General features: G+C 46.9%; 62 protein-coding genes and 4 tRNA genes (1 of these 66 running past the window's edge). 27 read left to right on the forward strand and 39 right to left on the reverse strand.

Annotated elements, in window-relative coordinates; translation table 11 throughout:
* Window positions 1-5: 5 nt before the first annotated feature.
* From HAL07_RS00800 to HAL07_RS00835, 7 genes are all read right to left on the reverse strand, one after another.
* Window positions 6-752 carry a restriction endonuclease subunit S gene (locus HAL07_RS00800; RefSeq protein ID WP_053944777.1) on the reverse strand — a complete coding sequence of 249 codons (747 nt, stop codon included), beginning with the start codon at window positions 750-752 and terminating at the stop codon, window positions 6-8.
* Window positions 753-786: 34 nt separating this feature from the next.
* A complete protein-coding gene (locus tag HAL07_RS00805; RefSeq protein ID WP_082355771.1) occupies window positions 787-2,214 on the reverse strand; it encodes a restriction endonuclease subunit S in 1,428 nt (475 codons plus the stop codon).
* A gap of 180 nt (window positions 2,215-2,394) precedes the next feature.
* Window positions 2,395-3,195 carry a hypothetical protein gene (locus HAL07_RS00810; protein WP_053944778.1) on the reverse strand — a complete coding sequence of 267 codons (801 nt, stop codon included), beginning with the start codon at window positions 3,193-3,195 and terminating at the stop codon, window positions 2,395-2,397.
* Window positions 3,192-3,704 (reverse strand): hypothetical protein, encoded by a 513-nt coding sequence (locus HAL07_RS00815; protein WP_053944779.1) that lies wholly within the window; start codon window positions 3,702-3,704, stop codon window positions 3,192-3,194. Before HAL07_RS00815 ends, HAL07_RS00810 begins: the two co-directional genes overlap by 4 nt.
* Before the next feature lie 5 nt (window positions 3,705-3,709).
* A complete protein-coding gene (locus HAL07_RS08115) occupies window positions 3,710-5,593 on the reverse strand; it encodes a type I restriction-modification system subunit M (RefSeq protein ID WP_053944780.1) in 1,884 nt (627 codons plus the stop codon).
* A 597-nt stretch (window positions 5,594-6,190) separates the two neighbouring features.
* Window positions 6,191-6,532, reverse strand: coding sequence for a hypothetical protein (locus HAL07_RS08055; RefSeq protein ID WP_053944782.1), 342 nt, complete (start codon window positions 6,530-6,532; stop codon window positions 6,191-6,193).
* A gap of 591 nt (window positions 6,533-7,123) precedes the next feature.
* On the reverse strand, window positions 7,124-7,426 hold the full coding sequence (locus tag HAL07_RS00835; RefSeq protein WP_202903458.1) for a hypothetical protein: 303 nt from the start codon (window positions 7,424-7,426) through the stop codon (window positions 7,124-7,126).
* A 161-nt stretch (window positions 7,427-7,587) separates the two neighbouring features.
* Between HAL07_RS00835 and HAL07_RS00840 the strand changes: the two genes are divergently transcribed.
* Window positions 7,588-8,211 carry a metallophosphoesterase gene (locus tag HAL07_RS00840; protein WP_053941522.1) on the forward strand — a complete coding sequence of 208 codons (624 nt, stop codon included), beginning with the start codon at window positions 7,588-7,590 and terminating at the stop codon, window positions 8,209-8,211.
* Here HAL07_RS00840 and HAL07_RS00845 read toward each other — a convergent pair.
* The 3 genes from HAL07_RS00845 to HAL07_RS00855 all read right to left on the reverse strand — a co-directional run bounded on the left by HAL07_RS00845 (window position 8,208) and on the right by HAL07_RS00855 (window position 9,437).
* Window positions 8,208-8,795: an NAD(P)H-dependent oxidoreductase gene (locus HAL07_RS00845; protein ID WP_053944783.1), complete on the reverse strand. Its 588-nt coding sequence runs from the start codon at window positions 8,793-8,795 to the stop codon at window positions 8,208-8,210. The two genes, HAL07_RS00840 and HAL07_RS00845, sit on opposite strands and share 4 nt — an antisense overlap.
* A 58-nt stretch (window positions 8,796-8,853) precedes the next feature.
* Window positions 8,854-8,930, reverse strand: a tRNA-Met gene (locus HAL07_RS00850).
* 42 nt (window positions 8,931-8,972) lie between these two features.
* Complete coding sequence (locus tag HAL07_RS00855; protein WP_053941520.1) at window positions 8,973-9,437, reverse strand: HP1233 family protein; 465 nt, start codon at window positions 9,435-9,437, stop codon at window positions 8,973-8,975.
* A 71-nt stretch (window positions 9,438-9,508) separates the two neighbouring features.
* On the opposite strand from HAL07_RS00855, the gene HAL07_RS00860 reads away from it, so the two are divergent.
* Together HAL07_RS00860 and folE are read left to right on the forward strand one after the other, a co-directional pair.
* Window positions 9,509-10,609 (forward strand): tRNA pseudouridine(13) synthase TruD, encoded by a 1,101-nt coding sequence (locus HAL07_RS00860; protein WP_238374454.1) that lies wholly within the window; start codon window positions 9,509-9,511, stop codon window positions 10,607-10,609.
* The gene (gene folE, locus HAL07_RS00865; RefSeq protein WP_053945024.1) at window positions 10,602-11,147 is read left to right on the forward strand and encodes a GTP cyclohydrolase I FolE; all 546 of its coding nucleotides are present in this window, start codon (window positions 10,602-10,604) and stop codon (window positions 11,145-11,147) included. Before HAL07_RS00860 ends, folE begins: the two co-directional genes overlap by 8 nt.
* On the opposite strand, the gene HAL07_RS00870 is transcribed toward folE, so the two are convergent.
* Window positions 11,131-12,288 (reverse strand): FtsW/RodA/SpoVE family cell cycle protein, encoded by a 1,158-nt coding sequence (locus HAL07_RS00870; RefSeq protein WP_053941518.1) that lies wholly within the window; start codon window positions 12,286-12,288, stop codon window positions 11,131-11,133. The two genes, folE and HAL07_RS00870, sit on opposite strands and share 17 nt — an antisense overlap.
* A 147-nt stretch (window positions 12,289-12,435) precedes the next feature.
* Between HAL07_RS00870 and flgB the strand changes: the two genes are divergently transcribed.
* The 12 genes from flgB (at window position 12,436) to HAL07_RS00930 (ending at window position 24,141) form a co-directional block, all read left to right on the forward strand.
* Window positions 12,436-12,858, forward strand: coding sequence for a flagellar basal body rod protein FlgB (gene flgB, locus HAL07_RS00875; protein ID WP_053941517.1), 423 nt, complete (start codon window positions 12,436-12,438; stop codon window positions 12,856-12,858).
* A 9-nt stretch (window positions 12,859-12,867) separates the two neighbouring features.
* Complete coding sequence (flgC, locus tag HAL07_RS00880; protein WP_053942095.1) at window positions 12,868-13,359, forward strand: flagellar basal body rod protein FlgC; 492 nt, start codon at window positions 12,868-12,870, stop codon at window positions 13,357-13,359.
* Window positions 13,360-13,450: 91 nt separating this feature from the next.
* Window positions 13,451-13,753, forward strand: coding sequence for a flagellar hook-basal body complex protein FliE (gene fliE, locus HAL07_RS00885; protein WP_082346373.1), 303 nt, complete (start codon window positions 13,451-13,453; stop codon window positions 13,751-13,753).
* 61 nt (window positions 13,754-13,814) lie between these two features.
* A complete protein-coding gene (locus HAL07_RS00890) occupies window positions 13,815-15,641 on the forward strand; it encodes a peptidoglycan D,D-transpeptidase FtsI family protein (RefSeq protein ID WP_053941069.1) in 1,827 nt (608 codons plus the stop codon).
* Between the two features lie 77 nt (window positions 15,642-15,718).
* Entirely contained in the window at window positions 15,719-16,810 is a 1,092-nt protein-coding gene (locus HAL07_RS00895; RefSeq protein ID WP_053944785.1) for an Mrp/NBP35 family ATP-binding protein, read from the forward strand.
* On the forward strand, window positions 16,811-18,775 hold the full coding sequence (locus tag HAL07_RS00900) for an FUSC family protein (RefSeq protein WP_053944786.1): 1,965 nt from the start codon (window positions 16,811-16,813) through the stop codon (window positions 18,773-18,775).
* 278 nt (window positions 18,776-19,053) lie between these two features.
* On the forward strand, window positions 19,054-20,223 hold the full coding sequence (locus HAL07_RS00905; RefSeq protein WP_053944787.1) for a restriction endonuclease: 1,170 nt from the start codon (window positions 19,054-19,056) through the stop codon (window positions 20,221-20,223).
* The gene (locus HAL07_RS00910; RefSeq protein WP_053944788.1) at window positions 20,213-20,842 is read left to right on the forward strand and encodes an SEL1-like repeat protein; all 630 of its coding nucleotides are present in this window, start codon (window positions 20,213-20,215) and stop codon (window positions 20,840-20,842) included. The genes HAL07_RS00905 and HAL07_RS00910 overlap by 11 nt, the downstream gene beginning before the upstream one ends.
* An 82-nt stretch (window positions 20,843-20,924) precedes the next feature.
* Window positions 20,925-21,731 carry a tetratricopeptide repeat protein gene (locus tag HAL07_RS00915; RefSeq protein ID WP_082355792.1) on the forward strand — a complete coding sequence of 269 codons (807 nt, stop codon included), beginning with the start codon at window positions 20,925-20,927 and terminating at the stop codon, window positions 21,729-21,731.
* Between the two features lie 82 nt (window positions 21,732-21,813).
* A complete protein-coding gene (locus HAL07_RS00920; RefSeq protein ID WP_053944790.1) occupies window positions 21,814-22,338 on the forward strand; it encodes a tetratricopeptide repeat protein in 525 nt (174 codons plus the stop codon).
* An 88-nt stretch (window positions 22,339-22,426) separates the two neighbouring features.
* Window positions 22,427-23,008 carry a hypothetical protein gene (locus tag HAL07_RS00925; RefSeq protein WP_053944791.1) on the forward strand — a complete coding sequence of 194 codons (582 nt, stop codon included), beginning with the start codon at window positions 22,427-22,429 and terminating at the stop codon, window positions 23,006-23,008.
* Between the two features lie 125 nt (window positions 23,009-23,133).
* Window positions 23,134-24,141: an SMP-30/gluconolactonase/LRE family protein gene (locus HAL07_RS00930; protein ID WP_053944792.1), complete on the forward strand. Its 1,008-nt coding sequence runs from the start codon at window positions 23,134-23,136 to the stop codon at window positions 24,139-24,141.
* Here the strand turns inward: HAL07_RS00930 and selB are convergent.
* Genes selB through rpmE form a run of 6 tightly spaced genes read right to left on the reverse strand, consistent with a single transcriptional unit; the run spans window position 24,119 to window position 29,561 of the window.
* The gene (gene selB / locus HAL07_RS00935) at window positions 24,119-25,957 is read right to left on the reverse strand and encodes a selenocysteine-specific translation elongation factor (protein ID WP_082346430.1); all 1,839 of its coding nucleotides are present in this window, start codon (window positions 25,955-25,957) and stop codon (window positions 24,119-24,121) included. The two genes, HAL07_RS00930 and selB, sit on opposite strands and share 23 nt — an antisense overlap.
* Window positions 25,954-26,775 carry a hypothetical protein gene (locus HAL07_RS00940; protein WP_053944793.1) on the reverse strand — a complete coding sequence of 274 codons (822 nt, stop codon included), beginning with the start codon at window positions 26,773-26,775 and terminating at the stop codon, window positions 25,954-25,956. Before HAL07_RS00940 ends, selB begins: the two co-directional genes overlap by 4 nt.
* Window positions 26,772-27,845: a hypothetical protein gene (locus HAL07_RS00945; protein ID WP_053941613.1), complete on the reverse strand. Its 1,074-nt coding sequence runs from the start codon at window positions 27,843-27,845 to the stop codon at window positions 26,772-26,774. The genes HAL07_RS00940 and HAL07_RS00945 overlap by 4 nt, the downstream gene beginning before the upstream one ends.
* Window positions 27,842-28,516, reverse strand: a complete 675-nt coding sequence (locus tag HAL07_RS00950; protein WP_053941614.1) for a TrmH family RNA methyltransferase — start codon at window positions 28,514-28,516, stop codon at window positions 27,842-27,844. The genes HAL07_RS00945 and HAL07_RS00950 overlap by 4 nt, the downstream gene beginning before the upstream one ends.
* Window positions 28,517-29,356: a 16S rRNA (cytidine(1402)-2'-O)-methyltransferase gene (rsmI, locus tag HAL07_RS00955; RefSeq protein WP_053944794.1), complete on the reverse strand. Its 840-nt coding sequence runs from the start codon at window positions 29,354-29,356 to the stop codon at window positions 28,517-28,519.
* Between the two features lies 1 nt (window position 29,357).
* The gene (rpmE, locus tag HAL07_RS00960) at window positions 29,358-29,561 is read right to left on the reverse strand and encodes a 50S ribosomal protein L31 (protein WP_006017939.1); all 204 of its coding nucleotides are present in this window, start codon (window positions 29,559-29,561) and stop codon (window positions 29,358-29,360) included.
* A gap of 98 nt (window positions 29,562-29,659) precedes the next feature.
* Here rpmE and HAL07_RS00965 point away from each other — a divergent pair, with 98 nt between their 5' ends.
* Entirely contained in the window at window positions 29,660-29,872 is a 213-nt protein-coding gene (locus tag HAL07_RS00965; RefSeq protein ID WP_053941616.1) for a tautomerase family protein, read from the forward strand.
* A 4-nt stretch (window positions 29,873-29,876) separates the two neighbouring features.
* Here the strand turns inward: HAL07_RS00965 and rimP are convergent, their stop codons facing one another.
* The 12 genes from rimP to HAL07_RS01025 form a co-directional block, all read right to left on the reverse strand.
* Window positions 29,877-30,347 carry a ribosome maturation factor RimP gene (gene rimP / locus HAL07_RS00970; RefSeq protein ID WP_053941617.1) on the reverse strand — a complete coding sequence of 157 codons (471 nt, stop codon included), beginning with the start codon at window positions 30,345-30,347 and terminating at the stop codon, window positions 29,877-29,879.
* Window positions 30,344-30,688 carry a 30S ribosome-binding factor RbfA gene (gene rbfA, locus HAL07_RS00975; protein WP_053944795.1) on the reverse strand — a complete coding sequence of 115 codons (345 nt, stop codon included), beginning with the start codon at window positions 30,686-30,688 and terminating at the stop codon, window positions 30,344-30,346. The genes rimP and rbfA overlap by 4 nt, the downstream gene beginning before the upstream one ends.
* Window positions 30,688-33,336, reverse strand: coding sequence for a translation initiation factor IF-2 (infB, locus tag HAL07_RS00980; RefSeq protein ID WP_053944796.1), 2,649 nt, complete (start codon window positions 33,334-33,336; stop codon window positions 30,688-30,690). The genes rbfA and infB overlap by 1 nt, the downstream gene beginning before the upstream one ends.
* Window positions 33,333-33,593 carry a DUF448 domain-containing protein gene (locus HAL07_RS00985; RefSeq protein WP_053944797.1) on the reverse strand — a complete coding sequence of 87 codons (261 nt, stop codon included), beginning with the start codon at window positions 33,591-33,593 and terminating at the stop codon, window positions 33,333-33,335. The genes infB and HAL07_RS00985 overlap by 4 nt, the downstream gene beginning before the upstream one ends.
* A complete protein-coding gene (gene thrB / locus HAL07_RS00990; protein WP_053944798.1) occupies window positions 33,583-34,473 on the reverse strand; it encodes a homoserine kinase in 891 nt (296 codons plus the stop codon). The genes HAL07_RS00985 and thrB overlap by 11 nt, the downstream gene beginning before the upstream one ends.
* A 49-nt stretch (window positions 34,474-34,522) precedes the next feature.
* The gene (locus HAL07_RS00995) at window positions 34,523-34,921 is read right to left on the reverse strand and encodes a hypothetical protein (protein ID WP_233702554.1); all 399 of its coding nucleotides are present in this window, start codon (window positions 34,919-34,921) and stop codon (window positions 34,523-34,525) included.
* Window positions 34,922-35,015: 94 nt separating this feature from the next.
* Entirely contained in the window at window positions 35,016-35,924 is a 909-nt protein-coding gene (gene lpxC / locus HAL07_RS01000; protein ID WP_053944800.1) for a UDP-3-O-acyl-N-acetylglucosamine deacetylase, read from the reverse strand.
* Window positions 35,921-36,517, reverse strand: coding sequence for a septum site-determining protein MinC (gene minC, locus HAL07_RS01005; protein ID WP_082346371.1), 597 nt, complete (start codon window positions 36,515-36,517; stop codon window positions 35,921-35,923). The genes lpxC and minC overlap by 4 nt, the downstream gene beginning before the upstream one ends.
* A 4-nt stretch (window positions 36,518-36,521) precedes the next feature.
* Window positions 36,522-37,850 carry a M23 family metallopeptidase gene (locus HAL07_RS01010; protein WP_197271573.1) on the reverse strand — a complete coding sequence of 443 codons (1,329 nt, stop codon included), beginning with the start codon at window positions 37,848-37,850 and terminating at the stop codon, window positions 36,522-36,524.
* Between the two features lie 9 nt (window positions 37,851-37,859).
* Window positions 37,860-39,113: an outer membrane beta-barrel protein gene (locus HAL07_RS01015; protein WP_053941054.1), complete on the reverse strand. Its 1,254-nt coding sequence runs from the start codon at window positions 39,111-39,113 to the stop codon at window positions 37,860-37,862.
* 8 nt (window positions 39,114-39,121) lie between these two features.
* Entirely contained in the window at window positions 39,122-39,802 is a 681-nt protein-coding gene (locus HAL07_RS01020) for an outer membrane beta-barrel protein (protein WP_233702550.1), read from the reverse strand.
* On the reverse strand, window positions 39,777-40,475 hold the full coding sequence (locus HAL07_RS01025) for a hypothetical protein (RefSeq protein ID WP_053944802.1): 699 nt from the start codon (window positions 40,473-40,475) through the stop codon (window positions 39,777-39,779). The genes HAL07_RS01020 and HAL07_RS01025 overlap by 26 nt, the downstream gene beginning before the upstream one ends.
* 98 nt (window positions 40,476-40,573) lie before the next feature.
* On the opposite strand from HAL07_RS01025, the gene panB reads away from it, so the two are divergent.
* Together panB and ruvB are read left to right on the forward strand one after the other, a co-directional pair.
* Window positions 40,574-41,380: a 3-methyl-2-oxobutanoate hydroxymethyltransferase gene (gene panB / locus HAL07_RS01030; protein WP_053944803.1), complete on the forward strand. Its 807-nt coding sequence runs from the start codon at window positions 40,574-40,576 to the stop codon at window positions 41,378-41,380.
* Window positions 41,377-42,387, forward strand: a complete 1,011-nt coding sequence (gene ruvB / locus HAL07_RS01035; RefSeq protein WP_202903459.1) for a Holliday junction branch migration DNA helicase RuvB — start codon at window positions 41,377-41,379, stop codon at window positions 42,385-42,387. The genes panB and ruvB overlap by 4 nt, the downstream gene beginning before the upstream one ends.
* Window positions 42,388-42,392: 5 nt before the next feature.
* Here ruvB and HAL07_RS01040 read toward each other — a convergent pair.
* Window positions 42,393-42,468 (reverse strand) — tRNA-Ala (locus HAL07_RS01040).
* A 16-nt stretch (window positions 42,469-42,484) separates the two neighbouring features.
* Window positions 42,485-42,561 (reverse strand) — tRNA-Ile (locus HAL07_RS01045).
* Between the two features lie 120 nt (window positions 42,562-42,681).
* Between HAL07_RS01045 and HAL07_RS01050 the strand changes: the two genes are divergently transcribed.
* Window positions 42,682-43,674, forward strand: a complete 993-nt coding sequence (locus tag HAL07_RS01050) for a HoxN/HupN/NixA family nickel/cobalt transporter (protein ID WP_053944805.1) — start codon at window positions 42,682-42,684, stop codon at window positions 43,672-43,674.
* Here HAL07_RS01050 and HAL07_RS01055 read toward each other — a convergent pair.
* From HAL07_RS01055 to recA, 5 genes are read right to left on the reverse strand one after another with little or no spacing between them, the layout of a single operon-like run.
* On the reverse strand, window positions 43,671-44,549 hold the full coding sequence (locus HAL07_RS01055; RefSeq protein ID WP_053944806.1) for a pseudouridine synthase family protein: 879 nt from the start codon (window positions 44,547-44,549) through the stop codon (window positions 43,671-43,673). The genes HAL07_RS01050 and HAL07_RS01055 overlap by 4 nt on opposite strands.
* Entirely contained in the window at window positions 44,549-46,183 is a 1,635-nt protein-coding gene (gene pyrG / locus HAL07_RS01060) for a CTP synthase (protein WP_053941047.1), read from the reverse strand. Before pyrG ends, HAL07_RS01055 begins: the two co-directional genes overlap by 1 nt.
* Window positions 46,184-46,210: 27 nt before the next feature.
* Window positions 46,211-46,795, reverse strand: a complete 585-nt coding sequence (locus HAL07_RS01065; RefSeq protein ID WP_053941046.1) for an AMIN domain-containing protein — start codon at window positions 46,793-46,795, stop codon at window positions 46,211-46,213.
* Window positions 46,795-47,046, reverse strand: a complete 252-nt coding sequence (locus tag HAL07_RS01070; protein WP_082346370.1) for a hypothetical protein — start codon at window positions 47,044-47,046, stop codon at window positions 46,795-46,797. Before HAL07_RS01070 ends, HAL07_RS01065 begins: the two co-directional genes overlap by 1 nt.
* An 8-nt stretch (window positions 47,047-47,054) precedes the next feature.
* On the reverse strand, window positions 47,055-48,101 hold the full coding sequence (recA, locus tag HAL07_RS01075) for a recombinase RecA (protein ID WP_053945025.1): 1,047 nt from the start codon (window positions 48,099-48,101) through the stop codon (window positions 47,055-47,057).
* Window positions 48,102-48,373: 272 nt separating this feature from the next.
* Between recA and thrS the strand changes: the two genes are divergently transcribed.
* From thrS to HAL07_RS01110, 8 genes are all read left to right on the forward strand, one after another.
* Window positions 48,374-50,179, forward strand: a complete 1,806-nt coding sequence (gene thrS / locus HAL07_RS01080) for a threonine--tRNA ligase (RefSeq protein WP_053944807.1) — start codon at window positions 48,374-48,376, stop codon at window positions 50,177-50,179.
* On the forward strand, window positions 50,176-50,688 hold the full coding sequence (gene infC / locus HAL07_RS01085; protein ID WP_053941044.1) for a translation initiation factor IF-3: 513 nt from the start codon (window positions 50,176-50,178) through the stop codon (window positions 50,686-50,688). Before thrS ends, infC begins: the two co-directional genes overlap by 4 nt.
* Before the next feature lie 19 nt (window positions 50,689-50,707).
* Entirely contained in the window at window positions 50,708-50,899 is a 192-nt protein-coding gene (gene rpmI / locus HAL07_RS01090; protein WP_053941043.1) for a 50S ribosomal protein L35, read from the forward strand.
* A gap of 82 nt (window positions 50,900-50,981) precedes the next feature.
* Window positions 50,982-51,332 (forward strand): 50S ribosomal protein L20, encoded by a 351-nt coding sequence (gene rplT / locus HAL07_RS01095; RefSeq protein WP_053941042.1) that lies wholly within the window; start codon window positions 50,982-50,984, stop codon window positions 51,330-51,332.
* A 262-nt stretch (window positions 51,333-51,594) separates the two neighbouring features.
* Complete coding sequence (locus tag HAL07_RS01100) at window positions 51,595-52,452, forward strand: outer membrane protein (protein WP_370695954.1); 858 nt, start codon at window positions 51,595-51,597, stop codon at window positions 52,450-52,452.
* Window positions 52,453-52,503: 51 nt separating this feature from the next.
* Window positions 52,504-52,600, forward strand: a tRNA-Sec gene (locus HAL07_RS07870).
* A 17-nt stretch (window positions 52,601-52,617) separates the two neighbouring features.
* On the forward strand, window positions 52,618-53,460 hold the full coding sequence (locus HAL07_RS01105; RefSeq protein WP_053944808.1) for a biotin synthase: 843 nt from the start codon (window positions 52,618-52,620) through the stop codon (window positions 53,458-53,460).
* Window positions 53,453-54,286: a YihY family inner membrane protein gene (locus HAL07_RS01110; protein WP_082355773.1), complete on the forward strand. Its 834-nt coding sequence runs from the start codon at window positions 53,453-53,455 to the stop codon at window positions 54,284-54,286. The genes HAL07_RS01105 and HAL07_RS01110 overlap by 8 nt, the downstream gene beginning before the upstream one ends.
* A 6-nt stretch (window positions 54,287-54,292) precedes the next feature.
* On the opposite strand, the gene nusB is transcribed toward HAL07_RS01110, so the two are convergent.
* The 3 genes in view from nusB to kdsA are tightly spaced (at most 9 nt apart) and all read right to left on the reverse strand, a layout consistent with a single transcriptional unit that may run on beyond the window.
* On the reverse strand, window positions 54,293-54,694 hold the full coding sequence (gene nusB, locus HAL07_RS01115) for a transcription antitermination factor NusB (protein ID WP_053944809.1): 402 nt from the start codon (window positions 54,692-54,694) through the stop codon (window positions 54,293-54,295).
* Window positions 54,694-55,161, reverse strand: a complete 468-nt coding sequence (ribH, locus tag HAL07_RS01120) for a 6,7-dimethyl-8-ribityllumazine synthase (protein ID WP_053941038.1) — start codon at window positions 55,159-55,161, stop codon at window positions 54,694-54,696. The genes nusB and ribH overlap by 1 nt, the downstream gene beginning before the upstream one ends.
* Window positions 55,162-55,170: 9 nt before the next feature.
* On the reverse strand, window positions 55,171-55,880 hold the 3' portion of the coding sequence (gene kdsA, locus HAL07_RS01125; RefSeq protein ID WP_053944810.1) for a 3-deoxy-8-phosphooctulonate synthase. 121 nt of this gene lie beyond the right edge of the window; 710 of the gene's 831 nt are visible here — the last part of the coding sequence; its start codon lies off the right edge, out of view; the stop codon is at window positions 55,171-55,173.

Consider the following 55,880-nt stretch of genomic DNA (forward strand, 5'->3'; position numbering starts at 1 on the left):
TGGGTTTAAACAAAGGTTTCCCCCCCCCCCCCCAGATTGAGGGCATGCTCAAGCTGCATTTTAGCCCGCTCTAGGGCTTCTTTGGCTTGGGCGCGCAAAGTGAAGCTATTTTGAAGGTGTTTAGCGATGTTCTCTTGAATGGGGGTGGGGATTTTGGGGATATAAAGTTTTCTAATGGTGGGTAAGTCTGTATTCTGGCGCACGCTGGCTTGGGCAATGTGGCGTTGCAAATACCAATTTTTGGCAATGTCTTGGATATAAAGGGCGATATAGAATGGGTTGAAATGGGGGTCTTTTAGGCGGACGCGAATCGTGAAAGAAGCAAAGATATAGCCCTCTTGTTCTTGAGAAACAACGCCCACATCGCCCACCGTGCCCATTTGGGAAATAATAATGTCGTTTTTCTGTGTGAAAAATTTAGAGGCGAGTTTTTGGGTGTCCTTAATGCAATCTAAACGCCCGCTAATGCTTAAGTTTTTGAGATTTAAGCCCTTAATGTAGGGAATGCCCTCATCGCGCCCACAATAGGGACTTGTGGGGACAGAGCCATAGTTAATGTGGCTACAAATATCCTCTAGGAGCACAAAGCCGTGTTTTTTGAGTTGCGCCTCTGCCCTCTCATACTTTTCTTGGTAAAACTCCGCGTCCAAACGCCCGCTACTGCCTAGACTTTGTTTTAAGGTCTTGATACTGTGGTTTCTTTGGTTTAAAAGCAAAGTTTCTAGCAAAAGCCACTGGGCTAAACGCGCCAAATGGCGGGCACGCTTTAGATGGGCTTTGATTTCTTTAAAGACCTCCCTTTGGAGTTGTTTGGAGGTTACCCCCCTCCCCCCCAGTTAGGGCGTGTTCAGCCCCAGCTTTGGCTTGGGTTAATAACACTTTTGCTTGCTCGCGGTGCTTAAGGCTCTCTTGCAAAAGCGCAGCGATTTGCTCTTGGATATTTAGGGGGATTTTGGGAACAAAAATATTTTGCATATCTGCATAGGATAAATTAGTTTGCACGCCTCCTGTACCTATGCGTTCAAATTGCAATCTCCCCATCACAGAATTGAGGTAAAGGGCTAAAACTTCAGGGATAAAATTTTTAACTCTAATTTTTAAAATCCTTTGGTTAAGCATGGCTTCGATTTCTGTATGCACCACACAAGCCAAGCCGATACTGCCTGACATCGATATGAGTAAGTCCCCTTTTCGTAATTTATCTTTTGGGCTTAATTCTTTAGCTTGAGCGGGTAAGTAAATCACATTTTGAGTATCTAGGGTATTTCTTTTGATATTGTTGATTCGAATCAGCATCAGGGCGTTGGGTTGCTGTTGTTCTAAGTAATCCACACTTTTAAAGGCAAAACCACTAGAATACTCATGCACTAAATCCTTAAGGGGGACAACACCATTTACATACTCTCTTAAGCAAGTTTCTAGGTGTTCATATTTGCTTTGGTAAAACTCGGCATCAAGCCTACCCGTGCTTAAAAAGCTTTCTTTCAAGCTCTTGATTTGGTGTTCTTTAAGAGGGGCTTTGGGGGGTGTGCCTAGCTCTTGCTCTAGCAAGCCTTGTGCCTCTTTATAAAGGGCTTTGCTCTGTTCTAAGCAGGCGTGGGCGTTTTTAACTAGCTGGGCGATGTGTTCTTGAAAGTCTAGGGGGAGAAGGGGGATTAGAAAGTTGTTAAAATTTCTTGGGTAAATTTCAATTTGCCCTGAAGTACCGCTGTAATAACGATTGATTTGAGCTTGCCCGAATTTTGTTTGCAGAAACACCATTAAAAAGCCCGGCAATAATTTTTTATAATCTTTGACAACTAAAATGTTGATATGGTTATCAACGCTAAAGTCAAAATCTAAGAGATTGATAAAAACCCTACCTAGAGTGCCTACGCCTGTTGAGTTTATGAGTATAGCCTCTCTTGGCACGACTGCACCATAACCTGTTCTTGCGTTTTCATGGTTGATATATTCGTTTCTAACATGCTGGCTATTGATAATTTTTAGCTGACTATTTTGGTCGTATGTGGGTTGTGAATAGCGGGCATTAAATGAAACAAGATTACGCAAGTATTCGTTTGGCACAGAAAGTAGCTTGTTCTTAATCCCTACCCACTCTCTTTTAAAATACTCCGCGTCCATGCGCTTGGTGGGGTTGTCGTGTAAAACTTCGCTTAATTTTAAAACGCTGATCTCTAAATGGGGGTAGTTTTGGGCTAGGGAGTTTGGCATTCAAGTGTCCTTAAGGTTTAACGGCATAAAAACTTGACATTTTAGCATAAAGATGTTAAAGTATGCGTCATTTATAGGCGGGCCTTTTCCGCCACTTTCTCAGTAATTTTTAGTATTTCTTTCTTTTTTGCGTTTGGACTTGGCATTTTAAAGATGTCTGTGCCAAAATTAAGTTCATTTCTAGGTGGATTCTTTTCCACCGCTTTCACCACCCGCATAATCCACGAGTTCAGGTGCAAAACTTCCCAGTAAGTCATCTAAAAATAACACGATCTTATCAGGGTGTAGGCCGACATACAGGTCTTGTGGCTCTGCTTGGGGTTTTTCTTGTTGTTCTTGGTTTTTGTGGTGGCTCTCATGTTTATTGTCTGCAATGTTGGCGTTGAGTCTAGGATAACCTTTAGGGTTGCATTTGTAAAGGTTTTCAAAATGAAAAGCCCGGTTTCTTAGCTTGCGTAAGAGTTGCAAAAGCAAGTCGGCTTTTTCATGGCGTTTGAGATGGGCATTTTTGCGGTGTGCCAAATGGGTTTTAGTGCCAAAGCGGTTTTTATTCTTAAGGTAATACTTTTTAAAGTCTAGGTTATCTAAAAAACTTGGATTAAAAATTTGGTCATAAATTCTAAAATACTCCACTACTTTAAGCCAAAAGCCCATGCTTTGTTTAGAAACAAGAGTTATTGGGGTTATATGGCTTATATCACCCGTTGTTTTAAGGATAATTTTAATGCTAGGATGAATCTCTAATTGTATAGAATTTGTCCGCTCACCACTAATTTTAATGCTTGGGGGCAGGTGTTGCCACCAATCCCCCACTTTCTCTAAGAGCACGGAGTCTATTTGGTTGCGAATCACCACTTCTAAAATGCCGATCTTGTGGCTTATGCACCCTATGAGCGCAAAATTAGCTTCATGCTCGGCTAGACTGGCATAGCCTCTTAAACGCGGGGTTGAAAAAAGCTTTTCTTGGGTGTCCTCCCTCATTGCCAAAAACTCAAACTCTCGCTCTTGGCAAACTCAATGAACGCCTCGGCGATGCCATCTTGGGTTAATCCCTCGTGGTTAAACAAGTCGTGCTTGACAATCAAATGCCCATGTTTGTCTAAAAGGGGGCGGGTTTGCTTTGTGGCGGTTTGGATTGTGGCTTGTTTTTGTTGTGTGGGGTTAAGTTTTTTATATTCTTGCGCGCTGATTTTGCGCCCTTCAAATTCTATAAAGTTAGCCGCCTCTAGGTTGGGGTAGGTGGTGTAAAAGTCCTCTAGGTTTAATTCTTCTATGCTGGGTTGCCCTGCTGTGGTGCGCTCTAATTTAACAATCTCTTGTTTGACATAGATTTTATCCCCGGAGTTGTCCTTGCTGGGCTCTTGCATGGTGGCAAAGAAGATATTGTAATCCTCTTGGTAGGGGCATAAGAGCTCATCCCATTTTTGCACGAATAACACGCTGGTTTTTGTGCCCGTGTGGGGCTTAAAGACATTAGGGTGCAAGCCCACTACGGCTAAATGCGCCCGTGGTGGGCGATGAATTCGCGGATATGCTGGTCGCTGGCGTTGTTGAAGCGCCCTTGAGGCAACACAATTGCCATGCGCCCTCCGGGTTTGAGCAAATTTAAATTGCGCTCAATGAAGAGGACATCGCGCGTTACTGTGGGCTGTTCTTTGATTCTAATTTTCTTGTAACCCTCTTTGGTGGGGACTAGATGTGTGGGGTTATCCAACATCTGCATATAATCCGCATTTTCTGGCAACACCCTAAGCCCCTCTGTGGGTTCTTTGGTTTTTTCTAAATGCACGCTTTGGCGCAAAGTGTAGTGTTTTAAAATCTCGTTTTCTTTGATATTGCCCGCAAAGGGCGGGTTAGCCATCACAATATCAAAGGCAAATTCTTTATAACTGCGCTTATGGTCGTCCTTCTTGCGTTCTTGTTGGGGTAACTTTTTTACAAGGTTGTCAAAATTCTTATTGAAGGTCTTGGTGGATGGATCGATCTCCTTTTGGGCATGCCACTTAGAAAAATCTAAAGAATTGAGTTTAAAGACATTGCTATGCCCATCCCCGGCAATGAGATTAAGCATTTTAGAAATTCTAGTGGTGCGGGGGTCAAAGTCAATTGCAAACACATGGTCCTTGACATAGTCAATCGCCTTAGCGTGTTTTTCTTCTGCGGTGAGCATTTCATTTTCAGGCAAGCCCTCCGCCTTGTAAATCTGCCGCCACACATAAAAGCAGGTGTGGATGGGAAAGCCACAGCTCCCACTAGCTGGATCGATCATGCTCTCATGGGGTTTAGGATTGAGCATTCTCACGCACATATCAATCACATAGCGGGGGGTGAAAAATTGCCCTTTTTCGCCCTTAGAGTCCTTGTTGGCAAGGTATTCAAAGGCATCGTCAATCACTTCTAAATTGGAGTTAAAAAACTTGCATTTTTGCAAACTCCCCACACAGATCGCCAAATGATCAGGAGTTAAAGCAATCCTGCTTTCTTCGGGGAAAATCCCCTGCCATTTTTCGTGGTCTTTAGCCTGTGTAAAAAGTTCTTGTAGCCGTTTGCTGAGACTCTCGTTGGTCTCATTTCTTAGGGCAAACTCTAAGGGACGCATGTTCTCATATAGCTTTAAAAGTTGCTCTTTACTTGCCCCCTGTGCCTCTAGTTCGTGGTATCTTTTGATCTTGTCCTTATCGTAGCGGTAGGCTTGCAATTCATCATAAAGCTTGGTAAAAATGAGCTTAAACACCTCTTCAAAGGCGTTTTCTCCGCTATTGGCTAAAACATCATCTTCAATCAAGAGAATTTTGTCTTTCAAGCTCACCCGATCGCTTTGTAAGATGTCTTGTTTTTGCAAGTCCATATAGGTAAAACTCTCGCTAGATACATCTTGGATGCTTTGATCGGCTCTTGGCAGATGCCACAATTCGGTAAAGGTGTTTGGGTCTTTGCGTTGCCAAACCATTAAATCGTTGCCATTGCACCATGCCAGCAAGGGTGCGCCTGTGGCGTGGGCATAGCTTTTAAGTTGGGCGATGCCCTCTTGAAATTGGGGGCTTTTGAGTTCGACCACAATATACACGCTCTGCATGGTTTCATCCAGCACCACCACATCGGCGCGGTTATTAGCCGATCGCCCAAAATTGACCGGGTATTCTACTCTGATGCGCTCTATTGAGTAGCCATATCCTTGCACCAACCAATTAATGAAAAGCTGGCGGATCGCCTCCTCTGGTTTGAGCGCGATCTCTTGCTGGCGGACTAGACAACGCACCTTGTGCGTGGGGTTGCCTTTTTTGTCCGTCTTAGAAATCATACGATCCTCTAGGGCTTTGATCTCTTGACTAGAAAAGCACTTCAAGTTAGAAGTGTTTAAGATTTGGTCTATGCGCATGGAGTGCCTATTTGTGGGGCATTAACTAAAGGAATGGGAATATGGTGCATTGGAAACTCCTCGGCTCTACAACACAGAGTAAATTGCCTTACTCTTGATTTTATGGCTTTTATAGAGGGCACATTTTAGCATGGTTTTGATCATTGCTTTACTAGCTTTTTTGGTATTTTGTAGCGAGTTTAGAAGGCGGCTTTTGCGACTCTCTTTAAACTTTTCGCATACCTTTTTACTTTATATGCTTGAGTGAATGTGGTGTAATAACTCTATAAGTAACTCTATTTGGAGCGTCCGCTAAATTTTTCACTAATGCTTTCAAACACTTTTTCACATAGGCTCAAAGCTTTGGTTTGGAGTGGTTTGCGTGCTATCTAGCGCCGACCCTTTAAAAGTGTGGGCATGTAAAGGGTTGATACCTAGATTGATCGGACAATTAATTATATAGTCTAAAGACTCACGAGTGCCTAAAGCAAAGTCGATGTTTGTCATTGGACAAATATTTGATTTAATCAAAATTAGCCCCTGCCATATTGTTAAAAAGGTCAAGGGTTACCTTATAAAGTCTTGCGTTATCCATGTGCGGATTGCCTGCTAAAGCCTTTAACTCTTGGGGGCAAAACGGATCACCGTGTCTTTTTTGTCTTTTAGGCGATTAAAAAGGCTAAAGAATAGATTGTTTTCCAATTCACCTAGCATGCCTAGATTAACTTTGTAGATGTTGTTATGCATCACAACTTGCTTAGGATTAGCTATTCTTGTATTTTTGGCTAAAACGGGGGTGTATTCTATGTCCTCCCCTGTTAGATTTTCTGTTTTGTTGGGTGCTTTTGGGGTTTTAGCCACTAAGCCTAGTTGTGGCTCTTGTTGTAAAGTTTCTTTGGCCACTTCTTGGGGAATGTGCGCTGGTAGTGAGGTTTGTGGGGCGTTTTTGGGGTTATCCACTTCAGTTGGGGCAATTTGGGCAACTTTTGTAGGCGGTGTGGGGGTTATTTGTATGGTTGAGGGGTTATAGAATAGTGCATTTTCTCTTTTTACACCCTCTGTTCATTTCTCTGTCCGTGTGGTTAGGACGATTTGTATGTTCTCAATGTAGTCTTAATACCTTTCTCCAAGCTCTCTCTTAAAGCGGGGCGGGTGGTGCTGTTTAGCTTATCTTCTGAGTAAGCAATAAGTCCTATGAAGTGTTTAGTCCGCTCGCGTTGTCGCTGTCCCACTCGCTAGACAAAACTATTTGGGCTATCTCTTTGAGGATTTTTACTCGCTCCGTATTAAAGGTTAGCACGCAGAGACGGATTGTCGTTTTGGAGCTCTAAAGCTATCGTAATGTCTAGACCACCCCTTAAAGCTTTCATCTGCTTATGCAGGAGGGCATCTTCATCCATTTTATATAATTTTTTCTTTTAAGCTTTTATGCTAAATTTGGAGGGATCTTAGCGTGTTTTTTGAAGAATAACGCTTAATCCCCAATTTATATCCCAAAAACCATTTTTGCTCCAGCCTAGTGGCATTCTGTCCTTAGGCTGTTGCTCAAACTCAGCAGTGGCGATCCAGCTCACCCAAAAAAGGCTGAAACCTTTTTTCTTCATCACCGCTTATGTAGGCTTTATAAATGCCATAGCCCACAGCAGCACCGATTGCAGGAGCAGCAGCCACAACGCCTAAACCAGCAGCCATACCACCGCCCACAACAGACCCCACCGCCGTTAAACTGCTGGTGATTCCCGTTGCGCCTAAACCAGTAACTCCGGCGGCATAAGCAGCCCCCACAACTCCAGCAGCTCCAGCGGACGCGCCCGTTAAGCTAGTAGCCGCACTGTCATTGTTTTTGTTAGCCATACTGACCTCCATTGAGATAGTTTTAAAGGCATCTAAATAATGCTTAAATAATAGCGTGAGGTTTTATTTTGTCTAAGGTTATTTTAATCAGTGCGCCTGCAAATGCCCTGTTTTTGCTTGACCTGTGCTAAACTTCTAGAAACTCTACAAAAGAGGCAAAAATGAAAAATTACGCCGTGTCAGATTTTCACTTTTTCCATAAAAATATCATCAAGTATTCCGCTTTGCCTTTTGAGTCGGTTGAAGAGCTAAACCAAACTTGGGTGGATATGCTTGGTTGTGTCACACAAGAGGACATGGTGTGGTTTTTAGGCGATCTTACCCTAGCGCGCAAGACTTCTAAAGAGCTAAACGCGATTCTTTCCAACCTAAAGGGACAAAAGATTTTAATTAGGGGCAATCATGACCTTTTGCCAAACAAGGCTTACACTAATTGCGGTTTTCAAGTGCTGGACGAACTCTTTTACATCTTAGACATCCATCAGGGTGGGCTTTACCGCTTCATTCTGTGCCACTACCCACCCGACTCTAAAGAATATAACCAGCTCGTGGCTGAGGGCATTTTAAAAGAGTGGGTGCAAAGGGAGGCAAAAGCCCCCGCCTTAAAAACCTTTTGGCTGCACGGCCACACGCACACTAGAACCCCGCAGCCCTCAAACCCAAGTGCCTTTAATGTCTGTATCGATTTTTGCTACAAAAACCAACAACCCATTTTTTGCATTGAGGATTTTTTAAGCAATGATCTAGCCATCATGGCTAGAGAAAGCGCAGGCGTTGAAGTTTAAACCCCTAGAAAAACCTTTTGTAAATGGGCGGTGTAATCCTGTAGATATTGGGAGATTCGAGGGTTTTTGATGACATCGTTGCAAATAAAAGTCGGCAGGGCTTGCATGCCTAAAAACTGGTTGGCCTTGTGTAGGTGCAAATACACGCCATCCACACCCACGCCTCCAAAAAATTCCTCTTTCTCAGTAAAAGCCTCGATGGGGGCGTTCCAAGTGAGTGAGAACATGTATTTTTTGCCATGCAATAGCCCACCCTTGCCGTAATTTTTGGTGGGGGCGGCGTGGCTGCGCCCATCGTTTTTGTACAGCTGTCCATGCCCTGTGGTGAAGACCTCATCCATGTATTTTTTCACAATCCAAGGCTCACCCATCCACCACCCGGGCATTTGCCAAATCAAGGCATCGGCTTTTAAAATTTTCTCAATTTCCTCTTCTATGTTGTAGCCTTGCTCGATTTGTGTTTCTGCTACGCTGTGGTTTAAAGCCTGCAAAGTTTGCGCGGCGTGGGCGTGTAAAGTGGTGTTTAAACGCCCTTTTGAATGCCCGAAGCTTTTTGCCCCATTGAGCAGTAAAATGTGTGCCATAGGAATCTCCAACATTTGGTGTTATGAGAAAGATGTGTACAAAAAGTCAAAGAAGAGATGGTGTCAAAGGGGGGACTTGAACCCCCGACCTCCGGCTTATGAGACCAGCGCTCTAACCGGCTGAGCTACCTTGACACGAAAAACGCCCATTCTAAAAAGCTTTTGCTTAAAACTTTCTTATAGGTGCAAGTCCATTGTTTGGTAAATTTGGTTGTAGGCGTTTTTGTAGCGTTGCACAAAGTCGTTGTTGATCCCAAAGGCTCTTTTGGCTTGCATCTCTTGTAAGGCCTTGAGGCCATCGATCTTTTCCTGCGCCTGTTTGTCCTCTTGGATTTGCCCGCCATAAAAGCTTGTGAGGCTATAAAGCGATTGCGCGGCGAGGCGTTTTTCATTTTCATTCATGCCCGCCGTGGCGCGCAAAAAGGCATCGTATTCGTTGTCGCTCATCAGCTCCAAGACCAAAAAGCCGTAAGTTTCCCTCTTAAGCCCGTTAGGCTCGGTTTGGCTCTTGGAAATTTCTACCACCGCTTCAGGTTTGCTTTGGGTGGGGGCGGGGGCTTGGGAGGCGTTAGCGTGTCCTAGAGTGGTGGAGTTTAGCAACGCGTATAAGGATGGATTGTTTTTGATGTCTTTAACTTCCATGACAAGACCCTTTCAATCAATTTCAACCCTACAAGCAAAAAATGCTCCAAATTATGGTGTATAATGCCCCTATGCAAAATGAAGACCTGCTCCCCCGTTTTTTCAGCGCAAGCCATGCGCCCATTGAGTTTTACTTTAAAAAGTGCTCCCGTGATTTTGTGGTACAAGAAGAACCGCTTTATGCCTTTAGCCAAAGCGGTGAGCATTTAATCGCCCATGTCCGCAAAAAAGACAAGACCACATGGGAGATGTTAAGCCTGCTCTCTCAGGTGCTGGGCTGTAAAATGTCTGCCTTTGGTTACGCGGGGCTTAAGGATAAAAACGCCCTCACCTTTCAATATATCTCCATGCCTAAAGCCCATGAGAAAGCCCTATCCCAGCACGCCCCAACCCTCTACGAGCAGGGCGTAAAAATCCTAGACACCACTGCCCACACGCATAAAATCCGCCTAGGGCATTTAAAGGGCAACCACTTTAATATGCGCCTAAAGAAACTCACTCCATTAAACGCCCAAAAAATCGCCGAGGTCTTGGAGATTTTGCAAGAAAAAGGGTTTTTGAATTATTTCGGGGCCCAGCGTTTTGGGCGTAAAGGGGATAATTTTAAACAAGCCCACACGGGCAAGAAAAAGTTAGACAAATTTTTACTTTCCAGCCAGCAAAGTTTTTGTTTCAATCAGTGGTTAAGTGGTAGGGCGCGTTTAAACGCCTTTGTCAACAACTTTAGCCCCCTTGAGATTGTGAGAGAATATCCTCAAATCAGCCTAGAGCAAGCCAAAGCCCTCAAAGCCCAGCCCCAAGATTTTAAACTCTTAGAAGGCGATGTGCTTTGCCATTACCCCTTTGGCAAGTATTTTTACCACACCGCCCAAGATTTAGACACCAATTTAGATAGGTTTAGGGTAAAAAGCCTTGTGCCTACGGGGTTATTGCCAGGCCTTAAAGTCCTAGAGGCCAAAGATTTGGCTAGGGAGTTTGAAGAGCCTTTTAAGCAAGAGATCGACTCTTATGGGGATCGGCGTTTTGCGCTGGTCTATCCTGGTGAAGTGGATTTTTTGTATTTGTCCCAAGAAGCACAGGGGCAACTCAAGTTTTTCCTACCCAAGGGGGCTTACGCCACGATCTTTTTAGAAGAGATTGCCCACCAAGAGTTGTTTAGCAAAGATGTTTAAAGATTGCCTAGAGGAGTTGTTTTTAAGCGTGGGCGAAGACCCCAAGCGCGAAGGGCTCATCAATACACCAAAGCGGGTTAAAGCCTTATGGGCGGATTTAATGGCCGGCTACAAGGACGACCCTAGAGAGATTTTAAACTCAACGGTGCTTGCGCCTACCAGAGGCCTTGTGGTGTTGCAAAATATCGAATTTTATAGTGTGTGTGAACACCATTTATTGCCCTTCTTTGGGCGCATCAGTGTGGGGTATTTGCCCGATTCTAAAATTGTGGGGCTGGGGGCGATTGTGCGTCTTGTGGAGTGTTTTTCTAGGCGGCTGCAAATCCAAGAGAGGTTGGGCGCACAAATTGCCAAGGGCTTGCAAGAGTGTTTGGAGCCTAAAGGCGTGGGGGTGCTTTGCGTGGCAAAGCATTTATGCATCGCCATGCAGGGCGTGCAAAAACAAGAGAGCGTGTTAAAAACCAGCTGTCGGCTAGGCGTGTTTGAAGAGCCCAGCGTCTATGCAGAGTTTTTGCAAAGCCTTAACGTGCCTGTTTAGATAGACTAAGAACCAAGCCTAAAGCCACCGAGTTAGCCAAAAGTGAGCTGCCCCCATAGCTTAAGAAGGGCACGGCGATGCCCTTAATGGGAATGATCCCGCTCACACCAAAGGCGTTGATGATGAAAGAAAAGGCGATGAGTAAGGCCACGCCTAAACAAAAGAGCATGTGCTTGGGGTTGTCTAAGCGGTTGGTGATTTTAAACAGGGCGTGCAAGATGATTAAGATGACCCCCACACACACCGCCACCGCCACAAAGCCCAATTCTTCAGCCAGCCCTGCCAAGACCATATCTGTATGCACTTCGCTTAAAAAGCCAAGCTTAACGAGGCCATCGCCCAAGCCTTGCCCGAATATCCCGCCGTGTTTAATGGCATTGCCAGCGTGGTAAATTTGGTAGGGCTCGGGCAAATGCTCGATTTTTAGACTACTGGCAAGTTTGGAGGGCAAAATGGAGAGAATCGAGCTTTGTAAATTCGCCCACCAAAGTTTCATGCGTAAAATGCGGTGGGCGCTGGTGCTGATCGCCACCACCCCGATTAAAATCGCGATTCCTAAGAAGATGCGAAAAAGTTTAAAGCTCCCGCCTGAAAAGATGAGTAAAAAGCTTAGAACAATCGCTAACAAAATCACCTGCCCTAAGTCGTTTTGCAAGACCCCGATTAAAAACGCCACCACTAAAAACACGACCAAGTAGGGGATAAGGATGCCCAGCTCTTCACGCACCCCCGATTTTTCTTTATCAAAAAAAGTCCTCGACAAGCTCCACGACAGAAAAAAGACAAAGCCGACTTTAAAAAACTCTGTGGGGGCTAAGGAGAAAAAAGGCAAGCGAATCCACCTTTTTGCTCCCCCCGCACTGCTAGACATGCTCTCGGGCAAGAAATTCATGATGATGATTAAAAAGGATGAGCCCAGCAGGAGCGCAAAGCCGATTTTGCTAAACCATTTGTCCGGGTCAAGCCACGACAGCCCCCACATCAGCAAAATCCCCACAATGACAGCCACCAATTGGCGGATAAAGAAATGAAATTCACTGTAATGGTAGATGAGGGTGGTGTAAGTGGAAAGGGAGTAGCTCAAGAGCACGCTAAAAATCATCAACAAACTCGCAAGGGTAAAGAGATAGCGATACGCCATAAAAACCGCCCAAAGTCATATAGAAATGTGCTATAATTATAGCGATATTTTGGGTGCCACACTTTTTATTTTGGCCTAGTTTTGGGATGTTTGGAATGTTCCTTGCTTAGGTCTGTATATCTCGTGTGGTGCAAAAAGGGGCAAAACATGGATTTGTCAAAGGCGTACCCGCTCGTGTATGAGGCGATGGATTACCGCTCGCTAAGGCAGGACTTGATCGCGAGCAATGTCGCGAATGTAGATACCCCCTTTTACCGCCCAAAGGATGTGGATTTTGAATCGGTGTTGGCCGAAAAGAAGGCTGAGGTTTTTGACCATAAACAAGACAAGGTTTTAGAGTTGGCGGTTACAGACGCTAGGCATTTAGAGCCCAATTTGGATGAGAGCAAGAAGGCCACTCTCTTTTTTAGAGATGGGCATTTGGCAAAGAACGATGGCAATAGTGTGGATTTAGACATTGAAACTTCCGAAATGGGAAAAAATTCCACCATGTATCTTGCCCTGACCACTGCGCTTAAAAAGCATAGGGGCATTGTCAATTACGCCATTGAAGCGGCGAAAAACATTTAAGGAGTGCGCATGTTTTTATCGAGTTTTGACATTAGCGGTTATGGATTGTCTGCCCAAAGAGTGCGCGCAAATCTCATTTCATCCAACATTGCCAACGCCAACACCACCCGCACCGATGAGGGCGGGCCCTACCGCCGCCAAGAGGCCGTGTTTAAGTCCTTCGACTTCAACAAGATTTTAAACGAAAAATTAGCCCAAGACAATAATTTAATGGACTACGAAGACCCCCTAGACGAGAGCGATGACATCGAAAAACCCAACCCTGCCATCATGGGTGTGTATGTGGATAAGATCGTTAGGGATGACAAAGCCCCCCTCTTAAAATACGACCCCACCCACCCCGATGCGGACGCAAATGGGTATGTGTCTTATCCTAATGTCAATCCCGTTGTAGAAATGGCAGACTTGATCGAGGCCACAAGGGCGTATCAGGCCAATGTTGCGGCTTTCCAAAGCACTAAAAACATGGCGGCAAACGCCATTAGCATGTTGCAAGCTTAAAGAAAAAGAATATAAAAGAAAGGATTGTTTCTTTAGACTAAAAGATTATCTAAAAGAGGCGATATAGGTGAATACGATGCAAGGAGTCAATATGAAGACTTTATACACTGATATAGGGTTAAATAAAACGAGCACTCCTTTAGATTCGAAATCGCATGAGAATCTAATGGAGAAGGGGGAGTTCTCTCAGATGCTCAAGCACTCTATCGATGAGCTCAACAACACGCAGATGGAGTCGGACAGAGCTCTAGCCGACATGGCAACGGGACAGGTGAAGGACTTGCACCAAGCCGCCATCGCTATTGGCAAGGCGGAGACGAGCATGAAGCTCATGCTAGAGGTGCGCAACAAGGCGATCAGCGCCTACAAGGAATTGTTAAGGACGCAAATTTAGGGGTTCTTAAACTTGTGTTCTGGTTCTGTCTTGATGTCTTTATAGCTCTTTAGAGAGGCGCGTGGATCACCCTTTAGCTAACCCCCTTAAAAACCCACAAAACCCCAGCAAGCCCGATGGCGACCCTAGGCGCACAGAGCGCCTGATGATGATTTTTATCGTTGTGGTGGGGTGTTTTGCGCTGTTTTTGGTAGTCATGTTTTTTAAAGCCTTGTTGCCCCGCAAAATGCCCGCCCTTGTGGTTACCAAGACCGACATCGCCACGAGAGGACAGATTTATAGCCAGGACGGCTTTAGCCTCGCCAACAGCCAAAAACTCTTTAAAGTGAGTTTCAACACCCTATCCATCGACCCCAACAAAAAAGAATTTTTCATTGACCTGCTTTCCATTTACACGAATATTCCCAAAAGTGTCATCGCCGAGAAGTTTAACCAAAGCGGGTTTGTTACACTCTCTTACAACATCAACGCCAACATCGCAGCGAGTTTAAGACAACTCAACGCCAAATTCTTGGCCTACAATGTCTTTAAAGAGTATGAAGATCAAAACAAAAAGGTTATGCCAAAAATCGGCCTCAGTATCGAAGTGAGCGGGATTGCCCGCAACTACATTTATAAAGACAATTTTGAGCCCCTTGTGGGCTATATCCAAAAAGTAGATTCGGGGAAAATCACTTCTGTGGATGGCATCAAGGGCATTGAAAAGTCCAAAAACGCCGTTTTGACCCCTAAAAACGATGGGGAGATGACGGGCAGACGGGATTTGGGCTTTAATCTCATTGAGGACAAGACTTTTAAAGACATCCCTAGAGTGGATGGCTCGGACATCGTGCTGAGTATCCCTTTAAAAATCCAAAGAGAGCTAGAACAAATCCTAGATGCCGCTAAAACCCGCTACAAAGCGCACCAAATCATTGCGGGTATTTATCTCCCTGAAAGCGGCGAAATTTTAAGCCTAGCCACGACCAACCGCTTTAACCCTAATAATATCCAAAAGAGCGACTACTCCGCCCTAAATGTCGATGCCATTGAGCTTTCCTTTGAGCCGGGGAGCACCATTAAACCCATTGTTTATAGTTTGCTTGTGAATAAAAAACGCATCGATCCTGGCCAACTCATTGACTTAGGGCATGGCACTTACAAACTTGGCAAATACACCGTTAGGGATGACTTCATCCCCTCCAAACACACCACCATTGAAGATGTGTTGATCCGCTCGAGCAATATTGGGATGATTAAACTCTCCAAACGCCTAAGCGGTCAAGAACTCTATACGGGACTTAAAGATTTTGGGTTTGCCCAAAAGTCGGGCATTGACCTGCCCTATGAAAAAACGGGTCTATTGCCTAGCGTGCGCCTCTTAAACACCGATGTCTATAAGGGCACGGCTTCTTATGGTTATGGGCTGCGCACCACTTTTTTGCAACTCTTAAGGGCCTATGGGGTGTTTGTCGATGGAGGGAGGCTTGCCACGCCCCACTTAGTCCAAAGGGTGATCAACTACCCCAATGGGGAAATGTATGCCACAAAATACCCTCCCAACAAGCAAGTGATCTCCCCAAAGAGCGCGCAAGAGATGCAAAATTTGCTCATTAAAGTTGTTACTAAGGGCACGGGCAAGGGCGCACAAGTGCCCGGGCTTGTCATTGGGGGCAAGACGGGCACAGCCCGCACCGCCAAAAAGGGCAAATACACTGAAATCTACACCAGCTCATTTTTTGGTTTTGCTAAAGATAGAGAAAACACCTACGTCATCGGGGTTGTGATCTTTGGGTCTTTAGGCAGCACCGAGTACTACGCTGCCCAAACCGCCGCCCCCATTTTTAAGCAAATCGTGCAAATGTTGGTGAAAAACCAATACCTCACCCCCACCTTTTCAAAGCACTAGCTAGGGGCTTTTATTGGGTCAAAATTAAGAAAAACTGAGTATAAAATGTTGAAACAAGCTTATTTTTAAGGAAAGAAATGGTTACACAGGATAAGGTGCTGGATGTCTTAAAAAAGGTGATTTATCCTAATTTTGAAAGAGACATTGTGAGTTTTGGTTTTGTGAAAAACATCACTTTGCACGAGAATAAACTCGCCCTTTTGCTAGACATCCCCTCAAGCTCCGAGCAGGTGGCACAGACTTTAAGGACAGAGATCACAACTAAAATGCAAGAGCTGGGGCTAACTTGCCACATCGACATCAAAACCCCCGCCAAGAGAGACAAAACCCTAGAGCAAGCCACAAAAAACCTCGCCCCCAACATTAAACATGTAGTGATGATTAGCTCAGGCAAGGGGGGCGTGGGTAAAAGCACCACGAGCGTGAATTTAGCCATATCCCTAGCCGGGCAGGGCCAAAAAGTCGGGCTTTTAGACGCCGATGTCTATGGCCCTAATGTGCCTCGAATGCTAGGGCTTATGCAAACCAACCCCACCACCGATCCTAGCGGTAAAAGACTCGTCCCCTTAGAAGCCTTTGGGGTGCGGGTGATGAGCATGGGGCTATTGTATGAAGAAGGCCAAAGCCTCATTTGGCGCGGGCCCATGCTCATGCGCGCCATCGAGCAGATGCTCACCGACATCATTTGGGGTGAGCTAGACATTTTGGTTGTGGATATGCCTCCGGGCACAGGCGATGCACAACTCACTTTAGCCCAAGCCGTGCCCATCAGTGCAGGGCTGACTGTAACCACGCCCCAGACCGTAAGCCTAGATGATGCCAGCCGTAGCTTAGACATGTTTATGCGCTTACAAATCCCCATTGCCGGGATTGTAGAAAACATGAGCGGATTTATTTGCCCCAACTGCGCGCACGAGAGCCACATTTTTGGCAAGGACACTTTAAACACGCTTGCCAAGCAGTATAAAACCCAAGTGCTGGCGCAAATCCCCCTAGAAGTGCAAGTAAGAGAGGGGGGCGATAGCGGCATGCCCATTAGTGTAGCAAACCCTAAATCTGTCATTAGCCAAGCCTACAACCAGGCCGCTAGCAAGCTCTTAGATTTTTTAAGCCAAGTTGCGGCGCAAAATCTAGCCGACAATAAAAACATCCAGCCCACCATCCGCTAAATGGCTCTCTTAGCCCAGCTCAAGCGCACGATCCACCTTTACGACCCGGGCTATTTTAGCCTCATCTTTGCCCTCAAAACCACCTTAACCACCTTTCTTTGTGCAGGGCTAGGGGCGTTTTTCTTTGGGTATGCGATTGTGATTTGGGCGGGCTTTCAAACCGTCTTTATCTACGCGTTAAGCCTTGTGATTAGCGACAAAGAACACGAAATCTACTATTTCGTGGTGTTCATTGCTATCAGCTGTATCAATGTGCTGTTATTCTACCCCATGGCGCATTTTGGGGTGTGGCTGTGTGTACCCATCTTTGTCATGACCTTTCTTGTTGGCATATCCACCGCTTATAGCCTAGACTTACACAAGGTTTGCAACGCCGCTTTGTCTAATGGGCTTGTAACTTGTTTGTATGTGGATGCACACGCCCCGCTAGATTTGAAACAAACCCTTTCAATGATTCTCATGCTCGGCACTTTGAGCATTTTGATCCAATCCTTTGTCATGGTGTCTAAATACAGCTACTTCATCAAAAAACGCTTTTCAACCCTACTCTCAAGTATGGATTTAATGCTGCAATACATCGACAGCCCCAGCGACTACACCCACATTAAAACCCAAGTCTTGGCCCAAATCCACAACACAAAAATCATTTTAACCTCTCGCTCGGGGCGCATTAAAGACCCGCTCGCTGTGCGCAACCTCCAAAGGGCCCTTTTTCAGTTACACGCCCTAGAGGAGATTTACCACTCCATCCACTCCATTTATGGGGAGTTAGGCCAGCTAGACTCCGTGCGCCAAGAAATCCGCACAAACTTACAAATCCTCTCCAACATTTTCACCAAACAAGACCTGCAAATCCAAAAGCAAGCCCTCAACGCCCTAAGCCCAGAGCTTGATAAAGTCTTGCAGCACTCCATTGCCATTATTTACAATAAAATGCAAATCTTCATCATGGGCGGGGAGAAGCAACCCAAGCAAACAGACCCTATACATAAGCCCTCTTTAGAGCACATCATTAAGGCCCTCAACACCAAGAATCCCATTTTTCAATACGCCTCTAAATACGCCCTAGCCATGGGAATCTCTGTCTTCATCGCCCGCTATTTTGGCTTTAACCATGGCATGTGGATTGCCATGGCAACCCTTTTGGTCTCGCGCTTTAGCTTAGGCAGCACCAAAGAAGTGCAAGTGGAGTTGGTGCTAGGCTCGGCGGTGGGGCTGGCTTTGGGATTGCTCGTGGTGTGGCTCTTTTCCAAAAGCGTGGTGTTTGATGGCTTTTTAGTGTTGGGCGTGTTTTTATTCATCTATCTTAGGGTGTATTCTTACGCGATATGGTCGGCTGCGCTCATGTTTGCCTTCGTGCTGTGCTTTTCTTTGCTTAGGCAGGACTTCGTGGATATGGTCGCCTTTAGGGTAGCGGATTTGGCCCTTGGCATTGGGATTGTCTATGTGGTGTTTTTATTTGTGTGGCCCAAGTACGACAAAGACGAATTTATCCAGCACATGCGCCACTTGGTCGCCACCTTGCGCTGTCTGCTAGAAGATGCCAGCCAGCACAAGACCCACGCCCTAAGCACCCAAAACACCTTTTTAAAACAGCTAGATGCCTTTAGGCTGTGCTTAAAGAGCGCAAGGGCGGAGACCTCGGACACCAACACCCTAGACGCTCTCTTAAGGGGGTTGCAATCCATAGACATGCTAGACACTTGCAGTTACCGCCTTTATGATTATTGCCTCAATGTGAGCCTCCCTGAAGAAAAACAACTTTTGTTAGACAACAACACCCAGCTGCTCTTAAACCGCTATACCCAAATGTCAAACTATCTCCACAATAAACCCCACTATTTCAAAGCTAAAGAGGGCGGGCGGCTCTTAAAAATTGACAGCGAGCTAGACAACTTATTAGAAACCATCTTTTTTGCCCAAAACAAGCTCTTTGAAGAGCTGGCGTATGTGTTTAAATACTAGGGGCTCGTCTTGAAGGATCGGTTAGGGGCTAGCTTGAAGCTGGGGTTTAAGGTCCTTTAGCAAGTGGCAGCCACTACAAAAAATATGCTATAATGCGCCTTTGTCTTTGACACAGCAAGCCATTAAAATTGACTTTGGGACTTTGTATGCACCTTAAAAACTTGCCTTTATTTTCACCCCCCCCCCCCCCCCCACAGCGCGCACAGCAAGCTAGACCCTTGCACTAAAACTTTTCGCCAATACCCCCCTATTTATTTTCCAGCCCTTAGGGTGTGCCTGTGATTTGGCTCATCCTTGCAGGAGGCGTTTTAGGCGTTTGTCTCATCTTTTTAAACAAATGGTCATCCGAAGATGTAGCCCCCACGCCTAGCCCTAAAAACCCCCAAGAAGCACACACAAACCATACCCCAAGCGATAGAGTTGAGCACAACAAGAACGCCTTTATAGAAACGACAAAGGAGAACAACCCCCCATGCACTGAAAACAACCCTCAAGACGCGCACGCAGAGCATGCGCTCAATGATTTGGCAAAGTTTAGTTGCGAAAAACCCCATGGGTATTTTGATGAAAGAGGCAATCAAGGAACTAAAAACATGCAAAAAGGCAGCACATACGAAGAGTTTATCGCTAAAGAATATGCCAAAAATGGCTATGACCCCATTTTTCACCGCGATTTAGGCAAGAGTGATCAAAAAATCGATCTCATTTTGACCAAGGGCGATGAGGTGCTTTTGATCCAGTGCAAAGACTGGAATTTAGAAACGGGTTATTGTGTTGGTTTGGACTATGTCAAATCGTTTTTGACAAGTTGCGATGCCCTAGAGAAAACCCAGTATCGAGGCAAAAATTGCCAAAGACTTTTGGTGCTCTCTAGCCCTGTGCTAGAAAAAGAGGCGTGGCAATTTATCAAGGATCACGCCCAAGATTTGCGGGTGGATTTTAAAATCACAGAACACAAGAAAGGCGTTGAAATAGACACAGATTACGCCACAAAATACAGAAATGCCGTCAAGGCACACTATGCAGGTAAGGGGTTTAGCGTCAAAGACTATAGCGCAAACAAGGCGCGCGAAGGCGAGATTTTAGCCTTCACGAGGATTCATTTGGTTTTGAGAAAAGACAAACAAATTGTCTTGGTGCAGTGCATCAACTGGAATCCAGAGGGCACACACAAAGTCGATCGCGAGCGTTTAGAAAAGTTTTTAGAGGATTGTCGCGGCTATAAAAACCATTTGTTGAGAGATGACTATGGGCAATACAAGCGATGTTTCTTTAAAAACATTGTCGTGCTCAATAGCTCTAAATTGCTCACCCAAGATGCCATTGATTTTATCAGGAGTCAAAAGGATCAAGAAGAGCATGAGCGGGTGTTTTATGAGGTGCTAGAACCCTCAGCCAACATGGACAAGGTGAGTAAGTGTGAGATCAGGAGGAAAAATGATTTTTAGATTGACTAGGGGTAACAAATTAATACGGATTGGTTTTATTGCGTTTGCAATGATGGGTTTTATGGCTACTAGCTTTTATGGTTGTAAAAATAGTAAATCTGAAAGTCTTGATGATGCATTGAAGTTGTGCGAAGGGTATGCAACTGGCAGTGGATCGCTCAAGCAATCCCCTGAAAAAGCCATCAACTATTGCCAAAAGGCTATCCGTATGGGGAACATACAGGGAGCTAGTGATGAGAGCAAAAAGGTATTGCATGCCGAAAAAATCCTCGTTACTCTGTATGAGTATGAAAAACGGTCTTTGGATCAAAAAATCTCTCAGATATCGCGCAGTGCTGTTTTAGATTTAAGCAAGCAAACAGGAGAAATTAACCTCGAAGCTATTATGCCAAAAGATTATCCCAGCCACGGATGGGTGCATGGTGCATTAGGCGATGCCCTATTACAACTAGGTTGTTTTTATGAAAGCTCATGGAGTTGTATGGTGGGTTCAAGAACAGAGTTAGATCCACAAAGGGCAAAGGCTTTTTTTAAAAAAGCCGCAGAATTGGGCAATAAAACAGCCCAAGAAAAGCTAAAAGAACTTGGGGTCTGGTTGCACCAAACCCCAAAAAACTAAATCTCAAATCTAAATCTTACAAGGAGCAAAAATGTTAGTTGTGTTGAAAAAGCGTGTGTGGCAAGTGGTCTTGCTGTTGGCAATGGTTTTAGGGGTTTGTTATGCCAATAGTCAGGCAGATGAGTATTACAAAATGGCAAAGTCTTACGATGAGAATAAAGACTACTCTAAAGCCCTGCAATACTTGCAAAAAGCTGCGGATATGGGGGATGCTAGGGCTTATTACACTTTGGGAGTGTTGTATACACAAGGCGAAAAGGTTGAGAAAGCCTACTTCAAAGCTGTGCAATACTTCCAAAAAGCCGCAGAGATGGGAGTTGTTGAGGCTTATACTAATTTAGGATTAATGTATAACGATGGCAAAGGTGTTGCCAAAGACTACTCTAAAGCCCTACAATACTACCAAAAAGCGGCAGAAATGGGGAGTGCTAATGCTTATACCGACTTGGGATTGATGTATGCAAAAGGTGAAGGGGTTGCAAAAGACTACTCTAAAGCCCTGCAATACTTCCAAAAAGCTGCAGAGATGGGGAATGCTGATGCTTATAACAAGTTGGGATTAATGTATGACATGGGCGAAGGGGTTGAGCAAGACTACTCTAAAGCTCTGCAATACTACCAAAAAGCTGCAGAGATGGGGAATGCTGATGCTTATAACAGTTTGGGGATAATGTATAACATTGGCAAAGGGGTTGAGCAAGACTACTCTAAAGCTCTGCAATACTACCAAAAAGCTGCAGAGATGGGGAATGCTTTCTCTTATTACAATTTGGGAGTGATGTATAAAAAAGGCTATGGTGTGGGTCAAGATAAAGAAATGGCAGACCAGTATTTTAAAAAGGCTTGTGATTTGGGAGACCAACAAGGTTGTAACAATTTAAAGCCCTAGCCCCTTAAAGAATGAAGCTTAAAACTTCATGATGCCAAGTTTCAAAAGTGGATTTCAAAATAAAACCTTACAAGGAGCAAAAATGTTAGTTGTGTTGAAAAAGCGTGTGTGGCAAGTGATCTTGTTGTTGGCAATGGCGTTAGGGGTTTGTTATGCCGGTCAAGCGGATAGAATCGTACAACAAGGATGGGATGCCTACAAAAACCAAGACTATGAGCAAGCCTTTGAAAACTTTCAAAAAGCAGCAGATATGGGGAGTGCTGTAGGATATTTAGGTTTGGGTGTGTTGTATGGTAGGGGAGAGGGTGTAGATAAAGATTACGACCAAGCCTTTGACTGTTTTGAAAAAGCCACACATACACGCAATGCTGAAGTGGCTGGAGTAGCTTATGAGGCACTTGGTGAGATGTATCTAGGTGGTCAAGGCACTGATGTCAATTGTTCAAAAGGTTTGGCATATCTTAGGAAAGCTGCGCGATTAGGAAACACTAGCGCAAGAGATGTGGTGAGAAGAATTGAAAGACACCAAAACTCCTACGAGACTCAGTGTGCAGCAGGGGCGTTCTTAAATCTATTTGGCATATCACCGGGTGATTTAGGCCAATAGAGCAAGACAGGTAAAAATGTTAAGTTGCTTAATGGTGGGGTGGAGTGGGCACGGTTGTAGGTAGCAGGAGGGACAATAAGCATGAATAATGGGAGTTGGCATGTTAAAAGAGAATGTTAAAAAATTTATGATGGAAGTCGTTCTTTGGATTGTGGGGGTAGTGGTGGCTTTAGGAGTCATTGTATGGATAATGGATAGCAGTGGTGTTTCTCTGCCATTAAAAATTGCTTTTGCTACCATGGAGCTCTTCATTGGCCTAGTTGCTGTGACCATTACAGATTTTTTCTTAAAAAATAAGAATGACATCCTTATAATTAAAAACTTGAAAACCACTATAGCATTGTCCTTAAGCATTATAATGGCTCTAATCTGCGACTCATTCCTCATCAAGCACATAGAACACTCTGGCATCACTGTGGAACACGGCGAGTCGTTGTACTATGGCATTAAACACCTTCTTAATCCCTCTAATCTTAGTGTTGATGCTCTTTTGTTCAAAGGCGCATTAGCTTTCGTCTTTGTTTTTTGGGTTATTGACTCTAGCGGCTACAACCTTTTTTCTGGCATCAATTACAGATTTTTTATTCGGTTGATTTGTCTCTTGATAGTGTGCCTCCTTTCTGTACTTAATGGTTTCATCCTCGGCTCTTTACTTTATTTGTTCCTTTAACCAAGCCATTGGGCTTTAAGGGGCTGACTTTAAGTTTGGGACACAAGCCCTTAAAAAGCGGGGGATATGTGTTTAAGGGCTAATCTGTGTTATCATAGGAGTTTTATCAATGATAAAGGACAGACATGGTCTTTGCGTTAAAAAAGTGGCGGTTTTTGGCTTTGGTGGGGTTGTTGTGTGGATTGTTGCAAGCACAAGAGGCGACTTATAAAGTTTACAACAAGGCCTTTAGCGGGCTTATCAACACCAAAGAGCAGCCCCAACTTCTCTACGATAAGGGCAGGTGGCTAGAGGGCCCGCAGGTCTTGGCAAATGGCGATGTGGCCATCAGCGATGTGCGTGCCAATGAAGCCTTACTGGTGCAAAGAGATGGCACGCATTTTCAAGTCCGCCCGTGGTTCACCCCCGCCGGGCCACAAAACGGACACGCCCTAGACTGGCAGGGGCGGCTGCTTGCCACAAATTACGGCAAAGGGGGGATTGAGCGCTTAGAAAAAGGGCACTGGAAAGTGCTTGTCGATCGCTACAATGGGCAGAAGTTCAACAGCCCCAACGATTTATGTGTCGATCGCAGGGGGCGTATTTACTTCACAGACCCCAAATTTTGGCACAACACACAAGAAAAGGAAGGCGAATATGTCTATCGCTACGACCCAGCCACGCATGAGATCAAACGCTTAAACACCCCGCTATTAAAAACTCCCAATGGAATCGCTTTAAGCCTAGACAACCAAACTTTGTATGTCGCCGACAGCGAGCTAGCCCACGACCCTAAAAATAAAGAGCTGAAGCACCAAGTCCTCGCCTACACCATCGATAACAATGGGGATTTGCAAAATCCCCGTGTCTTTGCCACAATCCAGCCGGGTTTTCCCGATGGGATTAAAGTCGATCCGCATGGGAACTTATGGGTGAGCAATGGGCATGGGATTTCTGTGTTTAACCCGAATGGCAAAATGCTGGGTGAAATCATTTTGCCCCAAGTGGTGAGCAATCTGGCCTTTAGCTTGAGTCCTAAGGCCTTGCAAATCTTGCAACAACACCAAGTTTTTGCAGCAGAAGATAGCCCCCCGCTTTTATTCGTAACCTCTGCTTCTAATCTGTATGTCTTTAAACTTGGGGCGGATTTTTGAGGGTGCGTCGCCCCTGCTGGTTGTGTGTGTAGCCTAGCTTGTCTAGGTGCTCTAAATAGGCGATGGCGTATTTGCGCGAAAGGCCTAATTTGTCTTTGATGAGCTGGACATCCAAATAGCCACTGACACGCAAAATCTCTAGCATGGCCTTTAGTGCTTTTGTGAGGGCTATTTGGGCAATAAAAACATTGTGGCAAAGCCTAATGACTTTTTTTTGCTGGCACAGGGCTTTTAAGGCGTTATCGCCCACTTGGCGTTCAATGTCTAGGTGGTCGTAAAGGTTGTAGGGGGCTTGTGGGGTGAGCTGCCCCTCTAAGAGCAGTTTATAAAGCCTCTCTTGCAGTTTATCTTGCAACTTGTCTAGCTCTAGCCCGGCTAAAAGCCACAGCCCCCGCTCTTGTTTTAACAACCCTTCTTTGGCTAAGATGTCAAAGGCCAAGTTGGCTAAGTGGGGGCTGATGTAGCTGTGTTTAGAATTGAGGCTTTTTGCGCTTAAAAGGGCTTGGGGGTTTTTAGCGTAAATGTTTTTGAGCGTATGGATCACATTTTTAAGGGTTTCTTGAGGGTAAAGGACAAAGTCCCTTGAATCGAGCAAGACACCTTTCAAATCTCTAGCGATTTCTAAGGCGTGCTGTTGCGTGCAACCAAAGCGTTGCATGGAAGAGAGCAGGCCAAAGCCCTTTTTATGCGCCCTCACAAGCAGACTAAAGGCTGTTTTTAAATCCCCCTGAGCTAGAGCTTTAAGCAGGGGTAGCTTTACAGGTTTTTTAAGCAAATCCACAATGGGGTTTAACACCTTCGCCGCCCCCCACACCCGCTGGTTAATGCTAATGATGGCTGTGTCTAAATAGCACGCAAAAACGGGCGCATCTAATACCAAAGTGGCGTAGGGGTATTCCAACACCAACACGCGCGCGTTTAGCTTGTGGGTGCCAATTTGCACGCCCACGCTTTGGTTGTGCTTGAGCGGGTCTTTATCATAGGTGCCAAGCAGGACATCTAGCCTGTCAAAGCCACGTAAATACCCCTTAGTGGTTAAAAGCATCCCCACCTTTAAATCTTGGGCTTTAACCCCTTGCAGTTGCAGGGCGACTCGCTCGTGTAAGCCGACTTTTTGCACCTCTTGGCCGTGCTGGTGCAAGGTTTTTACCCCCACCGCTTGGTTTAAAGGCGCGATTAAAAGCTTATCGCCCTTTTGCACGCACCCCCCCCACACGCTCCCGCTCACTGCCACCCCACGCCCGGGCAACACAAACACCCGATCGACATAGAGCCTAAAGAGTTGCTCTAAATCCAAGCCCGCTTGGCGTTTGCTAAAGGGGTAGGTGTTTAAAAAGTCTTTGAGGGTTTGGATACTTTCTAAATCATAGACACTACACGCCAACACCCCTAAAATGTTTAGGTGGTAGGGCTTTAGGGCATGGCAGATGGCTTCCTTTGTGGCCTCAATATTAAGGCATTTATCCGCCTTAGAGAGCACCAAGATGCAGGGGATTTTTAATAAAGAGAGTACCAAAGCGTGCTCAAGACTTTGCTCTTTTAAACCCTCGTTGGCATCGACAACAAACAGCCCCGCATCAAAACCAAAACTGCCCCCCACCATGGTGGAAACTAGGCTTTTGTGTCCGGGCACATCAATAAAGCCTAGAGTGCGCCCCGGCATTTTTAAACTGCTAAAGCTCAGATCAATGGTGATTCCCCTCTCTTTTTCGTGCGCACTGGTGTCGCCCTCAAAGCCCGTTAAAGCCTTGATGAGCGCGCTTTTGCCGTGATCGACATGCCCACAAGTGCCTAAAAGAAAATAAGGGGGGGTCAATGCCGTGTGGGCTGCAATAAAACTTTAATCCCCCCCTTTAGCACGAGGGGATTATTGACATCGCTCACCCGCACAAAGCGGACTTTATCACCAATGTGCAAGCTAATCTTTTCTGTGGGGTTTTCAGCGGCCATGTATTTGATGATGTGTAAAGACGCATCAAACAAGCTCACCTGCGGCTGCCAAAGAGAAGCATTGGCAAAGACCAATAAACGCCCGGGGCTGGTGATGTCTAGCCAATACTCCCCACTGATCTCTTTAAGCTCTAGGGCGTGTCCTGTGGGGATTAGGGGCGTGGCGTGGGCTAGATGGGGGGTTTGCACGCTAAAAGAGTAGGCCCAATCTTTTAGGCTCTTGCGTTCTAAATCCACAAGATTAAAGCCGTATTTGGCAAAGAGTTTAGCCGCGAGCGTGGGGTCTAGAGCGTATTCGGTGTTTAAGCTAAAAGTGGCGCTGCTGGTGTCCTCTTGGCGTTGCACTTGCAACACGCTGAAATAGGCATACCCCATAGAAGACAACACGCTTTGGATGGTTTTGAGCAAGAGTAGGGGGGAAGTCTTGGCAACAAAACGCACCTGCAACAAAGCGGGGCGGTCAAATTTTAAGGGCAAAAGCCCATTGTCTTTAAGAGCCACCAGCACTTTTCTAATCCGCAACGCCCCCTGATCATAAAAAGCGGCCCGATCCTCAAAAATCCTACGGATAAAATTTTGGTTGGTTTGGTAAAACGAGCGATCCATGAGGCTTTTGATTTTAACATCGAGCACATCGGCGCTTAAGAGGGCGCACAAAAGCACGCCAAATAAAAATCCCCTCACTGACTGCGTTCTTTGTAGTGGGCTAGGCTCAAGCGTCTAAAGCCCCTCTTGGGGGTGTATAAAAGCCGTACCGGTTGGGTGCGGTTAAAGTCTAAGTGTTTGTTCCCCGACTCAACGGACAAGTGCCCATGGCCAAAGGCTAAGAGCCAACTATGCCCCTGTGTGTCGAGGGTAAAAGGCTCTTTTAAGACCATTTGGTTTTTTTGTTTTGTTTTTAGATCAATGGTCTCTACCCACAAATCCCCCTTTGGAGTGATGAGGATTGTGGGGTATTCCGTTTCTTTGGCCTCACTTGGGGCGCTCTTTGCCGGCTCTGTGCTTGGGGTTGTTTGGGGAGTGTCTTCTTTAGGGGTGGTGGCTGGTTGCGCCGTGTCTTTTGGGGTTTCTTCGCCATTTGTTGTGCTGGGCGTGCTTGGTGCGGCTTTTTGCGCACTGGTTTCTGCACTTGGCTGGGGCGTTGTGGCAGCTTTGCTCTCAGACTCTAAATTGTTGCTAGGCGTGGGGGTTTGTGCTTTGCTTTCTGGGCTTGCGTTGGTTTGTGTTTGGAATCCATGTTGTCCAAAATAAAAGACCAAAGCCCCTATCACAAGCACAAGGGGTAAAATAAAATACAACTTAGAGGTTTTGGGCTGTGGGCTGTGGGCTATGGGTTCGCCCACTCTCTTGGTGTCTAAAAAGGGAGATGGGCTCTCTTGTGTGGGCTTGGGCTCTTGGCGTGGCTCTTGGCGTTTTTCTTGAGGTGTTGGCGCGCTCTCTAATTTTGCTTTGGCTGTGGGGGGTTCTTCTTTTTTGGGTTTCTCTGTGGTTTCTAGTGGCGCGGTGCTCTTGGATTTGTCAAAGGGGGCGTTTTTGTCGTACTCCACTAGCCATTGGCTTAAATCCACGCCGTACTCTTTTTCAAAAATCTGTAAAAAGCCCACAGCATGCACTCTCTGCACAGCGCCAAAGTCCTTTTCTAAAATGGCTCGAATCTTGGGGTTTGCAAGCTTGGTGTCTTGCGCAATCGTTTTAATGCCCTTTTGGGTCAAAAACGCCAAAGTTTCATTTAATTTGTTTTCTTGTTCGTTCATTTTCTTGCCCTATCCATAATAATAGCCCCTGCTACACTCACATTTAAGGAGTCTGTGGCCTGTTGCATACAAATGTGCAACAAACCATCCATTTTTTTAACGATCCTTGATGCCAAGCCCTCCCCCTCAGCCCCCAGAAACACCGCCAAACGGGGCGCGAAAGCAACCCGGCGCACATCTTCGCCCTTTAGGTGTGCCCCATAGCACACCACTCCCGCCCCCTTAAGCTCACAAATCGCATCCAAAAGATGAGGGCACACGCAAAAAGGCACGCCATAGAGCGCACCCAAACTCGCCCTAACCAAACCCTCATAGGGCAAAGGGCGATCGATCACCACGCCCTCAAAGCCTAGAGCCGCTACACTGCGAAACAACGCCCCCACATTGCCTACATCGCTAAGGCCACACAGCACTAACAAGCGGTCGTAAGTTTTGAGCGTGGCTAAATCGCTTAGGACGGGGGGGATCACTTTTGCCAAAAAGCCCTGATGGTTACCCCCCCTAGCCATCGCTTGGGCTTTTTTAAAGTCTAGGCGCACTATGGGAGATTTGATGGCCTTAAATAGGCTAAAGGTCTTGGGGTCGATGTCTTTGGCTAAATAGATTTCTTGGAGTGTATTAGGGTGGTTTTTAAGCATGTGTAGGACCACTTGTTTGCCAAAAACGACCATTTAACCCTCTAAAGTTTGGGCGTAAAGGGTTTTAGGGGCTGTGTGGGTGAGCTGGGCTAGTAACTTCGCCTTGATCTTAGGGGGCAAAGACATTTGCATGATTTGCGTGTAAGACAAACTGGGCTCGGCTTCTTCTTGGCAATTTAACACCAAAACCCACTCGCCAAGCAACGCTTTAGACCCGTGCAAGGCCTTGAGCTGGGCGGCGACTTGTGGTACAGAGCCTTTAAAACGCTGTTCGTGTAATTTACTCACTTCTTTTGTGGCAAATAAATAAGAGTGGCTAAAAAGCGCACTCAGGTCTGCGAGCGTGTCTAAAAGTCGCTGCGGGCTTTCGTAAAACACAAACACCCCCGTCTGCCCCTTTAATTTTGCCAAACAAGCGCAACGATCCTTAGCCTTTGGGGGCAAAAAGCCCACAAAGTTAAACCCCGCACTCTCAAATCCGCTTGCGCTGTACGCCCCCACGCACGCACTCGCCCCGGGCAACACTTCGTAATCGATGCTATGCTCTTGGGCAAAGGCGACCAATTTAGCCCCCGGATCGCTCACGCAGGGCATGCCCGCATCGCTGATAAACACAACCTCTTGCTCTGTAAAGAAACTTGGGGGAGTTTGGCGCAAAAAGGTCTCTTGGTTGTGGGAGTGGAAGGGCAAAAAACACTTGGGTTTGGCGTTTTTTAGGGGAGTCGCCCAAGCCTGCTCCTTGAGTAAAAACAAGAGCCGTTTGCCAACTCTTACATCCTCGCACAAGCACACACCACAGCCGGCTAGGGCCTCCAAAGCCCGCCAAGTGATGTCTTTTAGGTTGCCAATAGGGGTTGCGCTGAGAGTGAGCAATTTATTGCATTTTGTATTTTTGTTTAAAGCGTTCTACGCGCCCGGTGGTGTCGGCGATTTTGTCGCTACCAGTGTAGAAAGGGTGGCAAAAGCTAGAAATGTCGATTCTTAGCTCGCTTTTGGTGCTTAAAACTTCAATTTCTTTGCCGCTTGTTACGCAGGTAACCTTGCATGGTACATATTCAGGGTGGATGCCTTTTTTCAAACTAAATCTCCTCAAGGTTTTAGCCGATTATAGCTAATCTTTGCTTAGTTTTTATGGTTTTGCTAAAATGGAGTGCAATTTTAAAATAAAGGATGCCCATGCCCCTTGTGAATATCAAAATCACAGAGGAAAACACCCTGGTAACGCCCGAGCAAAAAAAGGCTCTCATTGAGGGGGCAACAGAGTTGTTGGCAAAGGTTTTAAACAAAAATAGAGCCACAACGGTTGTCATTATTGAAGAGTTGAGTCCTGATAATTGGGGCATAGGCGGGCAAAGCGTGCGTGAGATTCGCCAAAGCACCAAAAAGTAAAACCCTAGCCCCTGTTTTGGCGTTTAGCCTTTTCAAATTCGAAGATCGTCTTGGCCTTCTTGATTTTATCTAGGCTTAGGGGGGTTAAAACGCCCTCAATGTTTAACACGATCTCTTGGCCTTGTGCGCTCTCTAACACTCCTTTTAAGCGGGTGTTATCCACGAGCTTGCATTCAAGCAATGCGCCCAAAGACAAGGCGAAATGGCGGGGTTTGCTAAGGGTGCGCTCCAGCCCCATGGAGCTTACCTCTAAAGTGTAAGGGCCTAAGTTTGGGGCATGCACATCTAAGAGCGGAGAGAGAAGAAGGCTTGCCTCTTGGCACACATCTAGGCTTGTAGGGCCGTTTAACGCCTTAATGCTGATTCTTAAAATGTCGGTTTGGTTTTCTTTTAAAAACGCCACATCGTAAAGGGCGCAGTCGATGCCCTCTAGGGTCTTTTCTAAAATCTCCTCTAGTGCCAGTACATCCATCATTGAGCTCTTATGCGCGCAAAGAGTGCATCGAGTCTTTGCTGTTGCTCTAAGCTTTCATCGATCATAAAGACAAAATTTGGGCATTTAAACCACCCACTCACTTGCAAAACGTGCGCCTTAAGCAAGGAGGTCGCCTTCTTTAAGGCCTTGAGACTTTCAGCTCTCTCCTCTGCGTTTAAAAACACCCCATCAATGTAGGCTTGGGCGTGGTATTTGCCCTTCGAGCAATGCACCTTTGTTAAAGTCAGTCCGCTTAAGCGGGGGTCATCTAGTGCGCTCAAAGCCTCTTGTAAATACTCTAAAAGCCCCGCATCTAGGCGTTTGGCATGGATATTCTCCATTAAAGCACCCTTGTTTTATGAATTTCTTTAAAGCTCTCAAAGACATCGCCCACCCGCACATCGTTGTAGCGATCGAGCATGATCCCACACTCATAGCCCTTAGAAACCTCAGCCACATCGTCTTTAAAGCGTTTTAAGGACACGATTTTACCCACATGCACCACCACGCCCTCACGGATTAGGCGCACTTTGATGCCCTTGTTGATGACCCCATCGACCACCATACAGCCGGCGATCGTGCCGACTTTGGGGATCACAAAGGTCTCTCGCACCTCTGCTTGGCCTGTGTCCTCCTCCTCCACAACGGGGCTCATCAGTCCGCCCACAAGGGCTTTCATGTCATCGATGAGGGCGTAAATCACGCTGTAAGTCTTGATCTCCACGCGAAGCTCTTTGGCTTTAACACGGATATTGCCCGTGGGGCGGATGTTAAAGCCCAGCACCAAAGCGTGGGGGTTGTTCGCCACTAGGCTTAAATCATTCTCGCTGATCGAGCCCACCCCCGCGCTAATCACTTGCAAGCTCACTTCCTCATTGTTAAGGGCCAACAGGCTGTGTTTGATCGCCTCTAGGCTGCCTTGCGTGTCGGCTTTGAGCACAATGGGGATGTTTTGCAATTCTTTATTGGCGACCATAGAAGCCAGTTCATCTAAATGCACTTTTGTACTCTTGCTTAGGGCTTTTTGGCGCAAATAAGTTGCCTTTTTGTGCGCCAAACTCCTTGCGGTGTTTTCGCTATCCACCGCCACTAAGACAGAGCCTGCCATCGGCACTTCACTAAGCCCCGTGATCACCGCTACCTCTGAGGGGCCTAGGGCTTTAATGTTTTTGCCTTGATCGTCTGTCATGGTGCGCACCTTGCCAAAGGCGATGTCGGCGACCACGGGATCGCCCACTTTGAGCGTCCCATTTTGCACGATCACGGTCGCCACCGCCCCCCGCCCCTTCTCCACGCTGCCCTCTAAGACCACTGCCTTAGCCGTGGTGTTAGGCGATGCCTTAAGCTCCATGATCTCAGCTTGGATCAAGATCGTTTCTAAGAGATTGTCGATGCCCTCGCCTGTTTTAGCCGAAATGGGGATGAACTCAAACTCTCCGCCCCAATCTCTAGGGTTAAAGCCAAGCTCGGCACACTCTGCCTTGAGTTTATCCACATTGGCGTTTTCTTTATCGATCTTGTTCATCGCCACGATGATTTGCACGCCCGCTTCTTTGGCTTGTTTAAACGCCTCAATGGTTTGGGGCTTGACCCCATCATCGGCAGCGATCACAATGATCGCAATGTCAGTAACCTGTGCCCCCCTTTTGCGCATTTGGCTAAAGGCTTCGTGTCCGGGGGTGTCGATGAAAGCGATTTTTTTATCGCCCTTTTGTACCATGTAAGCCCCGATGTGCTGGGTGATCCCCCCCGCCTCACTGCCCGCCACTCTTTGGTTGCGGATTTTATCTAGCAAAGAAGTTTTGCCGTGATCGACATGCCCCATGATGGTGACGACAGGGGCGCGCTCGCTCAAATCCTGCTCGGTTTGCTCGGTTTGTGTGGCTTCCTCTACGAAAACCTGCGTGCTCTCCACCGCCACCTCTAAGCCAAACTCTGCGGCCAAAATCTCAATGGCATCTTTGTCTAAAAAGTCGTTTTTAGTCACCATCATGCCTAGATTAAACAGGGTTTTAATCACATCGGCAAGGTTGAGATTTGCGCTTTCGGCAAACTCATAGACCCGTACTTCCTCAGAAATGGTGATGCTTGCTTGCACGCTCTTTTGGGCGTTGTCAGGGCGATAAACCCGCTTCTTTTTGGTCGAACGGCGAATCCCCCCCTCGCTCATCCACGGGTTTTTACGCTGGATTTTAACCCGATCGGTCAGAGGTTTAGGGGCGGTTTCTTCGGGATTCTCTTCTTCAAGGTCCTTGACATGGAAGTCAAAGAGCATGACCTCATCTTGCTCATCCTCATAAAGATCGTTAAAACCCCTCTCTTGGGAGAAGTCTAGCTTGTGCGCGCGACTCTTTGCCCCCGGCTTGGCGGTGCTTTTGACGGGCTTTACGGATTTTTTAGGCTTTGGTTGCTCTTTGGGCTGGGTGTTTGAAACGCTCGCCCGAGCTGCTGCCCTAGCTAGAGCAGCTTCCTCTTGGTCAGTGCGCTTGACAATGCGAATCCCCCTCGTGCGCCTTAAAAGCGGCTCTGTGGTGGGTGGTGGAGGGGGGGGTGGGGGCGTGGGCGTGGCTTCTGCTTGTGGCTTGGGCTCTTGCGCCCTCACCTCTATTTTCTCCACTTTTTCTATTTTTTTCTGCACCTTTTTGGGGGTTGCTGGGGAATTTTTCTTGGGTTTTTCGCCTGTGCTGACAATCTCGATGCTGCGCTTCTTGGGGGCTGTTTGGGGCTGTTTGGTTTCCAATTTAGGCGCACTGGGGTTTTCTTGAATCTCTTGTGCTTTTGGGGCTGGCTCTTTTTTAGTGGGGGCTTTGGGCGTGGGGGGGGTGTTCTTGCTGGTGATGAGGTCGTAAAGCTTACTAGCGGTTTCCTCGTCTAGTTTAGAATTGGGCTTAAGGCTCAAGCCCAATAATTCCTTTGCCTCCTCAATCACCATTTTCACATCGGTGCGCCCAAGCTCTAACGCAAGATCTTTTAAAGGAATACCGCTCATTTTGTCCTGATCTCCTCTAACCAGCTTTGCAAATATTGTCTGTCTTTGGGGGTGTTTTTGGTTTTTAACACCTGTTTTAAAAGATTTTTGTCATCCAGGCACGCGCGGCACACATAAAAACTGCGCCCCACACCACTAAAGCGCACAATGTGTCCTTCTTGCACGCTAAAGCGTAAAAGGGTGGCCTGTGAAAAACACTTACGGCAACACACGCATGTACGCATGGCATTTTTAGAACAAAAGGCACTAGTCCTCAACCTGCACTCCTTCATTGTCAAAATCTAAAACCACAACTTTAAAATTATAATACTTTTTTTGTAACCTTGCTTGCAAATTGGGCGCGTCCTCGGTGTAACAAAGATTAAAAAAAGACGAGCCACTGCCTGAGAGCGTACTCATCAGTGCTCCATTTTCGAGGGCTAACTTTTGCACCCCATAGAGCACGGGATAAAGGCGCATGCGCCTATCTTGGTGCAAGCGGTCTTTAGAGACTAGGCGCAACAGCTCCCATTTTTCTTGCATGAAAACCATTGCCATGAGGCTAGAGCGGGAGAGGTTGTAAATCGCGTCGGTGCTGTTGTAGCGTTTAGGCAAGGCTTGGCGGGCAAACTTAGTTGAAATCGAGTGTGTAGGGATCACAACCACGGCTTTTAGATAATCTGGGATTTTTGTGCGCAGATGATAAGCCTTGAGCCGTCCGCCGACTTTTTCCACCATAGCCACATTAAACCCTCCAAAAACGGCAGGGGTTACATTGTCTGGGTGCGCCTCATAAACCAAACTCGCGTCTAAAATCTCTTCTTTGTTGAGGTGGTTATGCAAGTAATGATGGGCAGCACTCAAGGCCCCCACAATGATCGCCGAGCTGCTCCCAAGCCCCCTAGAAATGGGAATGGAGTTGTAAAAAGAAAACTCAAAATTTTCTTTAATCCCCTTTTGCGCCAAGGTTTCTTTAAAAATCTTAACAAAAATATTATCTACCAAGAATTTAGAAAACCCCTCGCCCTCACCTTGGATTCTAATGCTAGTGAATGCGGCAGGGACAACGCTAAAACGATTTTTCAACGCTAAACCCAAGCCCAAACAATCAAAGCCCGGACCTAAGTTTGCACTCGTAGCAGGCACACTAACAACCAATCCACTTCCTGATTTTCTATCTATATTCGATCCATTATATCCAAATTCTTTAAACGGGAGGCAAAAAATACAGCGGTTGGTTGTCTGTTGTGAAAACAAGGGGGTCTAAAATGGGAGGCAAGGCCATTTCACAACACATGGGCGGGTTTTCAAAGGTTTTTAACGCCACTTCTTGGTTTTGCCACACATAAAAGGATTTGGCAAAGGCCTTTATAGGAGTGTTTTCATTGAAGGCAAAGCCTAGAGCGGAGTACAAGGGCATGGGGTTTAAAAGCACCCACGCATGCACGAAAATGTGCGTGAGTTTCATCGCCATAAAGCTGCCGGGCCCTTTGACATAGTAAAGGGCTTGGATGGTGAGGTCTTGCGCTTGTAGCCACTCTAGCAAGGTCTCAAAGATTTCAATTAGAGCGATATTTGTGCGCTTATACACCTCAAAAGTGTGCAAAAGACCCCCACCCGAATCATAAGCACCGACTCTAACGGGTTCTTGCAAAGAAAGAATGAGAATCGAGCACCCTCTTGGCGCGCTTTTGGGTGGTTTAATGGTAGGCGTGCACCATTTCCAAAGATTGGGTCTGTTCAGAGCTCTTGGCTGGAGTTAGATAGACAATCTCATAAGCCCGGCTCTCCAACACCTTTTGCACAAGCTGGGCGTTGAGCTTGTGGCTGCCCATATAGGCTTGGTAAGCCCCAACCACGCTCATGCCCAAAAAGGCCAAATCCCCCATGGCATCTAAGATCTTGTGGCGTACAAATTCCTCTTCATAGCGCAAGCCCTCTTTATTGACAATGCCATGTTCGTCTAAAACAATGCAGTTATTTAAGCTACCCCCCTTTGCTAGGCCGATGGAGCGCAAGTAATTCACCTCTTGTAAAAAGCCAAAAGTCCTTGCCTTAGCGATCTGCTCCTTGTAGGCGTGTCTAGAAAAAGCGAAGCGGTAGTGTTGTTTGTCGATCGCCGGGTGGGAAAAGTCAATACCAAAATCAAAGGAGAGCGAAGAATCCGGGCTAATTTTGACGAATTTAGGCCCCTCTTCCACCCTAACCTCTTTTGTGATGCGCATAAAAGGTTTGGGGGCTTCTAACTCGGCGATGCCCGCTTCGTCTAAGAGCATGCAATGGGCGATGGCAGAGCCGTCCATAATGGGAATCTCCTCATTATCAACACGGATTTTTAAGTTGTCGATCCCATAAGCACTGATGGCAGATAGAAGGTGCTCTACTGTGGAAATGCGCGCCTGCGGGTTGGAGTGGCTGCCTAGAGTGGTCGCCATCGTGGTGTCGATCACATGGGTGCGCTCTAAGGGTATATCCACCCCTAAATCAGAGCGGTTAAAAATAACCCCGCTACCCGCTGGCATGGGCTCTAAGACCATTTTGACCGGCACACCTTTGTGCAATCCGATCCCGACTAACTCGACTTGTTTAGCAATTGTTTGTTGTTTCATGTAATGTCCTTTATGGTAACTATATCGCCATTTTTGGTAATCAGTTTTAATTTAGTGTTCTCATTAATGCGTTCCAAGTGTGTTTGGCTTAAGATTTTACCCTGAAAAACAATGTGAGCAGAATAGACATTTTTGAGCACCATATATACCCCCATGCAAATGATGATCCCCTCACATCTGCCATAAACGCTGATATTTTGTTCGGTGTAAATCTTTGCCCCGTGATTGATGTTGCCTAAAAAGAGCAGATTACAAGAGCTGTCGATCTCCTCCCCGCTGCGGATGTGCCTTTCATAGATTTGCACGCTTATAGGGGGGCTTTGGGGCTTGGGTGGCTCTTGCTCTTTAAGCTCTAAAGCTTCATAGATCATAGCGTTGTCGCTTGCTTTGCCCTTGAGCTCTTTAGGGCTGAAGATATAAACCAACTCGTGTTTTTGCAAGCTCTGTTGCACCTCAAGAGGGATAGGGTTTTTAAACAAAAGCAGGTAATTTTGCAACAAGGGGGCGTTTTTGTCAATAAATTTTAAATACTCTTGGCTGTCTGCTCCCTCCAGCTCAAAACAGCGGACTTGCTTTTGTCTTGTTTTTAGCATTGCCTCATTTCTCCCGGATTTTGTATTGCGCCTCTTGGATGATGTCATTGATATTGTTGATAAAGTGAGCATCCATCCACTCATTAGGATAAACCGGCACCCCTTGGATTAAAATATTAAAATGCACGTGGTCGTGCTTGCTGGTCTTATTTTGGCCACTGAAACCTAAAACGCTGTCAGGCTCTAGAGTGTCTCCCTTTTTCGCCAAAAACGCAGACAAACTCCCATACATCGCATACACCCCTAGACCATGCGACACAAGCGTACTCTTGCCATAACTTTCGATCTCCTCTTCTAAGACCACCCGACCCGCGTTGCTCGCTAAGATTTTAGAGTGTCTGCCAAAGAAATCCACGCCATAATGTGTAAATTCCCCTAATTTTTCTTTGCCAAAGGTGTAAATTCTGTGCGTGCCAAAAAGGGTCAAGACCCTAGGTTTATTGCCTAAAGGCCTAAAGGGTTTAAAGGCACTGGGTTCATAGACTAAGATTTTTTTTAAATCTTCTTGGATGGTTTGTTGGATGCCTAGCCTCGCATTTAATGTGTGGAAATCTTGGAGACTTTCTAGGGCGCTTTGTTTATTTTCATAATCTTTACTTAAGTCTATGGTGTATTCACGGATGGGGATCTTAGTGTTTTTGATCAATCTTAAAGGCAAGCTTGTGGTGTTATAAGCCTTGTCTCTAGCAAAAATCTGCCCCTCAAAGGTGCGGTGGCGCAAAGACCAAGGGAAGATCACGATGTAGTAGCCGTCTTTCACAAATGAAAAGACTTTAAAATCCTCAAAACCATTGTTGAACCACACCCGATCGAGCGCATCCTCTTGGACTTTAAAAATCACCAACGCGCTTCCACCATAGGTGATGTGGCGCGACTGGGCGATGGTTTGGATTTTAGGGGGCGTGGTGTCTAGCACTAAATCAAAGGTTTTGACGCTGGTATTGCCGTTAAAAAAGTTAGCGTAACTCCAATCCCGCACTTGGATTTCATAGTGCAAGCTGGTTTGGTCGTTTAGCTGGATGGTGGGTTTGGGCAACTCAAAGCTCAAGCTTGTGGGCTCATCTAAAACAATTTGGTCTTTGTCATACACGACTAAATGGTCGCTGGTGGTGGTTTTAATGTGGTAAGAGCGGATTTTAGACGGGCTTTCTAAATTGATTTGGATGGTGGATTTTAAATTCCAGTGCGTGGGGTTTTCCACCACGCTGGGTTGTGGGGCAGCCACTTTCATAGTGATCGAAATATTTGCGGTGTTTTTTTTGGTGATGGCGTAATTGTAACTCAAATACCCCCCCGCCACTAACAACACCGTTAAAACTATGCGCCACAACATCGATCCCCCCTAGAAAACATATAAAACATTCATCACAAGCAAACTGCTGCGCTTAAAACCTGTGTCTTCGCTGATAAGCTGTTGGCCGTTGCCCTTGCTTTTATAGGTGGCTGGAGTTTCAAATCCCAAGCGCAAGTAGGTGAGGGGGATTTTTGTCCCCACTTCAAAGCGCAAATGGCGGTTGTAGGTGAAGGCCACGCCTAAATTGATGGTGTAATCCACCTGCACAAGGGTGCGCCACAGCGTTTCAGGGCTGGTATAACCCTCTTGCACCACTTGCCTAAAAGCAGTGTAACTCTTGTCTTTTAACATCATCAAACCCACCCCAAAGCCCGCATACGCCCCGATGAAGTGCTTTTTTTGCTTTTCTAGGGGCGCGTCAAAGAGCATGTCCATGTTTAACGAGCCCAGCGCATAAAAGAAGCCTCCAAAACCCCTAGAAGCCGTGTCGCCATTCAAAGTGGTGTAGTTGGCAAATCCGGGGATGAAGAGCAAATCCCCATAAATACGGGTGCCAAAATAGGGGTTAAAATACTGCTGGTAGCCCAGCTCTACATTCATCATATTCGCTGCCCCACTCAACTTAGGCAACTTTTTAAACATCTCTTGTTGCTGGGGGATGCCTAGCGCCACGCTTTTGGCTTGTTGGCTATTGTAAGATTCATCGATCATGCCAAGCCCCCATCCCCCTCCCAAGAAAAACCCGCTTTTTTCTTTAGCGATTTTATAGCTCGCTGCTTTTTTAGCACGCACGCCCTTTTTGGCATGTTTAAAATGCTTGTCTAGGTAGTCTTTGGCGTATTCGTATTTAGTTTCAGGCTTACCGCCAAGGTCTTTGATCTGCCCTTTAAGGGTTTTGATCTTTTCATCAAGTTCGTGCAAACGATCGGAGTCTTTACTTTGCGTGTCTTCTAAAACTTTGGAGGGCACGACATGCAGGGCATCTTCTTGGGTTTCTTGGGTTTTTGGGGTTGGCTTAGGTCGGTTAGAGAAGGTTTTAGGAGTAGGGATTTTTTGGTTTCTAGCACGCTGGGGCTGGGGGGGCTGTGTGGGTTGTTGTTGGGTTTGTCTAGGCTGCAGGTGTTGTCGGTATTGTTGGGGCTGTTGCAATGGACCCTCCGGGAATAAATAGGGCTGGAGGTTGTATTCAGAGCCTCCCATGTGCGGGTCTTCTTCAAGCATGTCGGAAACAGCCACTAAAGCGGGCAAAGGTTGGGCTTGCACCCCAGCCCACACAAGACCCATTGCCAAAAAAATTCTCATCAAATCCCTCAGAGTAAAAAATTATAGCTGATGTAGTAAATGTTCCCGCCCGCAAAAGAATAAGAAAAGGCGTGGCTGTATTTGAGCGGTGGGATTTTAAGCGCAAGCTCGATTCTGTGGCGGGTGTTTAAGGTGAGCGCGACTCCCAAATTGACGAGCAAGCCAAAGCCATTGGGGTTGTTCTTAGCGTTGGGGTAGTCCTTATAGCCATTCCAACCCACCCCCAACCCACCAAAGACCCCCACGGCGTATTTTTTATGCTCGTCTATGGGTTTATCCATCACTAAATCTAAATTCATGGTTGCGATTTGGTAGGAGCTGGTTTGGCCCGCTTGCAACACACTTTGCGCCACCCCGCCCAAATACTCCCCATAAAAGCGCAAGCCTCCCACCTCACTACGGCCTAGATATTTTTGGTAACCCACACGCACCCCATAAAGCAGGGGAAAGCCCTTATTAGTGATCCCATTGACCTTTAAATTTGTTTCTGCCAGCACAAAGCCCAAAAACACTCCGCTTTTTTTCTTTGCCATTTTTTTATCTAACTGGGCTTGTTTGGCTTCGTAGAGTTGCCCTTTGAGCATGTAAATCGTGAATTGCTTTTCTTGGATGGCGGATCGAGCACCCAATACACACACCGCACAGAAGCATAAAACAAGGGGCTTAAAAGACATATTGATACCCGACATGCACAATCCCCCCCCACCATGAAATGTCTTTATTGGCGAGTAATTTAAACTCCAATTCCACGCGGTTATGCCCAAAGAAGTTAAAAGCCACCCCCGTGTTGGCCATCATGCCAAAAAACGAATTGGTGCTGATCCCCTGCGCGACCACGCCCACGCCCACGCCCAAAATAAAACCCACAGACAAATACCGCCCCACATAGGGCAAAACAGGGTCAATCATCAAATCTGCATTCAGAGTCGCGCTTTGGTAGCTAATGCGCCCAAAGTCTGATTGCTTAGGCACCCCCCCGATGTATTGGATATAAATGCGCCGACCCACCACATTGGGGCGGAAAGTCTTAGCAAATAACGAGGGGCGGAAAGTCTGATAACCAAAGCGCACCCCAATCGCCCACAGATAATTTAAGTTGTTGTCCATGATGGTCGCGCTGCCCGTGCGCTCCCTGATTTGGTTGTTGTAAAAAAAACCCGTGCTAAGTCCAATCATCAGGCCAGTCTTTTTTTCCGCGTCTTTAATGTCGGTGATTAGCCGTTTAATGTCCTTGTCGCTGTAAGTCTCATAAAACTTAATGTATTTATAATACTTAGGGTCTAGGTGCTCAAAATCGATCTGATCCGACCCCCACAAAAAAAGCGGTAAAAGCAAAAAGGGGGCAAAAGCCCCTCTATCCATTCTCAATCCATCACTCCAAACAGCTCAAAGTCCGCACGTGCATTTTTAGCCCTATCATAGCATTTTAAAGGTAAAATGTCCTAAAAACTAGGCCATCCATGAAAAAAATCACCCTAAACGCCTTGCATGCCAAAAAACACCCCAAAGAGGGTAATCCAGCCAGCAAAATCAGCGCAATCACGGCTTACGATGCCCTTTTTGCCTCCATTTTTGACCCCATCATTGATTTTATTTTAGTGGGCGATAGTTTAAACATGAGTTTTAATGGCAAGCCAGACACCCTAAGTGCCAACATGGGTTTAATGCTCTATCACACCCAAGCGGTGTGCCAAGGCGCAAAGCGCGCGTTTGTGGTGGCAGACATGCCCTATGGCAGTTACATCACAGAAAAACAAGCCGTAAAAAACGCCTTGCGTTTTTACCAAGAGAGCCTAGCCGATGCCGTGAAATTAGAGGGGGGAGTCAAAAAGGCCCCCATCATCAAGGCATTAGTGAGTGAGGGCGTGGCGGTCATCGGGCATGTGGGGCTGTTGCCCCAAAGTGTGCGGGGCGTGGGGGGCTATAAAATTGTGGGCAAAAGCGCGCAGAGTGCGCAAAAAGTCTTAGAGGACGCTTTGAGCGTGCAAGAGGCAGGGGCTAGCTTAGTCGTCTTAGAGGGCGTGGTGGCTAATGTGGCACAAGAAATTAGCGCAAAGCTAGAAATCCCCACCATTGGCATAGGCAGCGGGGCGGGTTGCGATGGACAGATTTTAGTCTTTAGCGACATGCTCGGCCTCTTCACAGCCTTTAAACCTAAGTTTGTGCGCACTTATTTAGATGGGGCGGGTTTGATTCAAGAGGCGTTAAAACGCTATGTCGCCGACATCCAAGCGGGGCATTTTCCTAGTGCCGATGAGAGTTATTGATGGATCGGGTGGTGGATTTAGAAAAGCTGGAGTTTGAAGAGCAAGAAAACATCAGCCTAAGACCGCATTTATGGCAGGAATACATTGGGCAAGAACCCTTAAAAAAACTCTTGCAAGTGTCCATCAACGCCACGAAAAAGCGCAGCGACACGCTAGATCACATTTTATTTTTTGGACCGCCCGGGCTTGGCAAGACCACTTTAAGCCACATCATCGCTCAAGAATTAAACACCCCCATTAAGGTTACAACCGCCCCTATGATTGAAAAGACAGGGGATTTAGCTGCCCTGCTTACTAACCTAAAACCCCAAGAAATTTTATTCATTGACGAAATCCACCGCTTGAGCCCAGCGATTGAAGAGGTGCTTTACCCGGCTATGGAGGATTTTAGGCTAGACATCATCATCGGTTCTAAGGCAGCGGCACAGACGATCAAGATCGATTTAGCCCCCTTCACGCTCATTGGAGCAACCACAAGGGCGGGGATGCTAAGCAACCCCTTAAGAGATCGCTTTGGCATGCATTTTCGCATGGAGTTTTACAGCATTGAAGAGTTGCAAGCCATCATCACGCAAGCCAGCTTGAAGCTCAAAAAACCCATTGAGCCGCCCGCAAGTTTAGAAATCGCCAAACGCTGTCGGGGCACGCCCCGCATTGCCTTACGCCTGTTAAAACGGGTGCGCGACTTTGCGGATAGCTTTAATGAAATGCAAATTAATTTAAAGACCACACAGCATGCCCTAGAAGCTTTGGGTGTGGATATACACGGACTAGACAGCTTAGATTTACGCTATTTAAACCTGCTTGTGGGGGCTAAGGGGCGGCCTTTGGGGCTAAACACACTTGCCGCGAGCATGCACGAAGATGAAAGCACGCTTGAAGAAGTCATTGAGCCCTTTTTGCTGGCAAATGGCTATTTAGAGCGCACAGCCAAAGGGCGAGTCGCCACACCTAAGACTTACGAGGTTTTGAAGTTAAACCCGATAAAACACTTTTTGTTTGATTGATGGGATGGTGGAGGATAGCGGGCTCGAACCGCTGGCCTCCTGCGTGCAAAGCAGGCGCTCTCCCAGCTGAGCTAATCCCCCAAAGAGAGTTTAAAGATGGTGGGCTTAAGAGGACTTGAACCTCTGACCTCACCCTTATCAGGGGTGCGCTCTAACCACCTGAGCTATAAGCCCTTTTAAGTCATTCAACCTAAAAGCGGGTATTCTATCCTAGCTTTTCTAAAATTTAGCTGAAATATACCCATTTGTGCTAGAATGGCGATGTTACTAAAATTAGAAAAATAAGGTTTTGTGATGCGTTTGTGGCTACCCTATGCGTTAGCAGTTTTATTTTTACACATTTTGGGGCTGGTGTTGCTGGTTTTGGCGCATAACCCCGTTTTTTACGGCGCGGCTCTCACGGCTTACTTTTTAGGCACAAAGCACGCCTTTGATGCCGACCACATCGCCTGCATCGACAACACCATCCGCAAACTCTCCCAACAAAAGCAAAACCCTATGGGCGTGGGCTTTTACTTCTCTATGGGACACTCTAGCGTGGTGATTGTGATGACGATTGTTACAGCTTTAGCTTTACACTGGGCAAAAGAGCACACGCCCATGCTCGCACAGATCGGCGGGGTGGTGGGGACTTTGGTGTCTGGCCTTTTCTTGCTAGTGGTGGGGATTTTAAACGGCGTGATTCTAATAGATTTATTTAGGGTCTTTAAGCGCACCCGCCACAACGCCCACTACGACCAAGAAGCTTTAGAGCAACTTTTGCAAGAGCGCGGGCTTTTAAACCGCTTTTTTAAACCCCTCTTTGCTTTTATCTCTAAGAGTTGGCACATCTACCCCATTGGGTTGTTGTTTGGGTTAGGCTTTGACACAGCCAGCGAAATCGCCCTACTCGCCCTCTCTAGCAGCGCGATTAAAGTGAGTTTTTTAGGCATGCTCGCCCTGCCTATCTTGTTTGCAGCGGGCATGAGCTTGTTTGACACCTGCGATGGGGTTTTTATGGTGAAGGCTTACGACTGGGCGTTTAAAACCCCCTTGCGTAAGATTTATTACAATATCACCATTACAAGTTTAGGCGTGTTGGTGGCGTTGCTCATCGGGCTGATCGAACTGTTTCAAGTGTTAAGCGAAAAATTGCACTGGGAGTTTAGCGGGGTTTTGGGTTTTATTCAGCATTTGGACTTTGGGGATTTGGGCTTTTACTTGGTGGGCTTGTTTGTGCTGGTGTGGGGGGTGTCCTTTGGCATTTGGCATTTGAGCGGGCTAGAAAAGGCAGCTCAAAACGCCTAGTTTAGGCGCAAGTGGTAGTGCAAGCCATACAGGCTAAAGCTTAAGCCCACCGCTTCTAGAGCTAACTCAGTTTTATAGCGCCCAAATGCGCCTAAAAAGTCCGCCTTTTTCGCGTCTAAATACGCCCTTGCGTGGTTGTCCTCAATGTAGAGCGGTTCGCCCACAAGGGGGTAACCCAACGCGCTTAAGTGCAAGCGGATTTGGTGGGTGCGCCCCGTTAGGGGGGTAACTTTTAAGTGGGTTTGGTCGGCCTTGGGGTCGTAGCTTTGGATTTCTATGGTGGTGGCGCTGAATTTGCCTTGTTTGCCAATTTTGGAGCGCACGCCTAAATCCCCCCTTATACTAGAAGGCTCAACAATTGGCAACACCACGCTAAACGCCCCACTGGCATACGCCCGTAAATCGCCTTGCACTAAGGCGGCATAGGTCTTCACGACCTGCCTAGAGCTAAACAACTCCCTTAAGGGCTTCTCGTGCGCTTTGGTTTGGCTGGTTAAAACAAGCCCGCTGGTTTCATAGTCTAGGCGGTTAATGAGGCGGGCGTGGGGGTTGTTGGCGTAAATGCTTTCATAAAGGCTGTGCGTGGTGTAGTTTTTAGGATGGCTGTAAAGATTTTTGGGCTTAAAATAAAGGGCAAAATAGGGGGTGGTGAAAATGGGGGCAAATTCAGGGCAAGAAGTGGGCTTAAAAAAGAGCAAGCGCACGGGTCCGTTTAAGATTTGCGCCTTTTTAAGCCTTTGACCGCTTAGGGTGGTTAAACGCCCTCGATCGATGTAACTTTGGGCTTGCTTTAAAGAGCAGGCTAGGCTTTGGGCGACAAATTTAGCCGCCTTAATGGGAGCTTTGGGCGTAAAAACCTCGGCGATAAAGGGCATTACATGCAAGCTTGCACGAATGCCTTAAAGAGCGGATTGGGGGCAATGAGCCGTGAAGTGAATTCAGGGTGGTATTGCACGCCCACAAAGAAAGGGTAATCTTTCAGGGCCATTGCCTCGGTCAGATTTTGGCTGTGATCGAAGCTTTGCCCCACGACCTCTAGGCCGTGTTTGGCGTAGTCCTCTAAATAGGCGGGGTTGATGGTGTAGCGGTGGCGGTGGCGCTCATACACTTCTAGGGTGTTGTAGGCTTTGGCGATGAGAGAGTCTTTTTTAAGCGTGATTTTATGTGTGCCAAGGCGCATGCTCGAGCCCTTATGTGTGGTGTGGGCTTGGCTTTCTAATAGGTCGATGACCTTATGCGGGGCGTTTTCATCAAATTCACTCGAGTGCGCCCCTTTTAAGCCCAAAACATGGCGGGCAAATTCCACGACCATGAGTTGCGCGCCTAAGCACACCCCAAAAAAGGGTTTTTTAGATTCCCTAGCGTAGGTGATGGCGCTGATCATGCCCTCAACTCCCCTTGAGCCAAAGCCTCCGGGCACTAAGATGCCATCCATGTCTTGTAAGCGATGCGCCACCCTGGCTTTAAGCTCTGTCTCGCTCTCAGTGCTCTTAAGCTCAAGTTCCTCGCTGTCGATCAAGATAGGGTCGATCTTGACTTTTAAGTGCGCCCCCACGCAGACCATGCTCTCTAAAAAGCTCTTATACGACTCGCTCAAATGCACATACTTACCCACAAAGGCGATTTTTAGGGTTCTTTGGGGGTTTAAAATGTTATGCACCAAATCCGCCCACAACTCTAATTGCCTTTTGTCTAGAGTGGCTTGGATGCCAAAATGTCTAAAGATCGCGTCTAACAAACCCTCTTGCAAATAGTTAGCCGGACAGGCGTAAATGCTGGGCGCGTCTTTGGCTTGGATGACATTTTGCACGGGCACATCGCAACTGCTCGCGATCTTGGCTTTTAAATCTGCCCTCAAGTCTTGGCTACAGCGGGCTAAAATGATATTCGCGCTCACGCCCAAGCGGCGCAATTCAATGATGGAGTGTTGTGTGGGCTTGGTTTTGAGCTCTTGGCTCGTGGCGATGAAGGGCACAAGGGTTACATGGATATTGGCGACTTGTTCAGAGCCCAAAGCGCTTTTTAGCTCTCTGATGGCTTCTAAATAGACCATGCCTTCAATGTCGCCCACCGTGCCGCCCACTTCCACAATTAAAAAGTCCTTGCCCTGTCCTAGCTTTAAAATCCGCTCTTTGATCTCCTCCACGATGTGCGGGATCACTTGGATCGTTTTGCCTAAGTACTGCCCCTGCCTTTCTTTCTCAATCACGCTTAAATAAATCTGCCCGGTGGTGAAGTTGTTTTCTTTGGAAAAGTCTTCATTTAAAAAGCGCTCGTAATGCCCGATGTCTAGGTCTGTTTCGCTCCCATCAGCGGTGACAAAGACCTCGCCATGCTCAAAGGGACTGAGCGTCCCCGGGTCGATGTTGATGTAGGGGTCGATCTTTAACATATCCACTTCAAAATGACACATTTTCAGCAAATGCGCCAAAGAGCTAGAAGCCACGCCCTTGCCTAAGGAACTAAGCACCCCTCCCGTAATAAAAACAAATTTAGTCGTAACAGACATGTTTCATCCTTGATAATCTTTGTGAAATTAGTGCAGGCCGATCACTAAATAGTTATTTTTTTGCTCGACCTTGTATTGGTACTGCCCATCTAGGACAATGAAATAGCGGTAAAAACGATCGTGGGTCTCTATGGAAATGTTATTGACATATTTTTCATGCACCTCTACCTGTTGTCTAAAATCTTTTTCATCTCTGTCGGTGTCGATGACAATCCTATAAGGGTTGATGAGTATAAAAGATCGTTGAATTTTATCTGAAGTGCGTAGGTAAAGCTTGTTTTCGTGTATCCAAAAATCGTAATCTGCGATGCGAAAAATCTTGTCCTCTTGGCCTAGAATCGCCGCTTGTTGAGTCACCTTGATGGGGTAATGCCAATCGATTCGCTGATTGACATCCATGCTTTGGGTGTGTGTGGAAGCGTCCAAATTTTTATAAGTCAGGGTAACTTTTGTCAGCACTCTAGCGGTGCTGGGTAAATTGACATTCACATACCTAAAGTAATCGGGCACTTCATCGCCCAGCCCCATACGCTTTGCATTTTTAGAAGGCTCAAAGGGGTCCTCTCTAGCAATCAAAGCCCCGAGCAATAAAAACACCCACCATTTAGACATTAAAACAGTCCATTTTTTGGAGGCTCTAACCCCTTGAGCTCAAAAAGTTGTTTTTGCAACTTGGCGTTTTCGTATTGCAAGTTTTGCACCCTTTCATACAAAGCGACTTGCCGGTGCTTAAGCTGTAAAAGCACTTCTAGCGAATTATCTCCAAAAAGTAAGCAACCCACATACACCCCTAGGGCCACGATCAGCCCAAAAATGATCACAAGCCCGCGATAAGCATAAAGCCACTGCCACACTTGCCACACTAAATTCCTTAATCCACTTCTTCAGGGGCACTGGGCGTGTTGGGCTCTGCTAAACCGGGGCGCTCACAAAGTTTATTTCTAATTTTCTCCCCGATTTCTTGGGCCAACTCTGCGTCGTTTTTGAGCGCAAGTTTGGCCGCCTCTCTGCCCTGCCCGAGTTTTCTATCTTGGTAGCTAAACCACGCCCCCGCTTTCTCCACAAAGTCTAACTTCACGCCATAATCGATGAGCTCGCCCTCAAAGCTGATTCCACTGCCATACATCACATCAAATTCGGCCTCTTTAAAGGGTGGGGCGACTTTGTTTTTCACCACCTTGACTCGTACCCGATTGCCGATGGGCTGTTCGTTTTGCTTGAGTGTGGCGATGCGCCGAATGTCGATCCGGACACTCGCATAGAATTTTAAGGCATTGCCCCCTGTGGTGGTCTCAGGGCTGCCATAGCCCATTGTCCCGATTTTCATGCGGATTTGGTTGATGAAAATCAAGGTCGTGTTCATCTTATGCAAAATGCCCGTGATTTTACGCAAAGCTTGGCTCATCAAGCGGGCTTGCAAACCGACATGCTGATCGCCCATGTCTCCCTCGATCTCGGCGCGGGGCGTGAGCGCGGCCACTGAATCGACCACAATCACATCCACCGCCCCCGTGCGTGCCAAAGTTTCTAAAATCTCTAGGGCTTCCTCGCCCGTGTCGGGCTGGGAGATGAGTAAATTATCCGTATCCACCCCCAACTTTTTCGCGTATTGCACATCTAAAGCGTGCTCGGCATCGATGAAGGCACACGCCCCCCCGTTTTTTTGCGCCTGCGCCACAACATGCAGGGTCAAAGTCGTTTTACCGCTCGACTCGGGCCCATAAATTTCCACAATCCTCCCTCTAGGCACGCCCCCAATGCCTAAAGCCACATCCAGCCCTAAAGAGCCCGTAGAAATGGCCTCAATGTGTTCGACCTCTCGATCGCCCAAGCGCATTAAAGCCCCCTTGCCAAAGGCTTTATCGATCTGTTTAATGGCAGATTCTATTGCCTTTTGTTTTTGCTCATCCACAAACACCCCTTCTAAAAAATTTCCCCCAAATTCTAACAAAACAATGGCTAAAATCAACTTAGAGAGGGCGTTTTTTTAAACAAAGGTTTATATTTAATGTGGCAAAATTAGGGCAGTTTTTTGTAAAATTTTAGGCAGATATGCGCACTTATTTTAGTCTTGTCTTTGCGTTGTGTTTGTGTGGGTGTTTGCAACCCATGGACGGCCCACAGGCGGAAAAAGTGGATCGGCAAGTGCAATGCGGTTTTGGCTCAAGCGGGTGCTAGTTAAGGATTGATTTGGCAGAGAAAATAGGCGTTAGGAAAGAGGGGGAGATTTATGATTTGCAGAGTTTAGCAACACAAGAGGGCGAGGCGATTTACTTTGGCGACAACGATCCAGCCCTAGAGATCATCCGCCACTCTTGCGCCCATTTGTTGGCGCAAGCGATTAAACAACTCTACCCCGATGCGCAATTTTTTGTGGGCCCTGTGGTACAAGAGGGGTTTTATTACGATTTTAAGACCTCTTCTAAAATCAGCGAAGAGGATTTAGAACGCATTGAAGAGCGCATGCGCGCCATCGCTAAAAATAAGCACCCCATCACCAAAAGTACCATGACCCGTAAAGAAGCTTTGGAGAAGTTTAAAGACGATCCCTTAAAGCACGCCGTCATGTCAAGGATTGCGGGGGATTCTTTTAGCGTGTATTCTCAAGGGGAGTTTGAGGACCTTTGCAGAGGACCGCACCTGCCCCACACAGGGTTGCTCCAGCACTTTAAACTCACCAAATTAGCCGGGGCGTATTTGGGGGGCGATGAGAATGCCGAAATGTTGCAAAGGATTTATGGCATCGCCTTTGCGAGCAAAGAAGCCTTAAAAGAATATTTGTTTCAGTTAGAAGAGGCGAAAAAGAGGGATCATCGCAAATTAGGGCAAGAGTTGGGGCTGTTTTGCTTTAATGAAGACTTGGGGGCGGGCTTGCCTATATGGTTGCCTAACGGCATGCGCTTGCGCCAAAGGATTGAAAATCTGCTTTCTAAAGCCCTTTTAAAATACGGCTACGAGCCTGTGCGCGGGCCTGAGATTTTAAAAAGCTCTTTGTGGCAAACCAGCGGGCATTACCAAAACTACAAAGAAAATATGTACTTCACCACGATTGACGAAGTGGAGTACGGCATCAAGCCCATGAATTGTGTGGGGCACATTAAAGTCTATGAACACGCCCTGCGCTCTTATAAGGATTTGCCCTTGCGTTTTTACGAATACGGCGTGGTGCATCGGCACGAAAAAAGCGGAGTCTTGCACGGGCTTTTAAGGGTGCGCGAATTTACCCAAGACGATGCGCACATTTTTTGCCGTTTTAACCAAATCAAGGCCGAGGTGCTGGCGATTTTAGAATTTACGAAAAAAGTCATGGAGGTCTTTGGTTTTAGCTATGAAATGGAGCTTTCGACCAAGCCAGAAAAACACATTGGGGAGGCGCACATTTGGGAGCAAGCCACCACAGCCCTCAAAGAAGCCCTAGAGGAGCAGAACATCTCCTTTGGCATCGATGCGGGCGGGGGGGCGTTTTATGGGCCCAAGATCGACATTAAGATCACCGATGCGATCAAGCGCAAATGGCAATGCGGGACCGTGCAAGTGGATATGAATTTACCCGAAAGGTTTAACTTGAGCTATGCCAACGAGCAAGACCAAGAGGAAAGACCCGTGATGATCCACAGGGCGATCCTAGGCTCGTTTGAGCGCTTCATTGCGATTTTAACCGAACACTATGGGGGCAATTACCCCTTCTTTATCGCTCCCGTGCAAATCGCTTTAGTGCCCGTGTCATCCGACCAGCTAGAGTACGCCAAAGCCTTACAAACCGACCTAGTAGAAAAGGGCTTTTTTGTGCAATTAGCCGATAAAAACGAAACCTTGAGTAAGCGCATCCGCACTCTTGAGAAACAGAAAATCCCCTTCATTGCGGTGCTAGGACAGCAAGAGGTGGCGCAAAATAGCGTGGCTGTGCGCGATCGCGCTTTGGGGCAACAATACAGCCTAAGCAAAACAGAATTTATACAACAGATGGAGGCAAAAATGCAAGAGGTTAGTTTTTGAGTAAGGATGTGTTGTTAAACGAGGCGATCCACTTTAAAGAAGTGCGCTGTGTGGGCGATGGAGGCGAGCAATTTGGGATCATCTCTTCAAGCGAGGCGTTAAAGATCGCCCACAGCCGGGGGCTAGATTTAGTGCTGATCTCAGCGAGCGCAAAACCCCCCGTGTGTAAAGTCATGGACTATGGCAAGTTTTGCTACCAAAGTGAGAAAAAGCAAAAGGAAGCCAAAAAGAAACAAAAGCAGATTGAGATCAAAGAGATCAAGCTTTCCACGCAGATCGCGCAAAACGACATCAATTATAAGGTCAAGCACGCTAGGGAGTTCATCGAGGCGGGCAAGCATGTGAAATTTAAGGTCGTGCTTAAGGGGCGGGAGAACAACGACCCCAAAGCGGGGCTAGCCGTCTTGCAAAAAGTGGGCGAAATGATGAGCGACATTGCCAACGCCGACAAAGAGCCCAAGACAGAGGGGCGTTTTGTCATGTGGCTGTTTGTCCCCCAAAAGAAATAAATTTTAAGAAAGGAGAACCATGCCGAAGATGAAAACCAACCGTGGAGCGGCCAAACGCTTCAGGGTGAAAAAAAATCTCATCAAGCGGGGCAGTGCTTTTAAAAGCCACATTTTAACCAAAAAAAGCCCGCAAAGAAAAGCGAATTTAAACGCCCCCCACTATGTGCATTCTACAAATTTGCGCTCTGTGGCCGGGCTCTTGTGTCAATAAGCCCTAAGTTTTCCCCCTCAAAGCGTCAGCTAAAGAGGGCAAGTTTAACAACACCTACTAGGTCAAAGAGAAAAGGAAAAGTATGAGAGTCAAAACAGGTGTGGTGCGCCGCCGCCGCCACAAGAAAATTTTAAAGCTTGCCCGTGGATTTTATAGCGGGCGCAGGAAGCACTTTAGAAAAGCTAAAGAGCAAATCGAGCGCAGCTTATGCTACGCCTTTAGAGACCGCAAACAGAAAAAGCGCGAATTTAGAAGCCTTTGGATCGTGCGCATCAACGCCGCTTGTCGCATGCACAACACCAGTTATTCCCGCTTCATGCACGCTTTAAAAAGTGCTGGCATTGAGCTGGATCGCAAAATCCTCGCCGACATGGCGATGAACGATGCCCCTGCCTTTAGCGCTTTGTTTGGACAGGTGAAAGCCCACCTCTAGCAAGCCAAGCAATGGCACTTGTGCCATTGCTATAAAAATTGTTTTTGTAACATTATTTTTTTATCGCTTGTTTCTGTGTTTTTTATGTTTTTTATTAACGCCATTATGCTAGAATAATGGCTCTATAAATCCATTAAAATTGCAAGGAATCTAAATGAAAAGAACGATTGTGGCCATCCCCTTAGCGACAGCCCTACTAGGTGCGGCAGACGAGCCAAAGCCGGTACAAAGCCCGACACCCGAGCCCAGCCAAGCGGTGCAAATGCAAAAGCCCCCCGCACCTGCTTCCACGACACAGAGTCCAGCGCCTGCGCCCAGCCAAGCAACACAAGCGCAAACGCCTCTGCCTAAGCAAGAGGCACAAAAGACCATCCCTGCTAGGGTGCGTGTGGGCACAACTAGACATGGAGAGAGGAACGCCTTTTTTGTGGGCGCAGACTACCAGCTAGGCATGATGACCTCCACTGAGCAGGGTTGTGCGAGCAGTGCGCAGTGTGATGGTAACCGCTTAGAAACGAATAGCAAAATTAGTTGGGGGGACATGGGCACCCACCACTTTAAAGGGGCTTTAAATGCCCAAGAACACGTAACAAATGGGTTTGGCATTGTGGCGGGGTATAAGCACTTCTTTAAAAAGTTGCCCGAGTTTGGGTTGCGTTACTATGGCTTTTTTGACTATGCAGCCTCCAATTACCGCTATTACAGAAATATCAGTAATATTAACGCGTGGGAGGGTACCACCTACAAGCCTACAAATATCTTCGCCTATGGCATCGGCACGGATGTGCTCTTTAACCCCAAAAGGTTTAACAAAGAAAACTTCCACTTTGGCTTTTTTGCCGGTTTAGCCATTGGCGGGTCTTCTTTTGGGCCCATGAATGGCTATTATAAAAGCTTGGTGCAAATTTATGGCGGGCACCTCAGAGTGTCGAGTTTTAATGTCTTTGTCAATGGTGGCATCCGCTTTGGCACCAAACACAATGGCTTTGAAGTGGGGATTAAAATCCCCACCATCGCCACTCACTACTACACTGCTTTAAATGTCCCCACCGGCTACCCCTATCAAGCCACTTTGCAGCGTGATTTTGTGTTCTACTGGCGCTATTTGGTGAGCTTTTAATCTCTTAACCCTTTTGACACAGGGAAGCGTGGCTTCCCTATCAAGCGTTCGGAGAGCGTGCAACACTGGTGTGTGCCTTGGGCTTCAAACCCACAGAGCGTTTAGGTGTCTAGGCGCTGCAAAGTTCGATTCTTTGGCTCTCTTGCCACCATAAAGGTTACACCTATGCGAGAGATTTTTTTATGTTCGATTTCAAATGTCAGCAGTGGGGATTGCCCTGAAGATTGCGCCTACTGCACGCAAAGCGCTCACCATCAGGGCAAAATCCGCCGTTACAAATACAAAAAAACCGAAGAAGTCCTAGAAGAAGCCAAATACCTACACTCTTTAGGGGCTTTGGGCTTTTGTTTAGTCACTTCTGGACGGGGCTTAGACGATCAAAAATGTGAGTACATCGCTAATTTAGCCCAAAGCATTAAAAAGGAAGTGCCCCACTTGCATCTCATCGCTTGTTGTGGGCGTGCGGATGTGCCGTCTTTAAAACACCTCAAAAAGCATGGCATAGACAGCTACAACCACAATTTAGAAACTTCCCAAAACTTCTTTTCTCAAATTTGCACCACCCACACATGGGAAGAACGCTTTGAAACCTGCGAAAACACGCTAAAAGCGGGCTTGCTTTTGTGTTCGGGGGGGATTTTTGGGCTGGGCGAGAGTTTTAATGATCGCATCGATTTATTGCGTACTTTGCAATCTTTAACCCCTGCCACCACACCCATTAACTTTTTCATCCCAAGCCCCTCTTTACCCATTAAAGAAAGCGTGATGGACGCTGAGGAGGCCTTGGAGTGCTTGACTCTTGCCAAAGAGTTTTTGCCCAAAACAAAATTAATGGTCGCTGGGGGCAGAGAGGTGGTTTTTGGCGCGAAGCAAAAAGAGATTTTTGATTGCGGGGTGGATGCGATTGTGCTGGGCGATTACTTAACCACAAAGGGGGACGCGCCCAAGAAAGACTTAGAAATGCTTGCCAATTACGGCTTTACCATCGCCACAAGTTGCGATGGGTAAAAGGCTTTTAGAAGCCTTAGCGCAAATGTGGGAGGGGATTTTAGGTTGTGTCTATGCGTGTAACCACCTTTTAAGCGCACGCCTAAAACGCTGTTTTGAAGAGGTGCCCATTATCTTTTACTACGCCTCTTCCTTGAGCTTTTACACGATTTTATCGCTCTCGCCCATTTTATTGTTCATCGCTCTTGCTTTTGTCGACCCCTTTGCCAAAGCCTTCCCTGTCGAACGATTCTTTTTGCCCGATAGCCCTGACTTCATGAAAATGGCGCGTTCATTATTCAAGTCTTTCACCCAAAATGACCGCGCGCTCGGAGTTGTGGAAATCACCTCCATCGCCATCGCCTTCTTTTTATTCTGTGAAAACTACCGCTACATCGCCTCTAAGATTTTTAACGCCGAACCTAGAGATTACTTCAACTTTAGGGGAAGGCAGATTTTTGTCTTTTGGGGGTTTGGCACGGGCATTGTCTTTATTTTGGTGCTGCCCTTGATTTTATTTTACGACCTAGAGATGCAAAGCCTAGTGCAGGGCTGGTTACTCTCATTGTTGCACTGGCTAGGTGCTTATCTTTTCTTTTATTTACTCTTCATCATCCCCACAAATAAAACCTTTAAACGCCCCATCACCCCCCTCTTTTGGAGCTTTGTTACAAGCATTTGCTGGAGCTTAATGAAATGGGGCTTTGTCTACTATGTCCTGTTTAGCGACACTTACCACGAATTGTACGGCTCGGTGTCGATTCTGTGGTTTTTAATGTCTTATGTTTATATTTCGTGGTTGCTCTTGCTCTTTGGCATGTATGCCTGCACCATCAGCGACTCTTAGCGAGTTTTAGCGACTCGCCTTTACCAAATGGTCTAACACGGCATTGACTAATTTTGGGGCGTTGTCCTCCCCATAGACTTTGGCAAGCTCAATGGCCTCATTGATCACCACCGCAGGTTTGGTTGGGGTGTGTAAAATCTCGTAAGCCCCCAAGCGCAAAATCGCGCGCTCCATGCACCCGATGCGCTTTAAATCCCAGTCCTTTAAAAGCGGTTGCAAGGCGTTATCCAGCACTTCTACGCGCGCCAACACCCCCGCTAAAAGCTCTAGGGCAAAGCGCTGCTGGGCGTTTCTAATTTTCTTTTCTTCTAAGAGCGTGGGGGCGGCATTAAGAATGTCTGTGTTCCCGCTATCAAAGGCATAGAGCAAGCCCGCCACCGCCTCCCTAGCTTGGCTACGAGTCGCCATTAAAACGCGCTGTAAAGACTAAGAAGTTCGATGAGGGTATCCATCGCCGCCGCCCCTTTGTTGCCCGCCTTTGTGCCCGCCCTTTCAAGCGCTTGCTCGATGTTGTCTGTGGTGAGCAGCCCAAAGCTCACGGGCAAGCCATATTTTAAAGTCGTGTTGGCAATGCCCTTAGTCGCCTCTGCACTCACATAATCAAAATGCGGCGTGCTCCCTCTAATCACCGCCCCCAAAACACACACGCCATCGTATTTTTTAGAGCTCAAAAGTTTATCTAGCACAAAGGGCAATTCATATGCTCCGGGCACTTTCACTAAGGTGAGATTCTTTAAATCTCCCCCATGCCGCCTAAAGCAATCTAGTGCACCCTCCACGAGGCGATCGGTGATTAGGTGGTTAAAGCGCGCGGCCAGCACGGCGACCTTTTCGCTCCCTTTTAAGACAAGTTGCCCCTCTAAGACTCGATGCATTCTGATCCTTTATGTGTTGTTTAATGAAGCGTTGATTTCTTGCAAGACCAATAAATCTTGCACCAAAGGCAAGAGCCTTGATATAGGGATCATGTTTGGCCCATCGCTTAGTGCCCCCTCGGGATTGGTGTGCGTCTCCATAAAAAACCCATCCACGCCCACAACCGCACTTGCCTTAGCCAAATAGGGCACAAACACGCGCTCCCCGCCGCTCTTGCCCCCCGCTGCTCCGGGCATTTGCACGCTGTGAGTCGCGTCAAAAATCACGGGAGCAAAGGCGCGCATGATGACTAAAGAGCGCATATCCACGACCAAATTGCCATACCCAAAGCTCACCCCCCGCTCACATAAATAAATCCCGTGTTCTAAACACGCGGGGTAAGTGGGCTTTTCGTATTTGCTTTTGGCGCGGGTATTCAAGGCTTTTAGGGCGCTGAACTGCATGTCCCTTGGGTGCATGAATTGCCCTTTTTTGATGTTGATCGCGCTTTTGGTCTTGGCGGCCGCCACGATCAAATCTGTTTGGCGGCACAAAAAGGCGGGGATTTGCAAGACATCGGCAACCTCAGCCACCGCCCCCGCCTGCGCGCTCTCATGGATGTCGGTTAAGATTTTATAGCCAAACTTAGTTTTAATGCCCTCTAGCATCTCTAAGCCCTTTTGTAGCCCGGGCCCTCTGTAACTTTCTAGGCTCGTGCGGTTTGCCTTGTCAAAGCTAG

The sequence above is a fragment of the Helicobacter ailurogastricus genome (genome assembly GCF_001282945.1).
Taxonomy (GTDB): domain Bacteria; phylum Campylobacterota; class Campylobacteria; order Campylobacterales; family Helicobacteraceae; genus Helicobacter; species Helicobacter ailurogastricus.

Coding starts and splice junctions, on each gene's coding strand:
- HAL07_RS00805 (WP_082355771.1), bottom strand. CDS start 2,214: ATGCCAAACTCCCTAGCCCAAAACTACCCCCATTTAGAGATCAGCGTT.
- HAL07_RS00810 (WP_053944778.1), bottom strand. CDS start 3,195: ATGAGGGAGGACACCCAAGAAAAGCTTTTTTCAACCCCGCGTTTAAGA.
- HAL07_RS08115 (WP_053944780.1), bottom strand. CDS start 5,593: ATGCGCATAGACCAAATCTTAAACACTTCTAACTTGAAGTGCTTTTCT.
- HAL07_RS00835 (WP_202903458.1), bottom strand. CDS start 7,426: ATGGCTAACAAAAACAATGACAGTGCGGCTACTAGCTTAACGGGCGCG.
- HAL07_RS00840 (WP_053941522.1), top strand. CDS start 7,588: ATGAAAAATTACGCCGTGTCAGATTTTCACTTTTTCCATAAAAATATC.
- HAL07_RS00845 (WP_053944783.1), bottom strand. CDS start 8,795: ATGGCACACATTTTACTGCTCAATGGGGCAAAAAGCTTCGGGCATTCA.
- HAL07_RS00855 (WP_053941520.1), bottom strand. CDS start 9,437: ATGGAAGTTAAAGACATCAAAAACAATCCATCCTTATACGCGTTGCTA.
- HAL07_RS00860 (WP_238374454.1), top strand. CDS start 9,509: ATGCAAAATGAAGACCTGCTCCCCCGTTTTTTCAGCGCAAGCCATGCG.
- folE (WP_053945024.1), top strand. CDS start 10,602: ATGTTTAAAGATTGCCTAGAGGAGTTGTTTTTAAGCGTGGGCGAAGAC.
- HAL07_RS00870 (WP_053941518.1), bottom strand. CDS start 12,288: ATGGCGTATCGCTATCTCTTTACCCTTGCGAGTTTGTTGATGATTTTT.
- flgB (WP_053941517.1), top strand. CDS start 12,436: ATGGATTTGTCAAAGGCGTACCCGCTCGTGTATGAGGCGATGGATTAC.
- flgC (WP_053942095.1), top strand. CDS start 12,868: ATGTTTTTATCGAGTTTTGACATTAGCGGTTATGGATTGTCTGCCCAA.
- fliE (WP_082346373.1), top strand. CDS start 13,451: ATGAAGACTTTATACACTGATATAGGGTTAAATAAAACGAGCACTCCT.
- HAL07_RS00895 (WP_053944785.1), top strand. CDS start 15,719: ATGGTTACACAGGATAAGGTGCTGGATGTCTTAAAAAAGGTGATTTAT.
- HAL07_RS00900 (WP_053944786.1), top strand. CDS start 16,811: ATGGCTCTCTTAGCCCAGCTCAAGCGCACGATCCACCTTTACGACCCG.
- HAL07_RS00910 (WP_053944788.1), top strand. CDS start 20,213: ATGATTTTTAGATTGACTAGGGGTAACAAATTAATACGGATTGGTTTT.
- HAL07_RS00915 (WP_082355792.1), top strand. CDS start 20,925: ATGGTTTTAGGGGTTTGTTATGCCAATAGTCAGGCAGATGAGTATTAC.
- HAL07_RS00920 (WP_053944790.1), top strand. CDS start 21,814: ATGTTAGTTGTGTTGAAAAAGCGTGTGTGGCAAGTGATCTTGTTGTTG.
- HAL07_RS00925 (WP_053944791.1), top strand. CDS start 22,427: ATGGGAGTTGGCATGTTAAAAGAGAATGTTAAAAAATTTATGATGGAA.
- HAL07_RS00930 (WP_053944792.1), top strand. CDS start 23,134: ATGGTCTTTGCGTTAAAAAAGTGGCGGTTTTTGGCTTTGGTGGGGTTG.
- HAL07_RS00945 (WP_053941613.1), bottom strand. CDS start 27,845: ATGAACGAACAAGAAAACAAATTAAATGAAACTTTGGCGTTTTTGACC.
- HAL07_RS00950 (WP_053941614.1), bottom strand. CDS start 28,516: ATGGTCGTTTTTGGCAAACAAGTGGTCCTACACATGCTTAAAAACCAC.
- HAL07_RS00965 (WP_053941616.1), top strand. CDS start 29,660: ATGCCCCTTGTGAATATCAAAATCACAGAGGAAAACACCCTGGTAACG.
- rimP (WP_053941617.1), bottom strand. CDS start 30,347: ATGATGGATGTACTGGCACTAGAGGAGATTTTAGAAAAGACCCTAGAG.
- rbfA (WP_053944795.1), bottom strand. CDS start 30,688: ATGGAGAATATCCATGCCAAACGCCTAGATGCGGGGCTTTTAGAGTAT.
- infB (WP_053944796.1), bottom strand. CDS start 33,336: ATGAGCGGTATTCCTTTAAAAGATCTTGCGTTAGAGCTTGGGCGCACC.
- lpxC (WP_053944800.1), bottom strand. CDS start 35,924: ATGAAACAACAAACAATTGCTAAACAAGTCGAGTTAGTCGGGATCGGA.
- minC (WP_082346371.1), bottom strand. CDS start 36,517: ATGCTAAAAACAAGACAAAAGCAAGTCCGCTGTTTTGAGCTGGAGGGA.
- HAL07_RS01010 (WP_197271573.1), bottom strand. CDS start 37,850: ATGTTGTGGCGCATAGTTTTAACGGTGTTGTTAGTGGCGGGGGGGTAT.
- HAL07_RS01015 (WP_053941054.1), bottom strand. CDS start 39,113: ATGAGAATTTTTTTGGCAATGGGTCTTGTGTGGGCTGGGGTGCAAGCC.
- HAL07_RS01020 (WP_233702550.1), bottom strand. CDS start 39,802: ATGTCGGGTATCAATATGTCTTTTAAGCCCCTTGTTTTATGCTTCTGT.
- HAL07_RS01025 (WP_053944802.1), bottom strand. CDS start 40,475: ATGGATAGAGGGGCTTTTGCCCCCTTTTTGCTTTTACCGCTTTTTTTG.
- panB (WP_053944803.1), top strand. CDS start 40,574: ATGAAAAAAATCACCCTAAACGCCTTGCATGCCAAAAAACACCCCAAA.
- HAL07_RS01050 (WP_053944805.1), top strand. CDS start 42,682: ATGCGTTTGTGGCTACCCTATGCGTTAGCAGTTTTATTTTTACACATT.
- HAL07_RS01055 (WP_053944806.1), bottom strand. CDS start 44,549: ATGCCCTTTATCGCCGAGGTTTTTACGCCCAAAGCTCCCATTAAGGCG.
- pyrG (WP_053941047.1), bottom strand. CDS start 46,183: ATGTCTGTTACGACTAAATTTGTTTTTATTACGGGAGGGGTGCTTAGT.
- HAL07_RS01065 (WP_053941046.1), bottom strand. CDS start 46,795: ATGTCTAAATGGTGGGTGTTTTTATTGCTCGGGGCTTTGATTGCTAGA.
- rpmI (WP_053941043.1), top strand. CDS start 50,708: ATGCCGAAGATGAAAACCAACCGTGGAGCGGCCAAACGCTTCAGGGTG.
- rplT (WP_053941042.1), top strand. CDS start 50,982: ATGAGAGTCAAAACAGGTGTGGTGCGCCGCCGCCGCCACAAGAAAATT.
- HAL07_RS01100 (WP_370695954.1), top strand. CDS start 51,595: ATGCAAAAGCCCCCCGCACCTGCTTCCACGACACAGAGTCCAGCGCCT.
- HAL07_RS01105 (WP_053944808.1), top strand. CDS start 52,618: ATGCGAGAGATTTTTTTATGTTCGATTTCAAATGTCAGCAGTGGGGAT.
- HAL07_RS01110 (WP_082355773.1), top strand. CDS start 53,453: ATGGGTAAAAGGCTTTTAGAAGCCTTAGCGCAAATGTGGGAGGGGATT.
- nusB (WP_053944809.1), bottom strand. CDS start 54,694: ATGGCGACTCGTAGCCAAGCTAGGGAGGCGGTGGCGGGCTTGCTCTAT.
- ribH (WP_053941038.1), bottom strand. CDS start 55,161: ATGCATCGAGTCTTAGAGGGGCAACTTGTCTTAAAAGGGAGCGAAAAG.